59 protein-coding genes and 1 other RNA gene (1 of these 60 running past the window's edge) are annotated in these 53,790 nt (G+C 69.6%); 27 read left to right on the plus strand and 33 right to left on the minus strand.

What is annotated here, in order from left to right:
- Window position 1 precedes the first annotated feature (1 nt).
- Genes NDI79_RS03415 through NDI79_RS03425 form a run of 3 tightly spaced genes read right to left on the minus strand, consistent with a single transcriptional unit; the run spans window position 2 to window position 3,299 of the window.
- Entirely contained in the window at window positions 2-1,147 is a 1,146-nt protein-coding gene (locus NDI79_RS03415) for an ABC transporter permease (protein ID WP_310927039.1), read from the minus strand.
- Entirely contained in the window at window positions 1,144-1,854 is a 711-nt protein-coding gene (locus tag NDI79_RS03420) for an ABC transporter ATP-binding protein (RefSeq protein WP_310927040.1), read from the minus strand. Before NDI79_RS03420 ends, NDI79_RS03415 begins: the two co-directional genes overlap by 4 nt.
- 2 nt (window positions 1,855-1,856) lie before the next feature.
- Window positions 1,857-3,299 carry an NEW3 domain-containing protein gene (locus NDI79_RS03425; RefSeq protein WP_310927041.1) on the minus strand — a complete coding sequence of 481 codons (1,443 nt, stop codon included), beginning with the start codon at window positions 3,297-3,299 and terminating at the stop codon, window positions 1,857-1,859.
- A gap of 174 nt (window positions 3,300-3,473) precedes the next feature.
- On the opposite strand from NDI79_RS03425, the gene NDI79_RS03430 reads away from it, so the two are divergent.
- Complete coding sequence (locus tag NDI79_RS03430; RefSeq protein ID WP_310927042.1) at window positions 3,474-5,417, plus strand: DEAD/DEAH box helicase; 1,944 nt, start codon at window positions 3,474-3,476, stop codon at window positions 5,415-5,417.
- A gap of 35 nt (window positions 5,418-5,452) precedes the next feature.
- Here the strand turns inward: NDI79_RS03430 and NDI79_RS03435 are convergent, their stop codons facing one another.
- On the minus strand, window positions 5,453-6,094 hold the full coding sequence (locus tag NDI79_RS03435) for a DUF2238 domain-containing protein (protein ID WP_310927043.1): 642 nt from the start codon (window positions 6,092-6,094) through the stop codon (window positions 5,453-5,455).
- A gap of 309 nt (window positions 6,095-6,403) precedes the next feature.
- Between NDI79_RS03435 and NDI79_RS03440 the strand changes: the two genes are divergently transcribed.
- The 3 genes from NDI79_RS03440 to NDI79_RS03450 all read left to right on the plus strand — a co-directional run bounded on the left by NDI79_RS03440 (window position 6,404) and on the right by NDI79_RS03450 (window position 8,123).
- The gene (locus tag NDI79_RS03440) at window positions 6,404-6,817 is read left to right on the plus strand and encodes a transcriptional regulator (protein ID WP_310927044.1); all 414 of its coding nucleotides are present in this window, start codon (window positions 6,404-6,406) and stop codon (window positions 6,815-6,817) included.
- A gap of 179 nt (window positions 6,818-6,996) precedes the next feature.
- On the plus strand, window positions 6,997-7,464 hold the full coding sequence (locus NDI79_RS03445; protein WP_310927045.1) for a HalOD1 output domain-containing protein: 468 nt from the start codon (window positions 6,997-6,999) through the stop codon (window positions 7,462-7,464).
- Between the two features lie 92 nt (window positions 7,465-7,556).
- Window positions 7,557-8,123, plus strand: a complete 567-nt coding sequence (locus NDI79_RS03450) for a DoxX family protein (RefSeq protein ID WP_310927046.1) — start codon at window positions 7,557-7,559, stop codon at window positions 8,121-8,123.
- A gap of 73 nt (window positions 8,124-8,196) precedes the next feature.
- Here the strand turns inward: NDI79_RS03450 and NDI79_RS03455 are convergent, their stop codons facing one another.
- The 4 genes from NDI79_RS03455 to NDI79_RS03470 form a co-directional block, all read right to left on the minus strand.
- The gene (locus NDI79_RS03455) at window positions 8,197-8,490 is read right to left on the minus strand and encodes a DUF7521 family protein (RefSeq protein WP_310927047.1); all 294 of its coding nucleotides are present in this window, start codon (window positions 8,488-8,490) and stop codon (window positions 8,197-8,199) included.
- Window positions 8,487-8,864, minus strand: coding sequence for a helix-turn-helix domain-containing protein (locus NDI79_RS03460; RefSeq protein WP_310927048.1), 378 nt, complete (start codon window positions 8,862-8,864; stop codon window positions 8,487-8,489). Before NDI79_RS03460 ends, NDI79_RS03455 begins: the two co-directional genes overlap by 4 nt.
- 168 nt (window positions 8,865-9,032) lie before the next feature.
- Window positions 9,033-9,584 (minus strand): YbhB/YbcL family Raf kinase inhibitor-like protein, encoded by a 552-nt coding sequence (locus NDI79_RS03465; RefSeq protein WP_310927049.1) that lies wholly within the window; start codon window positions 9,582-9,584, stop codon window positions 9,033-9,035.
- A gap of 136 nt (window positions 9,585-9,720) precedes the next feature.
- Entirely contained in the window at window positions 9,721-11,040 is a 1,320-nt protein-coding gene (locus tag NDI79_RS03470; RefSeq protein ID WP_310927050.1) for an oxidoreductase, read from the minus strand.
- Between the two features lie 123 nt (window positions 11,041-11,163).
- Here NDI79_RS03470 and NDI79_RS03475 point away from each other — a divergent pair, with 123 nt between their 5' ends.
- The gene (locus tag NDI79_RS03475) at window positions 11,164-12,195 is read left to right on the plus strand and encodes a succinylglutamate desuccinylase/aspartoacylase family protein (RefSeq protein ID WP_310927051.1); all 1,032 of its coding nucleotides are present in this window, start codon (window positions 11,164-11,166) and stop codon (window positions 12,193-12,195) included.
- Between the two features lie 80 nt (window positions 12,196-12,275).
- On the opposite strand, the gene NDI79_RS03480 is transcribed toward NDI79_RS03475, so the two are convergent.
- From NDI79_RS03480 to NDI79_RS03490, 3 genes are read right to left on the minus strand one after another with little or no spacing between them, the layout of a single operon-like run.
- The gene (locus NDI79_RS03480; protein ID WP_310927052.1) at window positions 12,276-13,661 is read right to left on the minus strand and encodes an acyl-CoA thioester hydrolase/BAAT C-terminal domain-containing protein; all 1,386 of its coding nucleotides are present in this window, start codon (window positions 13,659-13,661) and stop codon (window positions 12,276-12,278) included.
- A 47-nt stretch (window positions 13,662-13,708) separates the two neighbouring features.
- Window positions 13,709-13,924 carry a DUF8145 family protein gene (locus NDI79_RS03485; RefSeq protein WP_310927053.1) on the minus strand — a complete coding sequence of 72 codons (216 nt, stop codon included), beginning with the start codon at window positions 13,922-13,924 and terminating at the stop codon, window positions 13,709-13,711.
- A 60-nt stretch (window positions 13,925-13,984) separates the two neighbouring features.
- Window positions 13,985-14,521 (minus strand): macro domain-containing protein, encoded by a 537-nt coding sequence (locus tag NDI79_RS03490; RefSeq protein WP_310927054.1) that lies wholly within the window; start codon window positions 14,519-14,521, stop codon window positions 13,985-13,987.
- A 133-nt stretch (window positions 14,522-14,654) separates the two neighbouring features.
- On the opposite strand from NDI79_RS03490, the gene NDI79_RS03495 reads away from it, so the two are divergent.
- Window positions 14,655-15,392, plus strand: coding sequence for a YqjF family protein (locus tag NDI79_RS03495; protein WP_310927055.1), 738 nt, complete (start codon window positions 14,655-14,657; stop codon window positions 15,390-15,392).
- A gap of 111 nt (window positions 15,393-15,503) precedes the next feature.
- On the opposite strand, the gene NDI79_RS03500 is transcribed toward NDI79_RS03495, so the two are convergent.
- The gene (locus tag NDI79_RS03500; protein WP_310927056.1) at window positions 15,504-16,094 is read right to left on the minus strand and encodes a hypothetical protein; all 591 of its coding nucleotides are present in this window, start codon (window positions 16,092-16,094) and stop codon (window positions 15,504-15,506) included.
- A gap of 162 nt (window positions 16,095-16,256) precedes the next feature.
- On the opposite strand from NDI79_RS03500, the gene NDI79_RS03505 reads away from it, so the two are divergent.
- The 5 genes from NDI79_RS03505 (at window position 16,257) to NDI79_RS03525 (ending at window position 20,017) form a co-directional block, all read left to right on the plus strand.
- Entirely contained in the window at window positions 16,257-16,715 is a 459-nt protein-coding gene (locus tag NDI79_RS03505) for a CopD family protein (RefSeq protein WP_310927057.1), read from the plus strand.
- Window positions 16,716-16,812: 97 nt separating this feature from the next.
- A complete protein-coding gene (locus NDI79_RS03510) occupies window positions 16,813-16,935 on the plus strand; it encodes a hypothetical protein (RefSeq protein WP_310927058.1) in 123 nt (40 codons plus the stop codon).
- Window positions 16,932-17,723 carry a DUF7260 family protein gene (locus NDI79_RS03515; RefSeq protein WP_310927059.1) on the plus strand — a complete coding sequence of 264 codons (792 nt, stop codon included), beginning with the start codon at window positions 16,932-16,934 and terminating at the stop codon, window positions 17,721-17,723. The genes NDI79_RS03510 and NDI79_RS03515 overlap by 4 nt, the downstream gene beginning before the upstream one ends.
- A gap of 159 nt (window positions 17,724-17,882) precedes the next feature.
- Window positions 17,883-18,350 carry a PH domain-containing protein gene (locus NDI79_RS03520; RefSeq protein ID WP_310927060.1) on the plus strand — a complete coding sequence of 156 codons (468 nt, stop codon included), beginning with the start codon at window positions 17,883-17,885 and terminating at the stop codon, window positions 18,348-18,350.
- Window positions 18,350-20,017 (plus strand): PH domain-containing protein, encoded by a 1,668-nt coding sequence (locus tag NDI79_RS03525; RefSeq protein ID WP_310927061.1) that lies wholly within the window; start codon window positions 18,350-18,352, stop codon window positions 20,015-20,017. The genes NDI79_RS03520 and NDI79_RS03525 overlap by 1 nt, the downstream gene beginning before the upstream one ends.
- Before the next feature lie 7 nt (window positions 20,018-20,024).
- On the opposite strand, the gene NDI79_RS03530 is transcribed toward NDI79_RS03525, so the two are convergent.
- Window positions 20,025-20,384 carry a VOC family protein gene (locus NDI79_RS03530; RefSeq protein WP_310927062.1) on the minus strand — a complete coding sequence of 120 codons (360 nt, stop codon included), beginning with the start codon at window positions 20,382-20,384 and terminating at the stop codon, window positions 20,025-20,027.
- A gap of 78 nt (window positions 20,385-20,462) precedes the next feature.
- Here NDI79_RS03530 and NDI79_RS03535 point away from each other — a divergent pair, with 78 nt between their 5' ends.
- Window positions 20,463-21,155: a carbonic anhydrase gene (locus tag NDI79_RS03535; RefSeq protein ID WP_310927063.1), complete on the plus strand. Its 693-nt coding sequence runs from the start codon at window positions 20,463-20,465 to the stop codon at window positions 21,153-21,155.
- Between the two features lie 15 nt (window positions 21,156-21,170).
- Here NDI79_RS03535 and NDI79_RS03540 read toward each other — a convergent pair whose 3' ends face one another.
- Window positions 21,171-21,842: a bifunctional 4-hydroxy-2-oxoglutarate aldolase/2-dehydro-3-deoxy-phosphogluconate aldolase gene (locus NDI79_RS03540; protein WP_310927064.1), complete on the minus strand. Its 672-nt coding sequence runs from the start codon at window positions 21,840-21,842 to the stop codon at window positions 21,171-21,173.
- 162 nt (window positions 21,843-22,004) lie between these two features.
- Here NDI79_RS03540 and NDI79_RS03545 point away from each other — a divergent pair, with 162 nt between their 5' ends.
- Complete coding sequence (locus tag NDI79_RS03545) at window positions 22,005-23,090, plus strand: S1C family serine protease (protein ID WP_310927065.1); 1,086 nt, start codon at window positions 22,005-22,007, stop codon at window positions 23,088-23,090.
- Window positions 23,091-23,272: 182 nt separating this feature from the next.
- Window positions 23,273-25,234, plus strand: a complete 1,962-nt coding sequence (locus NDI79_RS03550; protein ID WP_310927066.1) for a 3-hydroxyacyl-CoA dehydrogenase/enoyl-CoA hydratase family protein — start codon at window positions 23,273-23,275, stop codon at window positions 25,232-25,234.
- Window positions 25,235-25,261: 27 nt separating this feature from the next.
- On the opposite strand, the gene NDI79_RS03555 is transcribed toward NDI79_RS03550, so the two are convergent.
- On the minus strand, window positions 25,262-26,017 hold the full coding sequence (locus NDI79_RS03555; RefSeq protein WP_310927067.1) for an ABC transporter permease: 756 nt from the start codon (window positions 26,015-26,017) through the stop codon (window positions 25,262-25,264).
- A complete protein-coding gene (locus NDI79_RS03560; protein WP_310927068.1) occupies window positions 26,014-26,991 on the minus strand; it encodes an ABC transporter ATP-binding protein in 978 nt (325 codons plus the stop codon). The genes NDI79_RS03555 and NDI79_RS03560 overlap by 4 nt, the downstream gene beginning before the upstream one ends.
- Before the next feature lie 128 nt (window positions 26,992-27,119).
- On the opposite strand from NDI79_RS03560, the gene NDI79_RS03565 reads away from it, so the two are divergent.
- Window positions 27,120-28,535: a PQQ-dependent sugar dehydrogenase gene (locus NDI79_RS03565; protein WP_310927069.1), complete on the plus strand. Its 1,416-nt coding sequence runs from the start codon at window positions 27,120-27,122 to the stop codon at window positions 28,533-28,535.
- A 36-nt stretch (window positions 28,536-28,571) separates the two neighbouring features.
- Here the strand turns inward: NDI79_RS03565 and NDI79_RS03570 are convergent, their stop codons facing one another.
- Window positions 28,572-29,576 carry a Gfo/Idh/MocA family protein gene (locus tag NDI79_RS03570; RefSeq protein ID WP_310927070.1) on the minus strand — a complete coding sequence of 335 codons (1,005 nt, stop codon included), beginning with the start codon at window positions 29,574-29,576 and terminating at the stop codon, window positions 28,572-28,574.
- Window positions 29,577-29,734: 158 nt separating this feature from the next.
- Here NDI79_RS03570 and NDI79_RS03575 point away from each other — a divergent pair, with 158 nt between their 5' ends.
- Window positions 29,735-30,754: an aldo/keto reductase gene (locus NDI79_RS03575; protein ID WP_310927071.1), complete on the plus strand. Its 1,020-nt coding sequence runs from the start codon at window positions 29,735-29,737 to the stop codon at window positions 30,752-30,754.
- Window positions 30,755-30,779: 25 nt separating this feature from the next.
- Here the strand turns inward: NDI79_RS03575 and NDI79_RS03580 are convergent, their stop codons facing one another.
- The 4 genes from NDI79_RS03580 to NDI79_RS03595 are packed head-to-tail and all read right to left on the minus strand — an operon-like array spanning window position 30,780 to window position 33,514.
- Window positions 30,780-31,196: a metal-dependent hydrolase gene (locus NDI79_RS03580; protein WP_310927072.1), complete on the minus strand. Its 417-nt coding sequence runs from the start codon at window positions 31,194-31,196 to the stop codon at window positions 30,780-30,782.
- Between the two features lie 3 nt (window positions 31,197-31,199).
- Window positions 31,200-31,430: an Rdx family protein gene (locus tag NDI79_RS03585; RefSeq protein ID WP_310927073.1), complete on the minus strand. Its 231-nt coding sequence runs from the start codon at window positions 31,428-31,430 to the stop codon at window positions 31,200-31,202.
- Window positions 31,431-31,484: 54 nt separating this feature from the next.
- Window positions 31,485-32,159 (minus strand): DUF7546 family protein, encoded by a 675-nt coding sequence (locus tag NDI79_RS03590; protein ID WP_310927074.1) that lies wholly within the window; start codon window positions 32,157-32,159, stop codon window positions 31,485-31,487.
- Window positions 32,160-32,161: 2 nt separating this feature from the next.
- Window positions 32,162-33,514 carry a heme o synthase gene (locus NDI79_RS03595; RefSeq protein ID WP_310927075.1) on the minus strand — a complete coding sequence of 451 codons (1,353 nt, stop codon included), beginning with the start codon at window positions 33,512-33,514 and terminating at the stop codon, window positions 32,162-32,164.
- Window positions 33,515-33,691: 177 nt separating this feature from the next.
- On the opposite strand from NDI79_RS03595, the gene coxB reads away from it, so the two are divergent.
- A complete protein-coding gene (gene coxB / locus NDI79_RS03600; RefSeq protein ID WP_310927076.1) occupies window positions 33,692-34,462 on the plus strand; it encodes a cytochrome c oxidase subunit II in 771 nt (256 codons plus the stop codon).
- 72 nt (window positions 34,463-34,534) lie between these two features.
- On the opposite strand, the gene NDI79_RS03605 is transcribed toward coxB, so the two are convergent.
- Genes NDI79_RS03605 through NDI79_RS03615 form a run of 3 tightly spaced genes read right to left on the minus strand, consistent with a single transcriptional unit; the run spans window position 34,535 to window position 36,349 of the window.
- Window positions 34,535-35,347: a biotin--[acetyl-CoA-carboxylase] ligase gene (locus NDI79_RS03605; protein WP_310927077.1), complete on the minus strand. Its 813-nt coding sequence runs from the start codon at window positions 35,345-35,347 to the stop codon at window positions 34,535-34,537.
- A 46-nt stretch (window positions 35,348-35,393) separates the two neighbouring features.
- Complete coding sequence (locus NDI79_RS03610; protein WP_310927078.1) at window positions 35,394-35,858, minus strand: FAD synthase family protein; 465 nt, start codon at window positions 35,856-35,858, stop codon at window positions 35,394-35,396.
- Window positions 35,855-36,349 (minus strand): Mov34/MPN/PAD-1 family protein, encoded by a 495-nt coding sequence (locus NDI79_RS03615; RefSeq protein ID WP_310927079.1) that lies wholly within the window; start codon window positions 36,347-36,349, stop codon window positions 35,855-35,857. The genes NDI79_RS03610 and NDI79_RS03615 overlap by 4 nt, the downstream gene beginning before the upstream one ends.
- Window positions 36,350-36,468: 119 nt before the next feature.
- Between NDI79_RS03615 and NDI79_RS03620 the strand changes: the two genes are divergently transcribed.
- Together NDI79_RS03620 and han are read left to right on the plus strand one after the other, a co-directional pair.
- Complete coding sequence (locus tag NDI79_RS03620) at window positions 36,469-37,356, plus strand: fructosamine kinase family protein (protein ID WP_310927080.1); 888 nt, start codon at window positions 36,469-36,471, stop codon at window positions 37,354-37,356.
- Between the two features lie 93 nt (window positions 37,357-37,449).
- Window positions 37,450-39,372, plus strand: a complete 1,923-nt coding sequence (gene han, locus NDI79_RS03625) for a Hef-associated nuclease (protein WP_310927081.1) — start codon at window positions 37,450-37,452, stop codon at window positions 39,370-39,372.
- Window positions 39,373-39,387: 15 nt separating this feature from the next.
- Here han and NDI79_RS03630 read toward each other — a convergent pair whose 3' ends face one another.
- Together NDI79_RS03630 and NDI79_RS03635 are read right to left on the minus strand one after the other, a co-directional pair.
- Window positions 39,388-41,070, minus strand: a complete 1,683-nt coding sequence (locus NDI79_RS03630) for a phospholipase D-like domain-containing protein (protein WP_310927082.1) — start codon at window positions 41,068-41,070, stop codon at window positions 39,388-39,390.
- Between the two features lie 112 nt (window positions 41,071-41,182).
- The gene (locus NDI79_RS03635; protein ID WP_310927083.1) at window positions 41,183-42,736 is read right to left on the minus strand and encodes a HEAT repeat domain-containing protein; all 1,554 of its coding nucleotides are present in this window, start codon (window positions 42,734-42,736) and stop codon (window positions 41,183-41,185) included.
- Window positions 42,737-42,838: 102 nt separating this feature from the next.
- Here NDI79_RS03635 and NDI79_RS03640 point away from each other — a divergent pair, with 102 nt between their 5' ends.
- Complete coding sequence (locus tag NDI79_RS03640) at window positions 42,839-43,600, plus strand: carbon-nitrogen hydrolase family protein (protein WP_310927084.1); 762 nt, start codon at window positions 42,839-42,841, stop codon at window positions 43,598-43,600.
- A gap of 10 nt (window positions 43,601-43,610) precedes the next feature.
- Here the strand turns inward: NDI79_RS03640 and NDI79_RS03645 are convergent, their stop codons facing one another.
- A complete protein-coding gene (locus NDI79_RS03645; protein WP_310927085.1) occupies window positions 43,611-44,522 on the minus strand; it encodes an ABC transporter substrate-binding protein in 912 nt (303 codons plus the stop codon).
- Window positions 44,523-44,692: 170 nt separating this feature from the next.
- Here NDI79_RS03645 and dpsA point away from each other — a divergent pair, with 170 nt between their 5' ends.
- On the plus strand, window positions 44,693-45,247 hold the full coding sequence (dpsA, locus tag NDI79_RS03650; protein WP_310923176.1) for a DNA starvation/stationary phase protection protein DpsA: 555 nt from the start codon (window positions 44,693-44,695) through the stop codon (window positions 45,245-45,247).
- Window positions 45,248-45,382: 135 nt separating this feature from the next.
- On the opposite strand, the gene NDI79_RS03655 is transcribed toward dpsA, so the two are convergent.
- Window positions 45,383-45,544 (minus strand): hypothetical protein, encoded by a 162-nt coding sequence (locus tag NDI79_RS03655; protein WP_310927086.1) that lies wholly within the window; start codon window positions 45,542-45,544, stop codon window positions 45,383-45,385.
- Window positions 45,545-45,661: 117 nt separating this feature from the next.
- Here NDI79_RS03655 and NDI79_RS03660 point away from each other — a divergent pair, with 117 nt between their 5' ends.
- Together NDI79_RS03660 and NDI79_RS03665 are read left to right on the plus strand one after the other, a co-directional pair.
- The gene (locus NDI79_RS03660) at window positions 45,662-46,750 is read left to right on the plus strand and encodes an NADH:flavin oxidoreductase/NADH oxidase (protein WP_310927087.1); all 1,089 of its coding nucleotides are present in this window, start codon (window positions 45,662-45,664) and stop codon (window positions 46,748-46,750) included.
- Between the two features lie 97 nt (window positions 46,751-46,847).
- On the plus strand, window positions 46,848-47,789 hold the full coding sequence (locus NDI79_RS03665) for a DUF7547 family protein (RefSeq protein WP_310927088.1): 942 nt from the start codon (window positions 46,848-46,850) through the stop codon (window positions 47,787-47,789).
- A gap of 252 nt (window positions 47,790-48,041) precedes the next feature.
- Here the strand turns inward: NDI79_RS03665 and NDI79_RS03670 are convergent, their stop codons facing one another.
- Window positions 48,042-48,437, minus strand: a complete 396-nt coding sequence (locus NDI79_RS03670; protein WP_310927089.1) for a Zn-ribbon domain-containing OB-fold protein — start codon at window positions 48,435-48,437, stop codon at window positions 48,042-48,044.
- On the minus strand, window positions 48,434-49,588 hold the full coding sequence (locus tag NDI79_RS03675; protein WP_310927090.1) for a thiolase family protein: 1,155 nt from the start codon (window positions 49,586-49,588) through the stop codon (window positions 48,434-48,436). Before NDI79_RS03675 ends, NDI79_RS03670 begins: the two co-directional genes overlap by 4 nt.
- A gap of 146 nt (window positions 49,589-49,734) precedes the next feature.
- Between NDI79_RS03675 and NDI79_RS03680 the strand changes: the two genes are divergently transcribed.
- The 3 genes from NDI79_RS03680 to NDI79_RS03690 all read left to right on the plus strand — a co-directional run bounded on the left by NDI79_RS03680 (window position 49,735) and on the right by NDI79_RS03690 (window position 52,072).
- Window positions 49,735-50,151 carry a DUF7548 family protein gene (locus NDI79_RS03680; RefSeq protein WP_310927091.1) on the plus strand — a complete coding sequence of 139 codons (417 nt, stop codon included), beginning with the start codon at window positions 49,735-49,737 and terminating at the stop codon, window positions 50,149-50,151.
- 160 nt (window positions 50,152-50,311) lie between these two features.
- An RNA gene (ffs, locus tag NDI79_RS03685) (signal recognition particle sRNA) lies at window positions 50,312-50,622 on the plus strand.
- 154 nt (window positions 50,623-50,776) lie between these two features.
- Window positions 50,777-52,072 carry an MFS transporter gene (locus NDI79_RS03690; RefSeq protein WP_310927092.1) on the plus strand — a complete coding sequence of 432 codons (1,296 nt, stop codon included), beginning with the start codon at window positions 50,777-50,779 and terminating at the stop codon, window positions 52,070-52,072.
- A 151-nt stretch (window positions 52,073-52,223) separates the two neighbouring features.
- Here NDI79_RS03690 and NDI79_RS03695 read toward each other — a convergent pair whose 3' ends face one another.
- From NDI79_RS03695 to gvpA, 3 genes are all read right to left on the minus strand, one after another.
- Complete coding sequence (locus NDI79_RS03695) at window positions 52,224-52,493, minus strand: twin-arginine translocase TatA/TatE family subunit (RefSeq protein ID WP_310927093.1); 270 nt, start codon at window positions 52,491-52,493, stop codon at window positions 52,224-52,226.
- Window positions 52,494-52,580: 87 nt separating this feature from the next.
- Complete coding sequence (gene gvpO / locus NDI79_RS03700; protein ID WP_310927094.1) at window positions 52,581-53,216, minus strand: gas vesicle protein GvpO, halophile-type; 636 nt, start codon at window positions 53,214-53,216, stop codon at window positions 52,581-52,583.
- A 13-nt stretch (window positions 53,217-53,229) separates the two neighbouring features.
- Complete coding sequence (gene gvpA / locus NDI79_RS03705) at window positions 53,230-53,505, minus strand: gas vesicle protein GvpA (RefSeq protein WP_310927095.1); 276 nt, start codon at window positions 53,503-53,505, stop codon at window positions 53,230-53,232.
- Between the two features lie 155 nt (window positions 53,506-53,660).
- Here gvpA and NDI79_RS03710 point away from each other — a divergent pair, with 155 nt between their 5' ends.
- Window positions 53,661-53,790 carry the 5' portion of a GvpL/GvpF family gas vesicle protein gene (locus tag NDI79_RS03710; RefSeq protein WP_310927096.1) on the plus strand. Its footprint extends 494 nt past the window's final position, so 130 of the gene's 624 nt are visible here — the first part of the coding sequence; it begins with the start codon at window positions 53,661-53,663; its stop codon lies beyond the right edge, outside the window.

Genomic DNA, 53,790 nt, shown 5'->3' on the forward strand with positions numbered 1-53,790 from the left:
CCTACTTCCTGAGCGACTCCACGGGCCGCTCGGAGGCCGCCTTCCACGCCGGGTAGAGTCCGCTCAGGACGCTCGTGACGATACCGAACACGACGGCCAGTCCGATGTACATCAGGTTCACCGGCGCGAACGTCAGGAGGGGGTCCGACAGCACCACCTGATTGAGGACGAGGCCGGCGATGACGGAGAGGACGGCGCCGAGGAACCCGCCGACGAAGCCGAGCAGTCCCGCCTCCGCGAGTATCATCTTCACCACGTCGAGCTTCTGGACGCCGACGGCGCGGAGCACGCCGATCTCCTGTCTGCGCTCGATGGTGCTCATCAGCATCACGTTCAGGATGGCCACGCCCGCGACGACGAGGGAGATGGAGCCGATACCGATGAGGAAGGCGTTGAGGATGCCGAAGAACTGGTTGATGCCCTCGGTGATGCTGCCCAACTCGAAGATGGTCACCTTCTCCTCGCGGTCGTTCAGTTCCTCGCGGACGGCGACGGCCGTCTCGTTGGCCGCCGTTCCGGACGGCGAGCGGACGACCACCTGCGAGTACCCCGACTCGTCGAACGATTCGAGGGGGACGATGACGGCGCCGTTGGGGTTCAGAAGCGAGATGCCGTCCTGCTCCTCGAGGATGCCGACGACGCGGTAGGACTCGTTGTCGAGGGTGATGCGGTTGCCCACCTGAAGCTCCAGACGCTCGGCCAGCGACGACCCGACGAGCGCTCCCTGCCGGAGACGTTCGGGCGCCTGCCCCTCCGACGCCTCGTACAGCACGCCGGGGTTCTCGATGCCGTACACCGTCGCTATCGTCCGGTCGTCCCCCCTCGTCAGCGTCGCGGTCTCCTGACGAATCGGCACCACCTCCCCCTCGTCGGTGACGCGCCTGATGTCGGCCACGTCGCGGTCTGTGAGCCGCTCGAACCCCTCCTCGGCGTTCGGCGATATCTGTATCTCGTTGCCGATGCCGCCGAGTTCCGCGGTCGCCCCCGTCCGCAGCGTCGTCCCGAACATGCCGAGCGAGGCGATGGCGAGGACGCCGATGATGATGCCGAGCGCCGCCAATCCCGAGCGGAGGCGGTTCCGCGAGAGGTTCCGCCGCGCCATGAGGAGCGCGGGCACCTGCCGGTACAGCCTGTCGAGGGCGCTCACGTACCGAACTCCTCCTCCAGTTCGTCCGGTCGGCTCTCCTCGGTCAGCACGCCGTCGACGAGGTTGACCACCCGGTCGGCGTACTGCCGGAGTTGGTCGTCGTGCGTGACGGCGATGACGGCGACGTCCTCCTCGGTCTTCAGTTCGGTGAACAGTTCGAGCACGTCCCGCCCCGTCTTCCGGTCCAAGTTACCGGTCGGTTCGTCCGCGAGCAGGATGCGCGGTTCGTTGATGAGCGCACGGGCGATGGCGACGCGCTGTTTCTGCCCGCCCGAGAGCTGGTCGGGTCGGTGTTCGACCCGCTGACCGAGGCCGACCCGTCCGAGCAATCGCTCGCCCCTGTCGCGGGCGGTCGGGTCGCGACCGAACAGCGTCGGCACCTCCACGTTCTCGATGGCCGACAGCGTCGGGATGAGAAAGAAGTCCTGGAAGATGAACCCGATGGCGTCCTTGCGCTGAGTCGTCATCTCCTCGTCCGTGAGGTCGGTCACGTCGCGGCCGTCGAGGCGGACGACGCCCTCCGTGGGCACGTCGAGGAGGCCGAGCACGTTCAGCATCGTGGACTTCCCGCTTCCGGAGGGGCCCATGATGGCGACGAACTCGCCCGGTTCGGCCGCGAAGTTCACGTCCTTCAGCGCCTCGACCGTCTCGGAACCGCTCTCGTAGCGCTTCCAGACGCCGTCGAGTTCGATGATTGGCGTCGACATCGTCACCGCCGGAGGTACGCGTACCCGCCGACGCCGACGATGACGAGGAGCGCCACCACGGCGAGGGCGACGAGCGGAATCATCGGGAGGCCGCCGCCGTCGTCCTCTTCGGGGGATTGGGCGTTCAGGTCGCTCACGTCGAGTTCGGTCCGGGTCGTCCGCTCCGCGCCGTTCGCCAGGTACGTCACCTCGATGGGCACCGTCTCCGTCCCCGGGTCGACTTCGGCGTAGAGGTCGAACGAGGAGAAGTCGCTCGCCGGGATGCTCCCGACGAAGTACTCGGGGTTGGGGCGGGCGGGCGTCACGTTCTCCGTGCGGACGACGCGGACGACGACGCTGTCCACGTCGCCGAGTCCGACGTTGCTGGCCGTCCCGGAGACGTGGAGTCTCCCCTCCTCCGTCTCGTAGTCGAGGCCGGTGAGTTCGATGCGGCCGGGGTTGGCCGAGTAGTTCAGGCGCGTCGTCGCCTCGCCGGTTCGTCCGCCGGTCTCGTAGCGGACGCGGACGTCCATCGGTCCCGACTCGACGTTCGAGACGTTGACGCGGGCCGTCCGCGTCTCGTCGGGGGCGACGTCGGCCACGGGGCGGCGGAACAGCACGCTCCCGTCGCGGGCGAGTTCGACGACGGCGTCTTCGAGGGGGGCGTTCCCGAGGTTGGAGACGTCGACGGCCACGTCGGGGTCGGCCCCGTCGCCGACGACGCTCGCGTCGAGTTGGACGCTCTCGCGGAGCGGGTCGGCCTCCAGCGTCACCGACTCGGTGACGGTCCGCGCGCTTCCGGAGGTCGTGGTGTACTGCACCCGCGCCTCCAGTCGAGTCGTCCGCGACCGCGGCGTCACGGAGAAGTTGAACGTCTGCGACCGGTTGGCGGGCAGCGTCGCCAGGACGCGCGTGTCGTCTCTGATACCGGCGTCGCCGGAGAGGGAGACGCGAACGTTCCGGACGGCGGCGTCCTCCCCGTTGGCGGCCGTCACCTGCACCGTCCCCTCCGTACCGACGACGGCGTCCTCGGCGGAGATACCGACCTGCGGGCCGCCCTCGCGGACGGTGACGACGACGGGGTACTGCAGGCGGACCACCTCGTCGCTCGGGTTCCGCCCGACGACGTAGACGCGGAGTTCGCGCGTGCCGGGCGAGTCGAACGACGCCGTCAGGGGGACGGTGACGTCGGACCCCGGCGGGAGCGTCCCGATGTCCTCGACGCGGGCGACGTCGTCCGTCGACCCGCGCTGTCGGACGTAGACGTCCGTTATCTCGAACCCGCCGCCGCTCTGCTGGCTGTTTTGAATCGTCGTCCGGACGGTGAACTGTTCGCCGGGCGCCGGTTGCTCGGGCGACACCGTGGCGTTCGCGATGAACGCCGTCGTCGTCTGGGCGTCGGCGAGACCGACCCCGGCGAGCGACGACAGCACCACGAGGAGGGCGAAGACGGCTGCTCGGCTCATGTAATCTGGATAAAGAGAACGACGGGGGAGGTAAAAAACTGCCGCGAGGAGCGTCCCGCCGTCCGGTGATATCGGGCGTGACAGCGAACCGGGCGGTCGCCCGGTTCGAGAGCGCGGGCGAATCCGCCGAACGGGCGCGAGTTTTTATACGAACACGGACCCAGAAGCGTACGAATGCACGTCCGGGACCTGCCGCTCCCCGGCCCGGTACAGGAGCACTACGAGTCCGAGGGTATCGAGGAGTTGTACCCCCCGCAGGCCGCCGCCGTCGAGGCCGGCGTGACCGAGGGCGAACGCCTCGTCGCCGCCATCCCCACCGCCTCGGGGAAGACCTTCATCGCGGAACTCGCCATGCTCACGGCCGGCGGACCCGCCCTGTACATCGTTCCGCTCCGCGCCCTCGCGCGCGAGAAGTACGAGACGTTCTCCGACCTGCCCGGCGTGAGCGTGGGCATCTCGACGGGAGACTTCGACGCGACCGACGAGGACCTCGTGAATAACGACGTCGTCGTCGCCACCGCCGAGAAGGTGGACTCGGCCATCCGCACGGGCGCCTCGTGGGTCGAGTCGCTCGCCTGCGTCGTCGTCGACGAGGTGCACCTCCTCGGCTCGGACGGCCGCGGCCCGACGCTCGAAGTGACGCTGGCGACGCTTCAGCGGCGCGCACCGGGCGTCCAAATCGTCGCGCTCTCGGCGACGGTCGACAACCCGGAGGACATCGCCGACTGGCTAGATGCCGACCTCGTGGAGACGACGTGGCGGCCCGTCTCGCTCCGCACCGGCGTCTACGCCGACGGCGACGTGGCGTTCGACGACGACTCGACGCTCGCCGTCGACGTCGAACCGCCGGGACCGGACGGGGACGGCGCGACGGAGGCGACGGCGGCCCTCGTCGCCGACGCCGTCGAGAACGGCGGGCAGTGTCTCGCGTTCGTCCGCTCCCGCCGCGAGGCCGAGTCGCTGGCGCGCCGACTGGCGATGGAACCGCTGGCTGACTGCCCGGACCTCGCCGACGCCGTCTCGGAACTCGGGCGGACCGAGACGGGGACGCGCCTCGCGGACGCCGTCGAGTCGGGCGTCGCGTTCCACCACGCGGGCGTCCGGAGCGGCCACCGCGCCCTCGTCGAGAACGCGTTCCGCGAGAAGGAACTGAAGGTCATCTGCGCGACGCCGACGCTCGCGGCGGGCGTGAACGTCCCCGCGCGCCGCGTCGTCGTCCGCGACCTGAAGCGCTACACCGGCGAGGAGATGGCGTGGCTCCCCGTCCTCGAAGTCCACCAGATGTGCGGCCGGGCGGGCCGCCCGCACCTCGACCCGTACGGCGAGGCCGTCCTCCTCGCGGAGGGCGACGACGACGCCGCGGTCGAGGAACTGTGGGACCGCTACGTCACCGCCGGCCCCGAGGCCGTCGAGTCGAAACTCGCCGCGCGCGACGCCCTGCGGACGCACGTGCTGAGCGTCGTCGCCTCGGGGTTCGCCGACTCGCAGGCGAGCGTCCTCGACCTCCTCGACGCGACGTTCTTCGCCCACCAGTCGCCGGATGTGGACCTCTCGCGCCTCGTCGCGAGCGTCGTCGACGACTTGGTCGAGATGGGGATGCTGACCGCGGGCGGGGGCGGGAAAGGTGATTCGGCTGGCGCGCTGGCGGCGACGGAACTCGGCGGCGTCGTCTCCCGGCAGTACGTCACCCCGGAGACGGGCGCGCGACTGGTCGAGGGGGTGCGGGCGGCGGCGGGGATGGACCCCGAGAACGTCACCGCGCTGACGGCCCTCGAAATCGTCTGCGACACGCCCGACATGCACGGGACGTACCTCGGCAACCGGGAGCGCGCGGCGATGTACCGCTTCGCCAGCGGCCACGCCGCGGAGTTCACGACGGCGATGAACGACACCGACGACTTCGAGGAGTGGCTCTGCGCGGTGAAACTCGCGCGCATCGTCCGCGAGTGGACCGAGGGGGAGTCCGTCGAGACCATCGTGGAGAACTACCGCATCGGGCCGGGCGACTTGGAGGCGCGCCTCGAACGCGTCGAGTGGTTGCTCGGCGCCGCGGACGCCGTCGCCGCCGTCGTGGACGCGGACCTGCCGGTGTTCCGCGAGGTGCGCGAGCGACTCTGAGGCGACTGGACGCGAGAACGCCGCAGTGCGAGCCGCTACTTCGACGGTTCGGCGCCCGACGCGGCGTCGTCGGCGTCCGCGTTCGTGGCGGCGTTGGCGCTCTTCGCGTTCGTCCCCCTCGACCCGACGAGGCTCCGATAGCCGGCGACGGCGGCGGCGACGACGACGGCGCCGGAGGTGTTCACCGCGAGGTCTATCAGCGTGTCCTCGACGTAGAAGCCGGCCGACCAGCCGTACCAGAAGTCCTTGAACACGAACTCGTACACCTCGAATCCGGCGCCGATGGCGAAGACGGACGGAATCAGCCACAGCGGAGACCGGACCGCCGCCGCGGTCCGGCGGTGGGTCAGCGCCAGGAGGACGGCGACGCCGAACCCGCCCATCGCGTGCGTGAGGAGGTCCCACCACGGCACCGCCGTGTAGACGCCGTACCGGAGGCCGCCGAAGTGGAGCGCCGAGACGAGGACGGCCCACAGCGCCATCCCCACCCACGCGACGGTCACCCGGTCGCCGCGCGGAAGGTCGACCCGGAGTCGGTGGAGGAGCGTTCGGGGCCACGAGCGAACGTCGCCGGGGAATCCCGGCGTCGCGGCGGCGACGACGACGGCGAGGGCCGCGAGGAGCAGCGACCCGACGCCGACGACGAGTCGCGGGGAGGAGTGAGGCAGCGGGGACATCTCACTGAGACTGAATCTCACATCGGATAAATTTCTTGTGTGTCTCGGTCGCCGACATCCCGGCTTCGGAGAAATTCGCGATCCGCCTCCCGTCGCGCGAATCCCAGAGAATTTGTGCGTAATCGCCGATACGGGGGTATGGCTCACGAACTGGACGACGTCGACCGAGGGATTCTCTACCTCCTCCAAGTGGACGCCAGACACACGACGTCGTAGGACATCGCCGCCAAGGTCGGCGTCTCCGCGAGCACCGTTCGCAACCGCATCGAACGCCTCGAAGACGACGGCGTGCTACGGGGGTATCAGCCCGTGATCGACTACGAGGAGGCGAACTTACCGTTCCACGTCATGTTCGTCATCACCGCGCCCCCGTCCGAACGGGAACGGATCGTCGACCGCCTCATGGACGTCCGAGGCATCATCGACGTCCGCGAGATGCTCACCGGTCGGCGGAACATCCACGCCGAGGTGGTCGGAGAGTCCACGACAGACATCGTCCGCATCACCGACGCCATCCACGAGATGGGCGTCGAGGTCGAAAGCTCGGAGATCATAAAGCGGCGACGGAGCCAACCGTTCAACCACTTCTACTTCTCGGACCCGTTCGACGGCGAGGAGAGCGAGGACGAGAACGAGGGCGGGGAACACGAGGAGCACGGAAGCGAGCGAGAGAGCCGAGAGGACGCCGGCGCGCGCGAGAGCGACGAGGAGGAACAGTCGTGACAGAAATAATTTCTAATCCGACTGCTCTGCTAATTTCGCAGTAATCCCCGTCATCACTGCTAGTATCGTTTGTCAAGTCTGTTTTTACGTGACTGAAGAACCGAATTATTGCGAATCTGTTTAAATGTTTCTGGTATGTCAAGAAACGTATTTGCGTGGCCCCACGTTTTTTTTTAAAGATGCGAGACACTGAGCCGACAGACGCGGCTGTCGACTACAACTCCGAGACGGGGACGTATCGGGGGTACTTCGACCCGGACTCCGAACCGGTGAGCGACGCCGTCGTCAGGGTGTTGTCGAGGATTTCCGAGCGCGAACCGGAGGACCTGCGACCGGTAGACGACATCGTCGACCCGATAGTGTTGGACGCGTTGGTCCGCGAGCGACGGGGGGAGTTCCAGTTTCGGTTCGAACACGAGGGGTACGCCGTCCTCGTGACGAGCGGGGGCGAACTCCTCGTCTGGTCGGGCACCGTCCCGCTCGGAGGGGAGATACTGACCGACGCCCAGTTCCGAAGCGCCCTCGATCAGATCGTCCGCGAGGCCGAGGAGAACGGTATCGGCGTCGAGGGAGGGTGGGAGACGTCGGCGGCGGACGAGGGCTCGGTGTGGGACGTCGAGATTCTGGAAGTCAGGCGGTCGGACTGACCGTCGCGCCGGGTCTGGTTCTTCGGGGGTGGGAATCGGCGTCTGCTTATATACTGTCGCCTGTCGCTTGTCCAACCGTAAGGTGAACTAAGATGGCAGCGACGACACAGACGGGGACGACCAACACGTTCGAGAGCACGGTGGCGGGTGTGACCGTCAGGGGGCGGGCCCATCCGCTCAGCGCGTGGTTCGTCCTCGCGCTTCGCCTCATGATGGGTATCGCCTTCGCCTACTCGGGTATCGCGAAGATTATCGACGGCTTCGACGCGACGGGTTACCTCGCGAACGCGACGGTGGCCAACGGGTCGCCCGCGGCGGGTCTGTTCGTCGCCATGGCCGGCAACGAGGCGTTCATGGCGTTCGTGAACGTCGCCGTCCCGTGGGGCGAACTCGCCATCGGACTGGCACTCATCGTCGGCCTCCTGACCCGCTTCGCGGCGTTCTGGGGCGCGGTGATGATGTTCCTGTTCTACCTCGGCAACTGGGAGGTCGGACACGGCCTCATCAACGGCGACTTCGCCTACATGCTGGTGTTCCTCGCCGTCGCCGCCTTCGGCGCGGGTCGCATCCTCGGCCTCGACGCCCTCGTCGAGCGCTACGATGTGGACGGACGGCCCCTCACCGAGAAGTACCCCGTCCTCGACTACGTTCTGGGGTGAACTCCTAAAACGCGAGCGTTCTCTTCTCTCCGGTCGCGCGTCCCGAGGGTCGCGGAACCGGAGTCCGTCTCCGTCACTCGACGTACAGCGAGTAGGTGATGATGGCGAACCCGACGAGGGTGATGACCGAGTCGACGAGCAGGCCGACGACGAGGTCCGTCTGGAGGAGCACGTCGAGGACGCCCGCGACGATGGCGCCGAACGTGACGACGCCGAAGCCGATGGCGAGCGCCCGCAGCGACGGCTCGCCGGTCCGGCGGTACGCCTTGAAACTGAAGTAGGTGATGAGCCCGCCGAGAACGAGGATACCCGTCTGGACGACGATGACCGCCGTGGCCAGCAGGGGCGCGTCGGAGAAGTGGGTCACTTCGTCTCCCTCCTGACGGCCGACCAGATGTCGGCGAGCTGCTGGTCGGGGGACTGGTCGGGTTGGACCACCTCGACGTCGAGCTTCCGGTCCTCGGTGAGTTCGATGCGCACCTCGTCGAACGTCACCTCGTACGTCGTCGTGTGGTGGCCGTCGGCGCGCACCTCCGTCCCTTCGGTCAGCAAGTCGGCCTCGGTGAGGAGGTCCAACTTGCGGTACGTCGTCGAGAGCGGTATCTCGCACTCGTCGGATAGTTCGCTTGCCGTCATAGGTTCTGCTAGTGCTCTGATGATGGCTCGGGCGTCCGCGTCGTCTAAGGCGTCGAGGACGGAGAGGAGTTCCCCCGACTCCTCGGCGGACCGGTCGCGTGCCATTGGCCGCACTCGTCCGCGCGAGACAATAATCCTCGCGGATACCGCCCCCGGTTCGCGCGCCGAACCCCGGCGCGGCGCGTCGACTCGACGACCGGGTCGCGGGCATCCGACAGACGCCGAGTCGGCCCGCGGCGAAGCCGAGGCCGGGGGTGGGGTCGTTCCCCCGCCTCACTCCGCGCGGCGGTACGTGGCCGTCAGCGTCGTCCGCTCGAGGAGTGCGTCGTCTATCGCGCGCGAGACCTTCTCGTGTCTGGCGCCGGGGTGCAGGTCGAGCGTGCGGTCCAGCGCGTACGCGGTGATTCGGTACTCGTGCGGGTCGTCGCCCCGCGACGGACACGCGGCGAAGTATCCGAGCGTGCCGCCGTCGTTTCGTCCCTGCCGCGCCCCGCCGAGGGCGATTTCCTCTTTGGGCACTCCGGCCGGAATCTCTGTCGTGTCGGCGGGGACGTTCCACAGGAGCCAGTGGACGAACGGCTTCTGTCCGGGCGCGTCGGGGTCGTCGACGACGAGGGCGAGCGATTTCGTCCCCTCGGGGACGCCCGCGACGGAGAGCGGCGGCGACTCGCCGGCCCCGTCGCAGGTGTGTCGGGCCGGCAGCGTCTCGCCGCGCTCGAACGCCGGGGAGGCGACCGTCAGCCCCGCGACGTTCGACAGTTGGCGCTCGCTTCCCCCATCGGTGACGACTTCGCGTCCCCCCTCAGGGACGGTCCTACGGTCCATACCGGCGACACGTCTCCCAACACGAAAGTGTTTGCCACCGGATAGTTGTCAACCGTCCGTTCTCTCCGCCCGTTCGATACGTCCGCCGTCCGGGACGGAATCGGTGTCCGGAGGTCGACACGCGGGTCGACGGAAGCTATCGCTCCTCGGACGGTTCGTACGCGCCGGCCCGTCGCAACGCCCCCGCCTCGCGGAGGACGCGGGGCGTCCGACAGACGCCGGGGGCGCCCGTCGCCTGCGGGACGGCGCAGTTGTTGCAGTTCTCGCAGACCGCCTCCGCGTCCCCCTCGCCGTCCGCACCGTCCGCGCCGAGCAGTCGGGCCGGCAGTCGCGGTTCGGCGTAGAAGGGGCGGCCCATCCCGACGGCGTCGCAGGCGCCGCCGAGCAGTCGGTCCGTCTCCGCCCGGCCGCGGATTCCCCCCTCGCAGAGCACCGGCACGTCGACGGCGCGGCGGACGCGGCGGCACAGGTCGGCGTTCCACGCCGGTTCGAAGTCGTACGCCTTCGATTCGAGCCAGTTGCCGAACGCGACGAGGCGGGCGCGGAGTCGCCCGCCGAACGCCGCCTCGTAGCCCGCGCGGTACCGGTCGTCGGACCACGCGCGCGCCGGATACTCCCCCCTGACGACGCTGGCGTCCCAGAACACCGAGGCGGTCACCGGGACGACGGCGTCGTAGCCGTAGTCGGCGAGGCGGGCGCAGATTCCGACGGCGTCGTCGGCCGAGAGGCGCCTGCGGACGACGGGCGGGGCGGCCGTCTCGGCGGGTACCTTCGTCATCAGGGGCACGTCGCCCGCGCGCGAGCGAACCTCGTCGTGGACGAGTTCGAGGAACCGGACGCCGTCGGCGAACTCGTCTCTCCTGCGATTGTAGAACGGCGAGAGGAACTGCTGGAGGATGCCCATGTTCGCCCCCGCGAGGTGAATCACGTCGTACCCGGCGTCGACGCACCGCCGCGCCGCGCGCCCGAAATCCGCGGCCAGTTCGTACGCGTCGTCGGTGGAGAGGACGCGCGCGTCGTACTCCAGAAACCCCGTCGCGGCCATCGCGCGGAGGAGGCGCGGCGGTTCGGAGACGGCGAGTTGTCCGAGGTCCGGGTTGCGCTCTCGAAACCCGGCGTGCCACGTCTCCATGCTCCGCAGGCCGCCGTGTTCGAGTTGGACCGCTATCCTCGCGCCGTGGTCGTGTATCGCGTCGGTGAGCCTCGACAACCCCGCGACGAACCCGTCGTCGTGGACGCGGGTCATCCCCGGCGCGGCGCACCCGCCCTCTCCGCGGACGATAGTCGCCCCCTGACAGATCAGCCCCGCCCCCGCCGCGGCCGCGGGTTCCAACTCGGCGACGAGTCGACTCACGGCGTCGGGACCGTTCCCCGCGCACTCCAACAGCGGTGCGCGGTAGAGACGGTTCGGAACCGTCACGTCGCCGATTCTGAGGGGGTCGTCGAGCCGAGTCATACTTGCGTCTCGGCGGCGGCGACCAAAGAGACGGCGGACGGGGCGGTCGGACGAGACGACGCGCCGCGTCGAACCGGTCGGATAGCGTGAAGATTCAAGCCCCGGCGCGACGACGACGCTCCAATGAGCGACCCGAAGCCGTTCCGGTACGACACCGAGGTGCCGCCGGGCGAGAAGCGCCACCTCCGGTACGAGATAAGCGAGACGTACCTCGGCGACCCCGTCGAGGTGCCGGTGACGGTCGTCAACGGCGAACGCGGCGGGCCGACGGTGTTCATGACCGCCGCCCTCCACGGCGACGAACTGAACGGCGTGAAAGTGCTGCAGGAGGTGGCCGCGCGCTACGACCCCGCGACGCTCCACGGCACTCTCGTCTGCATCCACGTCGCCAACGTGCCCGGCTACCTCGCCCAGCAGCGCTACCTCCCCATCTACGACCTCGACCTCAACCGCTCGTTCCCGGGGCGGAACTCCGCGAACACGGCCGAGCGGATGGCCAACCAGATATACGAGCGGTTCATCAAGCCGTGCGACGTCGGCGTCGACTTCCACACGTCGACGCGCAACCGGACGACGATGTACCACGTCCGCGCGGACGTGGCGAAACCCGAGGTGAACCGCCTCGCGCGGTCGTTCGGGTCGAACCTCATCCTCTCGGGGGAGGCGGACCCGGGGTCGCTGCGGACCGTGGCGACGCGCGACGGCATCCCGACTATCACCGTCGAGATGGGTCGGGCGCACCGCTTCCAACTTCCGCTCGTCGAACGGGCCTTGGAGGGCGTCGAGAGCGTCCTCGCCGAGTACGGACTGCTCCCCGGCCGACCGGTCGCGTGGCCGGGGTGGACTCGAATCGTCGAGAACGCCTCGGACAAGGCGTGGCTTCGGGCCGACACGGGCGGACTCGTGGAGATGCAGTACGGCGAGGTGCCCCTCGTCTACGAGGGCGACACCATCTGCACCGTCTCGGACCACTTCAAGAAGCGCGAGAGTCGCGTCGCGGCCCCCTTCACGGGCCTCGTCATCGGCGTCCTCCAGAATCCGGTGGCCGCGCCGGGCCACCCGCTGTGTCACCTCGTGAGCGTCGACGAGGGGACGCTCGCGGAGATAGAGCGGGAGATAGCGGCCGGGGAGTTCTCCGAACGACCGTGGTCCTGAGACTCGTTTCGTCGAGTGGAATCGAGCGCGGCGTTCGGAGCGAACGACCGTGGTCCTGAGGCTCGCTCCGTCGAGTCGACTTACGCCGAGAGCGACCGGCGGAGGAACGCCAGCGTCTCCGACCACGCCGACGCCGAGGCGCGCGCGTTCGCCGCCGGCGTCCCGCCGTAGGCGTTGTAGCGGTCCCGCGAGATACCGGGCGTCGGCAGGTACGGGAGACGGAGGTAGTGGCCGGCGCCCTCGTGTCGGTCGTGTCGATACTCGTGCGCGTAGTCCGCGGCGTCGAGGCGCTCTCTCGCCCGTTCGCAGAACGCCGTCGACGGCCACCGACGGTCGTCCGTCGCCGAGACCAGATACACCGGCGCGTCCGCCTCCTCGACGGCGATAGCGGCCGCGTCCAGTTCGGCATCGGTCGCCCCCGCCAGCGCGGGTTCGTAGTACGGGAGGGCGGGCGTCGGCGGGGGTCCGGGGTCCGCCTCGGCGAGTTCGAGGTACGGGACCGGGTCGCCGCCGACGGACCACGCCGAGGTGCCCGCGGGCGCGCGGCCGTGACCTAGCCCCTCCCAAACCAGTCCGCTCGGCACCCACCCGACGACGGCGCCGACGGCGTCGCTCCGACTCGCCGCGAGGAGCGCCAGCGACCCGCCGCGGGAGAACCCGAACAGGCCGACCGTCGGTCCGGCCACCCGGTCGCGTTCGAGGAGCCACGATATCGCCCGTTCGACGTACTCCACCGGCACCTCCGCCAGCGTGTCCGGTATCGGGTCGGGGGCGCCGAAATACTGCAGCGTCAGCGTCGCGATGCCGCGCGAGGCCAGCAGTCGGCCCGTCGCGAGGTGCGGCCGGCCGCCGGCGCCGTGGAGGTGGACGACGGCCGGGACGGAGTCGTCGCCCGGCGGCACGAAGAACCGCCCGACGAGGCCGACGCCGAGGGAGTGGGACTCGATTTCGGGCTCGAACAGCAGGCGCGTCGTCGTCGCCTCCGCGAGCGTCTCCCCGCCGCGTTCGACGGCGAGCGTCACGTCGTACGCCCCTTCCGGCGGTGTGAACCGCGCGCCGGGCGGGAGCGGACCGTCGGGCGCGTCCGCCGGCCGCATCGACCAGAAGGGACCCATCGCGTCCGCGCGGTCGTAAGTGCCACCGAGGGGCGTCCGCTCCGGAACCGCGAGGACCCCGTCCTCGTCGGCCTCGAACGCCGCGCGCGAGACCCACTCCGCGCCGTCGCGGGACCGGGCGGTCGCGCGGAGCGTCACCGGCGCACCGGGTTCGAGGTTCTCGGCGACGACGCGGACCGGTTCGTCCGTCAGCGCCGCGGAAGGGACGGAGAGGGCGGGGACGGAGAGGGCGGGGTCGGAGTCGGGGCCGGGGTCGGGTCCACCCGCGGCGCATCCCGAGAGCGAGGCGAGGCCGAGGCTCCCGACCGCTCGGAGGCAGGCGCGCCTGTCGAAGGCGGGACCGACGACCATCCCCTCTCAGTTGACGACCGCCTCACAAAAGCGTGGCTCGGGATGCGTCACTCCCCGTTCCCGCCGTCCGCCACTTGTCCGTGCGTGTGGTGGTAGAACCGGACGTGCGGTCGCCCGTCGACGGCGACGGGGTCGAAACATATCCGTCGGTAGGCGTCGTTGTCGAGGAGGTTCACCATCAGTCCGGCGTCGTGCTCTGAGACGGAGTCGTAGGCGACGCCGCAGACGGGGCACGTCGGCGGCGCGTCGTCCGGAACGCGCATCGGCGGATGGAGGGGCCGGAGGCGCAAAAACGGTTCAGTCGCGGTCGTCGATTCGCGCCGTCAGTCCCCCGCCGCGGCGCCGCCCGCCCCCGCCCCGCTGACCTCGCGGGCGACGCGTTCGACCGTCTCGTACTCCGACTCGTCGTAGGCGACGAACCGCACGTCGTCGAGCGACGACGGCTCGTAGGCGTGGATGACCTCGCAGATGATGCGCGCCCCCTCTTCGAGGTCGAACCCGGCGACGCCGCACCCGAGCGCCGGGATGACGAGCGACTCGCAGCCGAGTTCGTCGGCGCGCTTCAAGGCGTTCCGCGTCGCGTCGCGGATGCTGTCGACCGTCGCCCGCCCGTCGCCGTAGTGCGGCATCGCGGCGGCGTGGACGACCCACCGAGCGTCGAGTTCGAAGGCCTCCGTGACGGCCACCGCGCCGAGGTCGATGGGTCCCTGGGACGTCGCCGCGGCGTCGAGACCCCGCCCGGCCCGCCGCTTCAACGCGCCCGCGACTCCCGAACCCATCTGTAGGCTCGTGCCGGCGGCGTTGACGAGGGCGTCGGCGGACCGCTGTGCGATGTCTCCTTGGACGACGCGAAACTCCATACCGACGGTTTGCGAGCGACACTCAAGTCCGCTGTGGCCGACGGGCGGGTCGGCGCTCGGAGGGAACAGTCGAGAGACGGTCGACGGGGAGGGGCGGAACGCGCAAGTGCGCGCGGTCCTCAGCCCCGGACAGATGGTCGCAGGAGACTCCGCGTTCCCGCCCTCGCTCCCGCTCCCGAACCTGGACGGACTGCTGCGGATGCGCTGGCGCGACGCCCTGTTCGCCCACTGGCCCGTCGCCCCCGAGACGGTCGCGGCCCGCCTCCCGAACGGACTGGATGTCGCCACCTTCGACGGACGGGCGTGGCTGGGCGTCGTCGCCTTCGCCATGGAGGACATCCGACCCAAAGGGGCGCCGTTCGGCCTCTCCTTTCCCGAACTGAACCTCCGGACGTACGTCCGGCGGCCGGGGGAGGACGGCCACGCGGTGTACTTCTTCAACCTCGACGCGGACGATTGGCTCGGCGTCCCCGTCGCCCGCCGCCTCTACGCGCTCCCGTACTACCGCGCCGACATGCGCGTCCGGCGCCGAGGGGAAGAAATCGAGTTCGCCAGCCACCGCACGCATCGGGGGGCGCCGGCCGCGCACTTCGACGCGACGTACCGACCGACCGGCGAGGCGTTCGCGGCCGAACCGGGGACGCTCGAACACTTCCTGACCGAGAACTACCGCTTCTACGCGTCCGGCCGGACGCTCGTCTACGGCGACATCGCGCACGACCCGTGGCCGCTCCGCGAGGCCGACGCCGAGTTCCGGACGAACACGCTGTTCGCCGCCAACGGCTTCGAGCGACCCGACGCGGACCCCCTCCTGCACCACTCGTCGGGCGCGGACGTCACCGCCGGGAGAGTCCACCTCGCGCGCGACTGAGGCCGGGCGCTCCTCGCGCGACCGGTCGAAAGAAGGAAGAACGCGGTCGGTCCGCGTTTCGCGTTCGTCTTCGCCTCCGCGTCGCCGTGCCCGAACTGCGCCGGCGCGGCGTCAGTCCTGTCCCGTCTCGACGTCTATCTCCTCGAACGTCACCTCGACCGTCTCGCCGTAGCGGTCGCCGTTCTGCTCGTCGTGGCGGTGGAACTCCGGCGGTTCGACGGTCACGTGCATGTCGTACGTTCCGCCCTCGGGCACCTCGACGTTGGAACCGTAGTGGTAGACGCCGGGGTGCCAGAGGAAGTCGAGTTCGAAGGGGCCGTACTCCTCGCCGTCACCAGACTGCGTCTGGTTGCCCGCCGAACTCTGTTCGGCGACGTCGCGTTCGAGCGTCGCGGACACGTCGCAGTAGGGGACGAACCGCTTGTCGCCGCGGTCGGCGACGACGACTTCGAGGTGGCAGTTCTCGTCGTCGGGTTCGTCGAGTTCGAACTCCCCTTCGCCCGCGAGCGTGTACATCGGTTCGGCTTCTTCCTGCGCGTAGCCGAGAATGTAGTCGCCCGCCTCGGTCGTGCCGCCGTCGTTGGCGACGGTGTTGGCCATGTAGGAGACCGACGTCTGGTAGGCTTCGCCCTCCGTGCGAGACTGCTGAATCTGGTTCAGGTCGACTTCGTCGCTCGGCTGCTTTTCGGGGTTGTCAGGCACGCTTCACGTTTGTGCGCGACTCACGTAGTACCTAACGGCCGTCTGCGCATCACAGAGCCGCTGAGCGTGCCGTTCGTGCGGCACTCCGTGTCGTTCTACCACACACCAAACGGGCCGACTCGAATCACCGGCGTTCAAGCGGCGAGAGGCGAACGCGACGACATGGTACTCGACACCGCGATGGTCACGCTGCACGTCCTCACCGGCGCGCTCTGGGTGGGAAGCGTCGTCTTCGTCGCCGGGGCGGTGCTCCCCGCCGCTCTCGACGGGTCGCTGGACGCCGGACCGCTGGAGACGCTGGCCGACAGACTCGTCTACGGGTCCCGCGCCGCGTCGGTGGTGATGTTCCTCACCGGCGGCCACCTCGCCGGGACGCGCTACACCTTCGAACTGCTCGCTGGGTCCGGCCGCGGCCACCTCGTCCTCGCCATGCTCGTCCTCTGGGTGGCGCTCGCCGCCCTCGTGGAGATAGGTCGGAGCCGACTCGTCGCCGGACTCCGGGAGAAGCGCGTCCGGACGCCCGTCCGGGAGAGCATCACCGTCTTCCGCGCGGCGGCCGTCGTCGGGGTGCTCCTCCTCGTCGACGGCGGCCTCCTCGCCGCCGGATTCGTCCCCTACTAATTTCGCCTCGCAACTACGTAGACTCCATAGACGTATGTGACGAATATATATTACGTCCGGTAGTTTCATCTGCCGAGCGGTCGGACCGACAGACGAGATGCGAGGAGACGACTCCAGCGACGCTGACGCCCCGTTGACCATCGAACTCGGCGCGGACGGCGGAATCGTCATCCGTCGAACCACCGCGCTGGGAACGTTCTCGCGGGCCGTCGAGCGATGAGTCGGTCGGACGGCGATGGGACGCCGTTCGTCGACGCGCACCTCGGCGACGCCGCCTCGATAGTCCGACGCGAGCGGCGGCGCTGCACGGACGAACGGACGGCGTTCCGGGCGTTCCGCTCGGCCGTCGCGGACGTTCGACCGACCGCGCCGACGGGGCGCGCGGGCGGTCCGCCGACGGCCGAGGCGCTCTCGCGAACCGGGCAGTCGGCCTCGCTGACCGCCGTCCGGCGGGAGTACCGGCGGACCGTGATGGCGGTTCCGCACTACGAGGCGGAGTACGGCGACGAGTACGCCGACAGCGTCGCCGCCGAGTTCGGGGAGGCCGTCGCCGCCGGTCTGACCGGCGACGGGACGCTGACCCCGCCGCTCCGGGCGGCGGTCGTCGAGGGGGCGACGGCCTCGATGCGCGAACGCGGGGAGTTCGTCTCCCTGCTGGACGCCGAGTCGTCGTCGCTGGCGGCGGCCGGCGCGGCCGTCGACGACGCCGTGGACCGCCTCCGGGCGCTGGACGACCGGCCGCTCTCGGAGCGGTCGTTCGCGGACCTCGCCCGACTCCGCGCGGCCGTCGTCGACGTGCGGGACGGCCTGGACGAGGCGGCCGCGCGCCGGCAGGAGACGATACGGTCGCACGGACGGGGCCTCTCGGACCGGGCGCCGAGCGTCGAGACGTACCTCTACGCCGACCTGCCGGTCGACCACCCCGCGCTGGACGCCCTCGCGAGCGCCCGGTCGCTCGTCGAGACGGCGCTGGTTCGCGTCGACCGGCGGTCGGTGGCGACGCTCTGAGACGACCGGGGGGGCCCGCGGTTCGGCGCCGACGGCCCGCCGGCGTCTCGCCACAGATATTTAGCACGAGCACGGAACGCCACCTAGCATGAGTCCGACAGCCTCCGCCGCGGCGTCGCCTCCGTCCACCGCTCTCCGCTTCGCTCGCCGCCCCCGACGATGAACCGGCTCGACCCGCGCGTACAACTGCTCTGGGTCGCCAGCGCGGCCGTCTCGGCGCTCGTCGTCGGCGGGGTGCTGTTCGCCGTCGTCGCGTTCCTCTCGCCGCCGTTCCTCCCCTCGTGGACGCCGTACGCGGCGGCCGCCCTCGTGTTCCTCCTCGGCGCCGCCACCGCCGTCGCGCGCTACCGCTCGTGGGGGTACGAGGTGCGGGAGGACTCGCTGTACCTCGAACGCGGCGTGTTCACCCGCGTGCGAACCGTCGTCCCGTTCGTCCGCATCCAGCACGTCGACTCCTCGCGCGGGCCGATAGAGCGCGTCGTCGGACTGGCGAGCACCGTCGTCTACACCGCCGGGTCGCGCGGCGCCGACGTGTCGGTGCCGGGCCTCACCGCCGACGGCGCCGACGAACTGCGCGAGCGACTGAAGCGCCTCGCAATCCGCTCGGAGGGCGACGACGCGGTCTGATGGCCGCTCGACGCCTCTCACCGCTGTCGGTTCCCTACCGCGTGCTCCAGCGCGGCGGGAGCATCGTCGCCGCCCTCGCATTTATGCTCGCCACGGGCGGGTTCAGCCTCCCGTTCGCCGGCCTCGCCGGTCCCCTCGTCCTCGTCGGACTGGCCAGCCTCGCGGCCGCCGTCTTCGTCGGCTACGAGTACGCCTACTTCCGGCGGTTCGCCTACGAACTCACCGCCGACACCTTCGACATCGAGTCGGGCGTGTTCGCCCGCCGGAACCGCGAGATTCCGCTCAGGAGGATACAGAACGTCGACATCTCCCGAAACGTGGTCCAGCGCGCCGTGGGCATCGCCGCCGTCTCCTTCGAGACGGCCGGCGGCGGCGACACGGAGGCCAGCCTGCGGTTCGTCTCCTTCGAGGAGGCCAAGCGGCTCCAGCGCGAACTGGGGCGGCTGAAACGCGGGGCGTCGGCCGACGCCGACGGCGAGTCGAGCGAACCGGACGCGCGGGTGCTCTTCGAACTCGACCGGCGGGAACTCGCCATCCTCGGGGCGCTCTCGTTCGACTTCCGCGTGCCCGGCGTCCTGTTCGTGTTCTTCTCGGGGGCGCTCACGTTCGTCACCTCCTTCCTCCCCGAGGGGCTGGGTCCGCTCCTCGTCGTCGTCGGCGTGTTCGTCCTCCTCCTCCTCGGGGTGCTGGCGTCGTGGGTGGCCGGCGCCGCCGTCGCGGTGGTGAACTACTACGACTTCCGCCTCGTGCGCTCGGCCGACGAACTCCAGTACCAGCGCGGCCTGCTCCAGCGCTACGACGGGTCCATCCCGTTCGACAAGGTGCAGACGCTGACGATAGCCGACAACCCGCTGAAGCGCTGGGCGGGCTACGCGACGCTGCTGGTCGAGACGGCGGGCTACGCGCCCGGGCAGGGCGACTCCTCGCGCGGGTCCGAGGCGGCCGTCCCCGTCGCCCGGCGCGAGCGCATCGAACGGCTCGTCGAGGACATCGAACCCGTCGGGACGCCCGAGTTCGAGCGGCCGCCGAAGCGGACGCGCCGGCGCTACTTCGGCCGCTACTGCATCGTCATCGGCGCGGCGGCGGCCGCGCTGTACGGCGCGAACGCCGTCTTCGGGCAGTTTCTCGCGTGGTACGCGCCGCTCGCGCTCCTCCCCGTCGCCGCCGTCGCGGCGCACTACAAGTGGAAGCATCGGGGGTACTGGCTCGGCGAGAACCACGTCGTCACCCGGAACGGCGTGCTGAAGCGCGAGACGAAGGTGGTGCCGTACTACCGCATCCAGACGGTCATCGACACCCGAACGATATTCCAGCGCCGACTCGGACTGGCCTCCGTCACCGTCGACACGGCGGGGTCGCTCTCCATCGGCGGGCAGGACGCCGCGGCCGTCGACATCGACGCCGAGGACGCCGACGCCCTCCGCGGCGAACTGGAGTCGCGGCTCCGAATCGCCGTCGCCGCCCACCGGCGGGGCCGCGTCGGCATGGGCGTCGAGGACGAGGTGGACGTGGCGGAGTCGGTCGAATCCGCCGAGGGCGGTTCGGGGGAGGGGTCGATGGAAGACGGAGACGACGCGGACCCGTTCGTCTGGGGGGAGACGCGGGACGACGCGACGGAGGACGCGCGGCGCGGAGACGACGGGCCGCCGGACGACGCCGGACGCTGACCCGACTTCAGAGCGGGTCGGACACCCCGTGTCGGAATGTCTGGAACTCGACGGTCCGACCGTCGGGGTCCTCGGCGAAGAACTGGTAGATGTCGTACGTCTCGTTCTCGTGCGGGTCCTCCCGCGCCGCGTCGCCGACGCGTTCGCGCATCTCGTCCACCTCGTCCTCGGTGTCGTAGACGAACGTGACGATGCCCTCCGTCTCCGTCTCTTCGGCGTCGCAGAACCCGAAGAGCAGGTTCCCGTGGCGGAGAATCGAACACCCGGGCTGTTCGAGCCACACCGTCGCGTCGACGCGGTCGGTGTAGAACTCGGTCGTCGCCGCTCGGTTCGCCGTCCGGAAGAAGACGATGCCTCCCGCGGTCATGCGCTCTCCTCGCGGCCGTCTGAGAAAGAACTGTCGCGGTCCGGCCGATTGATACCCCGGAGGGACGTGTCGACTGGCATGGACGCACTGGAGAAGATACTCGACGGCAACGACGAACACGTGGCAGACCTCGCAGCGGACCACTTCGAGGGCGTGCGCGACGGACAGGACCCGTCCGTCGTCTCGGTTTCGTGCTCCGACTCCCGCGTCCCCGCGGACGCCGTCTGGAGCGCGAACGTCGACGGCGACCTGTTCACGAGCGTCAACGTCGGCAACCAGGCGTGGGCCGAGGTGGACGGCGAACTCGTCGTCAACGACGCCGTCGGCTACGCCGTCTCGGCGCTGGACGTCGAACTGATAGCCGTGCTCGGCCACACCGGGTGCGGAGCCGTCACGGCCGCCTACGAGGCCGTGACGGGCGACGGAGCGGGGAAGTCGCTCCCGCCCGCGGCCGAGGCGGCCGTCGGTCGACTGAGACCTATCGTCGAGTCCGCGCGCGAGGACGGCGTCTTCGACGGCGAGACGCCGGACGGCGAGGCGGTGAATCGACTCGTCGAGTGCGCGGTACAGACGCAGGTGGAGTTCCTCGTCCAGAACGACGCGGTGCCGGAGGACGTGGCCGTCGCCGGCCTCGTCTACGACTTCCAGCGGGCGTACGGCGACGACGACGGCGCGGCGTACCTCGTCTCACTGGACGGCGAGACTGATTCGGAGGCGCTCCGCGACTCGGTGTCGGAGACGCACCGCGAGAAGGTGGGTTCGATTCGCTGAGGGCGGGAGACGGGGTTACTGGGACCCGGCGGACTCGCGCGCGTCCTCGATGACGTTCGTGAACTCCCGGGCCGTCTCGGTGATGGACTCGAAGTCGCCCGCCTCGATGGCGTCGGCGTCCATGATGGCGCTGCCCGCGCCGACGACGACGGCGCCCGCCTCGATGTAGTCGGCCACGTTGTCGATGTCGATGCCGCCCGTCGGCATCAGCGGAATCTGCGGCAGCGGACCCTTGAGACTGGAGAGGTGGTCCGGACCCATCACCGACGCCGGGAACACCTTCACCATGTCGGCGCCGGCCTCGTAGGCGTTCACCGCCTCCGTCGGCGTGAGGATGCCGGGCGCGACGAGGGTGCCGTACCGATTACAGGTCTCGACGACCTCTCGGCTGTAGTTCGGCCCGACGACGAACTCCGCGCCGTTCATGACGGCGCTGCGGGCCGTCGCGCCGTCGAGCACCGTCCCCGCGCCGACGATGGCCTCCTCCTCGGTGAACGAGGCCGACACCTCGCGGATGAGGTCCATCGCGTCGGGGTTGTCCGCGGTTATCTCGTAGGCCGTGACGCCGCCGTCGTTGAGCGCCTGCGCCACGTCGATGACGGTGTCCGCGTCGGCGCCGCGCATCACCGCGACGACGCCGCTCTCGGTCAGTCGGTTCATGTCCTCGGTGGAGTCGGAGGCGACCATGTCGTCTCGGAGTCCGCCGCGGCGCCTAATAAACACCCGAGACGGGGCGCGGCGGCGCCGCCCTGTCGCTCGCGTCGGAGTATCTGCCCGGTGACACCACGCGGCACGGTCAAATAGGCACGGCGCTTACCTCGGGTTAGCGACCCGCCCGGGCCGCGCACCATGCACGCAGACGCAGACTTCGAGCAGTTGTACCGCGACGTGATTCCGTCCGTCGTCTCCCTGTACGTCGGGCGCCGCGCCCCCGGCGTCGGCGCCGGGTCGGGGTTCGTCTACGACGAGCACCACGTCGTGACGAACGAACACGTCGTCGGAGCGGTCGAGGAGGTGGAACTCCGCTTCGCCGACGGGTCGTGGGCCGTCGGCGAGGTGGTCGGCACGGACGCCTACACCGACCTGGCCGTCGTCGCCGTCGACGGACTCCCCGAGTCCGCAACACCGCTCCCCATCGCCCCAGAGAACCCCCTGCCGGGCCGGCCCGTCGCCGCCCTCGGCAACCCCCTCGGACTCGACGGGTCCATCACCGCCGGCATCGTCTCCGGCGCGAACCGGTCGATGCCCACCTCCGGCGGGTTCTCCATCCCCGACGTGGTGCAGACGGACGCGCCCATCAACCCGGGGAACTCCGGCGGCCCCCTCGTGGCGGTGTACGTCGACGAAGGGGCGGAGGGAGCGGACCCGACGCAGCGTTACGAGGTGGTGGGCGTCAACCGCGCGAAGCAGGGCGACAACATCGGCTTCGCCGTCTCGCCGACCATCCTCAACCAAATCGTCCCGACGCTCATCGCCGTCGGGCGCTACCCGCACTCGTACCTCCGGGCGCGGATGCTCGACGTGACGCCCGCCGTCGCGGAGGCGAACGGTCTGGACGACCCGCGCGGCGTCCTCGTCGTGGAGGTGGCCGAGGGACCGCGCGACGGCGACGCCCTCCGCGGGTGCCGCGACAGGCGGACCGTCCGCGGGCAACGCATCCCCGTCGGCGGCGACGTCGTCGTCGGCGTCGGCGACGAGGAGGTCCGCTCGCACGAGGAACTGATGCGCTATCTCATCACGGAGACGCACCCCGGCGAACCCGTCGACATCGAGGTGATACGCGACGGCAACCCCGAGACGCTCACCGTCGTCCTCGACGAACGCCCGCCCGTCGAGGGGTCCGACGGCTACCGCGTCCGCCGCCGCGGACGCCGTCGCCGCGGCGAACCCGACGGGGGCGACGGGCGCGGCGGCGTCGACATCCCGGTTCGATAAGCGGGCGTCGTCGTCGTTCGAGAGTCGACTGCGCTCTCTCCCTCGCGCCGGCCCCGACGGAGCGTTACCACCTGACGCCGGCGAGACGTAGCTCCGAACGGCGTTTCACTCCTCGTCTATCGACCTTACATTGTTAATTATTCTCGGTGGAGTTAAGCACGCGCGGGCGGAACCGGCCGACCATGACAGATGTCGACGTGCGACGCGTGACCGTTCTCGGCGCGGGCAACATGGGCCACGGCATCGCGGAGGTAGCCGCCGTCGCCGGTTACGACGTGGTGATGCGCGACGTCGAGGAGGAACTGGTCTCGGAGGGGTACGAGAGCATCGAGTGGAGTCTGGAGAAACTGGCCGAGAAGGGGCGACTCGACGAGTCCGTCGCGGACGTTCTCGCGCGCGTCGACACCGCCGTCGAACTCGAATCCGCCGTCGCCGACGCTGACCTCGTCATCGAGGCGGCGCCCGAGCGGATGGATTTGAAAAAGGAGATATTCGCCGAGCTGGACGAGCACGCACCTGAGAACGCCGTTCTCGCGTCGAACACGTCCAGTCTCTCCATCATGGAAATCGCCTCGGCCACCTCGCGGCCCGAGTCGGTGGTCGGGATGCACTTCTTCAACCCGCCGGTGAAGATGGCGCTGGTGGAGGTCATCTACGGCGCGGAGACGACGGAGGAGACGGCCGAGGCCGCCTACGGGTTCGTCGAGTCCCTCGACAAGACGCCAATCTACGTCCGCAAGGACGTCTCCGGGTTCGTCGTCAACACCGTGCTCGGCCCGTACATCGCCGAACCGGCGTGGATGGTTTCGGAAGGAGAAGCGACGGTCCGGGAGGCCGACGCCGCGATGGTCCACCGGCGCGGCTATCCGATGGGACCGTTCGAACTGTCGGACCTCACCGGCATCGACGTGACCCACCACGTCCGCGAGGAGGCGGGGCGGCCGATTCCGCCGGTGATGGCCGAGAAGGTGGAGAACGGCGACCTCGGCCGGAAGACGGGGCGGGGGCACTACGACTACGAGTCGGGCGCGGGGGCGGACTACACCCCCGACGACGTCGGCGAGTTCGACACACTGCGCGTCGAGGCGCGGATGGCCAACGAGGCGGCGCGACTCATCGGCGACGGCGTGGCGACGCCCGAGGAGGTGGACACCGGCGTCCGCCTCGGCCTCGGCTTCCCGGAGGGAATCTGCCGCCGCGCGGACGATATCGGTCTGGACGCGATTCTGAAGAAACTCGAAACCCTGTCCGAGGAGACGGGCGAGGAGCGGTTCGCCCCCGACGATCACCTCGTCGAACTCGTCGAGTCCGGGAAGACAGGACGCGCGGCGGGCGCGGGGTTCTACGACTACGATTCCGGCGGCGAGGGGCCCGGCGACTACCGGTTTCTGAACTACGACCTCTCGGAGGAAGGCCTGCTCGAAATCGAGTTGGACCGCCCCGAACGCATGAACGCGCTGTCGACGGACCTCTTGGAGGAAATCGACGACCTGCTGTCGTCGGTGGACGTCGATTCGGTCCGGTGCGTCACGTTCGAGGGCGCGGGCGACCGGGCGTTCTCCGCCGGCGCCGACATCGAGGGCTTCGCCGACCGGTCGCCGACCGACGCGATGGACGTGACGCCCGCGTTCGAGACGGTCGAGGAGTTCCCGCGGCCGACGCTCGCGAAGATAGAGGGCTACTGCCTCGGCGGCGGCCTCGAACTCGCACTCGCCTGCGACCTCAGAGTCGCCACCGAGGGCTCGGAGTTCGGCGCTCCCGAGATAAACCTTGGACTCATCCCCGGCGGCGGCGGCACGCAGAAACTGCTCCGGATGCTCGGGGAGACGCGCGCGAAGGAACTCGTCTTCCGGGGGAACCGCATCGGCGCCGACCGCGCCGAGGAGTGGGGCCTCGTCAACCGCGCCGTCCCGTCCGCGGAGTCCGACGACGTGGTCGGCGAGTTCGTCGACGACCTGTTGAACGGTCCGCCTCTCGCGCTCGAAGTCGCGAAGAAGGTGATGAACGAGGGCGCCGACGCGAGCCTCGACGCCGCCCTCGCGATGGAGAGTCAGGGGTTCGGCCTCCTGTTCAGCACCGACGACCTGCGCGAGGGGACCGCCGCGTTCCGCGAGAAGCGCGACCCGGAGTTCACCGGCGAGTGACGGAGTCGAGCGGACGGGGGGCGGCTCTCAGTCCGTCCGCGGGATGGCGTACGCGCCGGCCGCGAAGAACAGCGCCGAGAGGGCGGCGAGGACGGCGAGGTTCGTCCACGGGTCGCCCGTCTCCGTCGTCACCGCGCGGACGCCGCGGGCGAAGTAGGTCAGCGGCGAGAGGTTCAGCGCGGGGCGGAACCACGCGGGCAGTAGGTCGGGCGTCACGAACGTCTCCGAGAGAAAGAGGAGGGGCAGGGCGATGGCGTTCGACGCGGCGATGACGCCGTCCTGCGAGTCGGCGACGCGGCCGATGATAGCTCCGAGGCCGCAGAACAGCGTGACGCCGAGGGCGACGAACAGCACGATGGAGAGCGTCGCGGGTCGGAGGGGGAGCGACACGCCCGTCACGACGACGGTGAGGACGAGCAGCGCCAGCGCCGCCAGTCCGATGACGACGACGTTGACGAGCGTCTGACCGAGCAGCCACTCCGACCGAGAGAGCGGCGTCGTCGCCAGTTTCTCGAAGCGGTTCCCCTCGCGGTGCCGGGCGATGGTCGACCCGACGCGCGACAGCGGCGTGAACAGGACGACGACGGCGAGGTAGCCCGGCACGTAGTAGGCGGGGTCCTCCGCGAACAGGCCGCCGCCGGTCGGTTGCGTCTGCACCAAGGCGCCGAAGATGAGCACGATGATGACCGGGAAGAAGAACGTGAAGAACACCGCCGTGCGCCGCCGCAGGAACGAGTGCCACGAGGCGGTGAACTCCGCGCGGATGCGACCGAGCGAACTCACCGGCCGTCACCTCCGTCCTCGTCTCCGCCCGCGGTTCCGCCGTCGGCCGCCACCGCGTCGGCGACGGTCGATTGCCCCTCGAAGGACTCGCCCGTGAGCGTCAGGTAGACGTCTTCGAGGTCCGGTTGCGTCCACGTCAGCGTGCCGTAGGCGACGCCCGCGTCGTCGAGTTCGCGGACGGCGTCGCCGATGTCGCGCGGGGTCAACCCCTCGAAGACGAGGCGGCCGCCCCGGGCATCGACGCGGAAACCGCTGTCGAAGGACCCCGCCACCGTCTCCGGCGGCGCCTCCGTCTCGACTTCGAGTCGGCTGTCGCCGCCGTGCGCGGCGACGAGTTCGCCGGGCGAGCCGACGGCGACGAGTTCGCCCGCGTTCAGCAGGCCGACCCGGTCGGCGAGGCGTTCGACCTCCGGCATCGAGTGGCTGGTCAGGAACACCGTCGTCCCCCCCGCGGCGAGGCCGTCGAGGAGGTCCCACAGGTCGCGCCGGCCCGCCGGGTCGATGCCCGTCGTCGGTTCGTCGAGGAAGAGCACGTCGGGGTCGTTCACCAAGGCGGCGGCGACGCAGGCGCGTCGCTGCTGTCCGCCCGAGAGGTCCTCGTACCACGTCGTCGCGTCGTCGCCCGTCAGGCCTACGTCCGCGAGCACCGATTCGGGGTCGCGCGACTCGTCGTACAGGCCGGCGTAGTAGGTGACGAGTTCGCGCGCGGTGAGCCGCGAGGCGGGCGAGAACGACTGCGGCAGCAGTCCGACGCGGGAGCGGTCGACGTCCGTCGGCGGCGCGCCGAGGACGGACACGGAGCCGTCGACGGGGGTGGTTCCGGTGAGGGCGCGAACGAGCGTCGTCTTGCCCGCGCCGTTGGGGCCGATGAGTCCGAACACCTCGCCCGCCGCGACCGACAGCGAGACGTCCGAGAGGGCCTCCTTGTCGCCGTAGGATTTCCGAAGGTTCTCGGCGACGAGTACCTCGTCCATGCGACGAGTTCGGCGCGGTCCGCGGGTAAGGATTCGGATTCGGGGACGGGTTTCGAGCCGGCTTCCACTCCTCTCACCGGGGCGACACGACGACAACGCTTATTCTCGGCGCTCCCTGAACTTCGACGATGCCACCCCTGTCCCGCCGCCGCGCGCTCGCGTCCGGCCTGTCGGCCCTCCTCGCCGGCGTCGCCGGCTGTAACTCGGTCCCGACGAACGGGGACGGAAGCGACGACCCGCCGGCGGAACGGACCGGGTCGGACTCGGGCGACGGCGGGGAAGAGAACGGGACGGGAACGAGAGCGGGAACCGACGGCGGACCGAACCTGAACGACGCCCGCGTCGCCGCCGAACCCGTCGCCTCGGGGTTCGTCTCGCCCGTCGACTTCTTCGCGCCGGACGGCACCGACCGCCGGTTCGTCGTCGACCAACCCGGCGTCGTCTACGAGGTGACCGCCGACGGCCGCCGCGACGCGCCGTACCTCGATATCAGGGACAGGGTCGTCGACATCGACGGCTACGACGAACGGGGACTGCTCGGCGTCGCCCCGCACCCCGAGTTCGCGGACGACGGCCGCCTGTACGTCCGGTACAGCGCGCCCCGGCGGGAAGGAACGCCGCAGAGCTACAGCCACACGTTCGTCCTCAGCGAGTTCACCGTCGACCCCGACGCGCGGACCGTCGGCGGGGGACGGGAGCGGACGCTCTTGGAACTGCCCGAACCGCAGTCGAACCACAACGCCGGGTCCGTCGGGTTCGGTCCGGACGGCCTCCTCTACGTCGGCACCGGCGACGGCGGGGGCGGCGGCGACAGGGGAACCGGCCACGTCTCCGACTGGTACGACGCCGTCGAGGGCGGCAACGGGCAGGACGTGACCGAGAATCTCTTGGGGAGCATCCTCCGAATCGACGTGGATTCGGAGGGGGAGAGCCGGCCGTACGGGATTCCCGACGACAACCCCCTCGTCGGACGCGAGGGGAGAGACGAGCAGTACGCGTGGGGTTTTCGCAACCCGTGGCGGTTCTCCTTCGATATTCGGAGTTCGGACGACTGGGACCTCTACGTCGCCGACGTGGGACAGAGCGCGTACGAGGAGGTGAGCGTCGTCGAACGGGGCGGCAACTACGGGTGGAACGTCCGCGAGGGGACGCACTGCTACGGCACGGACGAGTGTCCGACGACGACGCCCGACGGCGACCCTCTCGTCGACCCGGTGATAGAGTACCCGCACTCGGGCGACGGCCCGACCGGAATCTCGGTCATCGGCGGCTACGTCGTCCGCGACGAGGCCCTCGCCGGGACGGACCTCGCGGGCGCGTACCTGTTCGCGGACTGGCAGTCGAACGGCCGCCTGTTCGCGGCGGACCCCGACTCGGAGTCGACGCCGTGGCCGATAGCCGAAGTGCCGATAACCGGCGACGACGCGCCGGGGTCGTTCGTCACCGCCTTCGGCCGGGAGGGCGAGGACCTGTTCGTGCTGTCGACGGGCGCGCGCGGACTGAACGACCGGATGGGCCGGTTGCATCGGCTGGTCGCCCCCTGATTTCGCTCTCCGCGCCTCGGGCCGCCTCCGACCGCCTCAGATATCGGCGTCGACGGCGACCCGGCGGCCGGAGTCGGCGGACTCGTACGCCGCTTCAGTCAGTGCAGTGACCTTCACGGCGTCGGACGGCGGAATCGCCAACTCGGCCTCGCCCCGTATCGCGCCGACGAAGTTCTCCAACTTCCGCGCGGTGAGTTCCTCGAACGTCGGTTCGTACGGCGTCGCCTCGTACTCTGTTCCGCCCTCGACGACGCGGAGTGTCTCGCCGTCGAACGAGAGGGAGCCCTCGGTACCCCAGATACGGAGCGCTTCGGCCGGGGCGGGTCCGCTCGGTCCCTCGCCGGAGACGCCGACGCTCGCGGTGAGTCGGTCGCCGTCGCGGTCCAGCGTGACCGCCAGCGCCGAGTTCACGTCCACGTCGGCCCCCCGGTCGTCCAGCGTCGCCGACACCTCGACGGGGGTGCTCCGCGTCGTCCAGAGGAGGGCGTCCAAGAGGTGCGACCCGGAGTCGTACAGTTGGCCGCCGCCGGAGAGGTCCGGGTTCCCGCGCCAGCGGTCGCGGTTCCACTGCACCCAGTCCTGTTCGAGGTAACACGTCGCCATGTGCGGGGCGCCGATGCGCCCGTCGTCGACGAGTCGCCGAATCTCCCGGAAGCGGTCGTCGAAGTGGCGCTGATAGCCGACGGCGAGGACGCGGTCGGACTCGCGCGCCCGGTCGACGAGCGCGCGGGCGTCGCCGAGGTCCGTCACCATCGGCTTCTCCACGTGGACGTGGACGCCGCGGTCCAGACAGGCGCTCGCGTGGTCGTAGTGGAGGGTGTGCGGCGTCGAGATGATAGCCGCGTCGGCGTCCACGTCGTCCAGCATCGCCTCGTGGGAGTCGTACGTGTGGCGGCCGAGTTCGTACTGGAAGGCGTCGCGGGCGTCCGGAGAGGGGTCCGCGCCGGCGGCGATGTAGACACCGTCCATCGAGTCGATACTGCGGCACTCGAGGCGACCGAGGTCGCCGAGGCCGATGGCGACGACCGTGAGTTCGGACATGTAGCGACCGATACGTGTCTGAGAGCAAAAATACTCCGCCGACGAGTAAGGTTCGTCGCCGCAAGCGGAGCGGGCGGGACGCCGGCGAGTGTCCGACCGGAGGAGGGGGATTCTCCGGTAGTGTCACACTTTTGCACCGGCCTCCCGTCTCCCCGGGCATGAGCCTCGACTACCGGCGACTCGGCAGCACTGGTACGAAGGTGTCCGAACTCTGCTTCGGGACGTGGCGCTTCGGCCGCGAGACGAACGGCGTGTTGGAGACGTCGAAGAGCGACGCCCACGACCTCCTGGACGCGTTCGCCGACCGCGGGGGCAACTTCATCGACACCGCGAACGTGTACGGGAACCCGAACGGCCGCTCGGAGTCGTGGATCGGCGACTGGCTCTCACAGCGCGACCGGGAGGAGTACGTCCTCGCCTCGAAGGTGTACTTCCCGTTCGACGAGGACAACCCCAACGGCTCGGGGCTCTCGCGGACGCACATCCGCAACCAGATAGAGGGGACCTTGGACCGCCTCGGCACCGACTACCTCGACCTCTACTACATCCACCGCTGGGACGAGGAGACCGACATCGAAGAGACGCTGTCGGCGCTGAACGCCCTCGTCGAGAAGGGGAAGGTGAACTACCTCGGTGCCTCGACCATGGCGTCGTGGCAACTCACGAAGGCGCTGTGGAAATCGGATGTGGAGGACTACGAGCGCTTCGAGGTGACCCAGCCGCTGTTCCACGCGGGCTACTACGAGGACGTGAAGGAGTACCTCGACGTCTGCGGGGACCAAGAACTCGCCGTCTGCCCGTACTCGCCGCTGGCGGGCGGCTTCCTCACCGGCAAGTACGAGCGCGCCGACCCCGATGACCCGAAGCAGGTGGTCGCGCCCGACGGCTCCCGCGCGTCGTTCGACGACCGGTTCGACCAGTTCTACCTCTCGGAACGCGGATGGAAGGTGCTCGACGCCGTGCGCGAGGTGGCCGACGAGGTGGACGCCTCGCCCGCGCAGGTGGCGCTCCGCTGGCTGATGGACTACCCCGACGCGACGGTGGTGCCCATCGTCGGCGCGCGCACCGAGGAGCAACTGGACGAGAACGTCGGCGCGGCGGACGTCGACCTCTCCGAGGAACAGTGGGAGCGAATCATGGACGCGCGCTACGACGAGGACGGGCGGCTCTGGCACTGAGCGCGGGTCCGAGACGGCCGGCGACTCACGCGTAGCCGATGTCCCTGAGGTAATCGCAGAGGACGTGCGCGTAGAGGACGACGGCGACGAAGACGGCGAGGCGCCCGAGGCCGAGGAGCGCGAGCGCGAGCGTCAGGGCGCCGCCGATGAGGTGGTGGCTGAGCAGTCGGCGCTGGACGAGGCCCTCCTCGTCCAGTTCGGCGAACACCTTCTCCTGCTCGACGAGTCCGACGCGCGGGTTCGTCACCGCGCGTTCGAGGTTGCGCCAGTCGCCCGCCATCGCCCGGGCGATGAGGAAGTGGTCCAGGTCGACGAAGACGCTCAGGAGGACGCCGAAGAGGACGAGACCGCCGAAGGCGACGCCGCTCGGGGTGGGAAAGAGGAGCGTCGCCGCGGCCGCCGAGACGACGGCGCCGACGACGGCGTGTTCGACTGACTTCACCGCTCAGAGCGCCGCCCGGACGCGGCGGGTGACCTCGTCCACGTCGTACTCGTCCTCGCTTTTGTCCCAGACGAGTTCGCCGTCGACGGCGACGGTGAGGACGCCGTGGTCGCCCGTCACGAGGGAGACGCGGTCGATTCGCTCGCCGAACTGTTCGAGGACGGCGTGCTGCATCTCCTCGGCCCGCCCTAAGAACCCGCACGGCACGCAGTACTCTATTTCGACCTCGCTCATACCGGAGTGTCCGCCCGCGGGGAAGTTAAACCTGAACGTGAACGCGGGCGCTCCTCAGTTCCCGCGCCCGAAGCCGAACGGCCGCCAGTACAGCAGAGCGACGGTGACGAGGAAGACGACCGTCGAGATGTCGTAGGAGAGGTCGAACGTCGCGGCGACGACGGCCGACCCGCCGCCGAACACGCCCGTGAACAGGGAGGCGAGGATGGGCCACGAGCAGGAGACGCAGGAGAGCAGTCCCAGCGCACCGGAGACGGCCGACCCGGCGGCGTCGATGACCGTGGCGTACACGAGGTACGACAGCGCGAGGTAGCCGACGACGCGGGCCGGCATGAGGACGACGGTGGCGAACGGCGTGGATATCGTCGGCGCGGGTCCCCATCCGGGCGCGAGCGTGGCGACGCGGAACGCCCAGTCGGGACCGACCGACATCGTCGAGGTGACGACGACGCCGCCCGCGAACGCGAGCACGACGGCGTAACCGACGGCGACGGCGGCGGCCCGCCGGCGGGTCCGGGCGTCGGTCGGCGCGGGCGTCGTCTTCCAGACGGCGAGCACGCCGACGACTATCCAGAGCAGTCCGTAGAAGGTGTAGCGCGGTTGCGAGACGTCGATGCCCGTGACGAGAACGTACGCCAGCGCGAGGATGCCGAGCGTGTTCGCCAACAGGCCGGCGTACAGCACGTCGCGGTCGGAGACGGCCCGGCCGAGCGAGTCCGTGACGGACACGGTCAGAGGGCGAGGGTGTCGACGACCACGGCCAACAGCAGCGTGCCGAGGTAGGCGTTCGAGGCGTGGAACGACCGGAGCGCCGCCGACTGGGTCTGTTCGTAATGTAGGCGGACGACGTAGTAGAGGAAGACGCCGCCGAAGACGATGCTCGTCAGCGCGTAGAGGAGTCCGAGCCCCTCCATCGCCGCCAGCGCGCCGGCGGCGACGAGCGTCGCGCCGAGGTACCACAGCGTGTGCTTTCTCGTCTCGGTCTCGCCGCGGACGACGGGCATCATCGGGAAGCCGCCGCGGGCGTAGTCGTCCTTGTAGGCCAGGGCGAGGTTGTAGAAGTGCGCGGGCGTCCACAGGAAGATGACCGCCGCGAGCGCGAGGCCGCCGAAGCCGACGGAGCCGGTGACGGCCACCCAGCCGATGAGGGCGGGAAGCGCCCCGGCCGCGCCGCCGATGACGGTGTTCTGCACCGTGTTCGGTTTGAGAATCAGGGTGTAGACGACGCTGTAGAAGAGGATGGCGCCGACGCCGAGGACGGCCGCGAGGGCGTTCACCCACGCGAACAGCGCCACCGAGGCGGCGGCCAGGAGAAGGCCGAACGCGACGGCGTGGCGCACCGGGACGAGGTCCACGGCGAGCGGTCGGTCGCTGGTGCGCTCCATGCGGCGGTCGATGTCGCGTTCGAGGACGTGGTTGAACGTGCCCGAGGCGCCGATGGAGAGGACGCCGCCGCCGAGGGTGGCGAGGACGACTTCGGGCGTGAGGCCGCCGCTCGTCGTCGCCGCCAGCGCCATGCCGGCCGAGGCGACGAGACAGAGCAGCCACATCAGCCGCGGCTTCATCAGGCGGAAGTACGCGTAGGCGGTCGCCTTCGCGCGGGCGACGGGGTCGGTCGGAACGACCGGGTCGTGTGCGCCCTCGGGCGCGAGGTCCGGTTCGGGCGCGCTCTCGGGGCGGTCGGTCGGGTCGCCGGTGTCCGCTTCCAGCGTCCACGCGAGGGCGACGACGAGGCCGCCGAAGATGGCCATCCCCACCGCGAGGTGGGCGGTGGACAGCGTCGCCGACGGGCCGTCTACGGCGACGAACGCGCCGAGAGCGGACTGGACGGGGTAGAGCAGGCCGGCGACGACCATCGCGCCGAGGACGCGTCGGCTCACGTCGGCGCGGACGCCGGCGACCAGCGTGACGACGCCGAGGAGGCCGACGAGGACGGCCGCGGCGCGGTGGCCGACCGCCAGCCACCCGTCGGCGGTGGTCGGCGCGGTGAAGCCGTCACCGCAGACGGGCCAGGCGGTGCAGGCCGCCGCGGCGTCGGTGAGCGCCGTCGTCGCCCCGACGAGCAGCAGGAGATAGACCCCCATGGCGGTGGCCGCGAGGAGGCCGTGAAAACGGTCGTGCGTGCGGTTCGGTTCCACGAGTAGTCACCTACGGACCGTTCGAGTGCGGCGTATTTAGGACCCGCGCTTTCCCGGCTCCGGGGGACCGCGCGACGAAAAGACAGCAACTATTTAGGCGTTTGTTCCTAAGCCTGCAATAAGATGCGAAAGACGCGTTTAGCGCTCGTTTCCGCGTTCTCGGTGTTCGTTTTGGCGGCGTTCGCGGGCCCCGCCGCGGCGCAGGCGTCGGCGAGCGCCGAACTCATCAACGAGCTGAACAGCAAGCTTCTGTACATCGCCATTCCCATCACCGTCCTCGTCGAGGTCATCCTCCTCTACGCGGTGGTGAAGTTCCGGAACAACGACAACCCGCTGCCGACGAAGGAGAACCGGCGGCTCGAAATCACGTGGACCATCGCCACGGCCATCATCCTGCTGTTCGTCGGCGTCGCCTCCTACGGCGTGCTGGCGAACGAGAACGTCACCTACCCCGGCTCCGACCTGGCCGACCAACAGGAGGAACCGGTCGTCGTCCACGCCGAGGCGTACCAGTGGGGCTGGGAGATGTCCTACCCCGAGAACGGTAACTTCACCACGGGCACGCAGATAGTGGTGCCGGAGGACAGGCCGGTGGTGATTCAAGTCACTTCGAGGGACGTGATACACGGGTTCCACGTCCCCGAGTTGGCGCTGAAGACCGACGCCTTCCCGGGTCAGGTTAACACCATCAAGACCGTCCCCTACGAGACGGGCGAGTACCAAGGCTACTGCTCGGAGTACTGCGGCGTCTCCCACTCGCAGATGTACTTCACCGTCGAAGTCGTCTCCCAAGAGGAGTACCAGAACTGGCTCGACGAGCAGCAGAACAGCAGCAGTAGCGGCGGGAGCGGAAGCATCGAGGCGCCCGCGGCCGCACCTGCACCGGCGCAGTAACGCGACGCTTCGACCGCCGACCCTCTCCTCGACCTCGATTTTTCCGACTTCCTTCGACCGGACGACGGTCGCCTACGACTCCGACGCTCGCAGTCGCGTCGCCTCCCCTTCGGTCACCTCGACGGGTTCTCCCTCGGTCTCGACCAGCAGTCCGCCGCGCGCGGAGACGTCGCGCGCGAGGCCGGCGACGTCCGGACCGCCGCGTCGACTGACCGTCACGCGCGACCCGAGCGTCTCCGCGCGGTCGCGCCACTCGTCTAAGAGGGCGGCGAACCCCTCGTCGGACTCGGCGGCCGCACACCGCGCGCACAGGGCGTCGCGGAGTCGCTCCGCGAGTGCCTCCCGGTCGACCGACCCGACTTCGGCGCGGAGCGTCGTCGCCGGCCTGTCGAGTTCGAGGTCGGCGGGGTCCAGGTTCGCGTTGATACCGACGCCGAGGACGACGTACTCGACGTCGACGCCGTCGTCGCCGAACACCTCGTCGACGGGTTTGCCGGGCACCGGGACGCCGTCGACGACGGGTTCGGTGAGCACGCCGGCGAGTTTCTTCGGCCGGCCGTCCGCGCCGTCCGCGACGACGACGTCGTTCGGCCACTTCAGGCGCGCGTCGACGGCGAGGGGAGCGACGGCGTCGACGACGGCCAAGGCGCCGGCGAACGTGAGGCGGCCGACCCGTTCGGTCGGCAGGTCGGGTCGGAGGAGCGTGCTCGTCCAGACGCCGCCCGGCGGGGCGGCCCACGCGTTCCCCGTCCGGCCGCGCGCGGCGGTGAGTTCGTTCGCGACGACCATCGTCCCGTGCGGGGCGCCGTCGTCGGCCAACCTCCGGACGCGGAGGCTCGTGTTCCCCATCGACTCGTGGAACTCCACCGGCGGGTCGTCGGTCATGGCGTCCGCTTGGGGCGGGGGAAACTCAACGGTGCGGATTCGCGGATTACGCGTCTGAACCCGGATTCCGGTCGCCACCGCCCCCCCGTTCGGCGAGGATGCGGTCGATGATGCGGCCGGTCGAGAGCAGTTCGTCCTCGTGGGCGGGTTCGCGCGCGGAGGCGCGCGTCACCTCGCAGTCGATGTCGCGGGCGGCGAGGGCCTCGCGGATGCCGTCGGCGTCGTGATGCTGGTCGTGGCCGAGGACGATGACGTCCGGGCGGATGCGCTCGATGGGGACGAAGATGTCCTCGCGGTGGCCGAGGTGCGCCTCGGTCACCGACGCGAGGGCGTCGACCATGTCGCGGCGCTGGCGGTCCGGCAGGACGGGCTTTCGCTTGTGGGTGACGTTCTCCCGGCGGGCGACGATGACGTGCAGTTCGTCGCCGAGGGCGGCGGCGTCGCGCAGGTAGTGGACGTGGCCGGGGTGGAGGATGTCGAACGTCCCCTGCGCGATGACGCGCCGCGTCATTCGGTCTCGTCGTCGAGGTCCAGACCGAGGTCCGCCTCGTCGAAGTCGAAGAACGATTCGGGGTCCGGCAGGTCGACGTCGAGGACGTCGAGCGTCGTCGGCTTGCCCTCCTGGTCGAACGCGCGCCAGTCGCTCCGGCGGTAGGGGTGGCCGAGGATGAGGTGGACGCGACCCTGTCCGAACGTGTCGAGGTCGGCGTCGCTCGGGCGGAGGACGCCGTTGGGGTGCGAGTGAATCGACCCGACCGCGCGCATGTCGTTCGGTATCATGTCCGTTCGGACGGTGGCGCTGACGGGATTCGAGGTCGTTCCGGGGACGATGAGTACGTCGGTGATGACGGTGCCCGACTCGTCGAGGCCGACGCGGCGGGCGTCCTCGCCGCGGAGAAAGCCCATGTACTCGTTGGGGTGGGTCTCCTTCGACGCTTCCAACGCGAAGTCGAGTGCCTCCTCGGCGATTCCGAGAATCTCCTTCGACCGGAAGAGGCGCATACGCAACGTCCGGCGCGTCGGCATCTAAGAGTTCCGGTCCGGGGGGCGAGCAAACCGCACGACTGCGGTGCGGCGCCCGGAGCGTCACACTCAGGACCGCGGGGCGCGAACGCGGAGGCGTGACCGACGCGACAGGCGGGACGGACGAGACGCCCCCCGGACCGGACGCAGTCCGCGCCCGCGCCGAGTCGCGGTTCGAATCGCCCGTCTCGACGCTCGCCGAACTCGACGGCGGCGAGGTGGGGACGGTGTACCGAGTCGACTTCGCCGACCGCGACCCCGTCGCGGCGAAAGTCGGAAACACGTCCCTGACCGTCGAGGCCGAGATGCTCCGCTACTTGTCCGAAGAATCGCCGCTGCCGGTTCCAGAGGTGTACGAGGCGTCGGACGACCTGCTGTTCATGGCGTACGTCGAGGGCGACGGCCGCGTCACCCCCTCGGTGGAACGCGACGCCGCGGACCACCTCGCCGCGCTGCACGGCGTGACCGCCGACCGCTGCGGGTTCCCGTTCGACACGCTCAGCGGCGCGTTCGCCCTCCCGAACCCGTGGACCGACTCGTGGGTCGCGTTCTTCCGCGAGCACCGACTGCTCGACTGCGCCGACGCCTGCGTCGCGGAGGGGAAACTGCCGGCCGACGACCGAGAGCGGGTGGGGGACCTCGCCGCCGACCTCGACTCGCTTCTGACCGAACCCGACGCGCCCGCCCTCGTTCACGGCGACGTGTGGCGCGGGAACGTCGTCGTCCGCGACGGGGCAGTGCGGGCGTTCATCGACCCGGCGATATACTACGGCCACCCCGAGGTCGAACTCGCCTACGTCGCCCTGTTCGGGTCGTTCGGCGACGCGTTCTGGGACCGCTACGACGAGCGACGCGGCATCGGAGAGGGGTTCTTCGAGACGCGCGCGGCCGTCTACGGCGTCCACCCCCTCCTCGAACACGTCAGGCACTTCGGCGACGCCTACCTGCCGCGCCTCCGGGGGACGCTCGACGAGTTGGGATACTGAGGGCCGCGCCGTCCGCCATCGGTCCGGATTCGGGCGCGTCGGCCGCGGACGCGCATGTAAAGTCTTAACCGGCGGCCACGATTCCCTCCCACTATGACCGTCGAAAACGCCGGGGATTCCGGCGGCGAGTCCGGTTCGAATTCGGACGCGGACTCGCGACCTGTCGTCTACGACCTCGCACCGAACTGCACGCTCGACGATACCGACGTCGGCGCCAACTACCACGCCGTCGTCAACGGCGTCGTCGAGTACGGCGTCTTCGTCGACATCTCCGACGAGGTGTCGGGCCTCGTCCACGAGTCGAACCTCGACCGCACCTACGAGGTGGGCGACCGCCTCGTCGTCACCCTCGAAGAGGTCCGCGAGAACGGCGACGTGGCGTTCGCCGCCGTCGACTTCGACGACTACCGCACCGTCACCGTCGACTACGAACCCGACATCACGCCCATCGAGGACCTCGAACCCGGCGACGAGGCGTTCGTCGAGGGCGTCGTCGCGCAGATCAAACAGACGGGCGGCCCCACCGTCTTCCGCATCGCCGACGACACCGGTATCGTCTCGGCCGCCGCCTTCGAGGACGCCGGCGTCCGCGCGCACCCCGAAGTCGAACTGGACGACGCGGTCCGCGTCAGCGGCACCGCCGAGAGCCACGAGGACGCCCTCCAACTCGAAGTCGAGTCGATGACGAGACTCGACGACGAGGCGGCCGCCGAGACCCGCGAACGCCTCGACGCCGCCCTCGACGAACGCGCCGAACCGAACGAGGTCGAACCCCTCGTCGAGTGGCCCGAGTTCGAGAAACTCCGTGAGGACCTACGCGACGTTGCCCGCCTCCTGCGCCGGACCGTCCTCGAAGGCCGCCCCATCCGCGTCCGCCACCACGCCGACGGCGACGGGATGTGCGCGTCCGTCCCGGTCCAACTCGCCCTGGAGAACTTCATCGCCGAGGTACACGACGACGAGGACGCCCCGCGGCACCTCATCAAGCGCCTCCCCTCGAAGGCGCCGTTCTACGAGATGGAGGACGTGACCCGCGACCTGAACTTCGCGTTGGAGGGCCGCGCGCGACACGGCCAGCGTCTGCCCCTCCTACTCATGCTCGACAACGGGTCGACGGAGGAGGACGTGCCCGCCTACGAGAACCTCGCGCACTACGACGTCCCCCTCGCCGTCGTCGACCACCACCACCCCGACCCCGAGGCGGTCGAACCCCTGCTGGACGCCCACGTCAACCCCTACCTGTACGACGAGGACTACCGCATCACGACGGGCATGATGTGCGTCGAACTCGCGCGGATGATAGACCCCTCGCTGACGGACGAGTTGAAGCACGTCCCCGCCGTCGCCGGTCTCTCGGACCGCTCGAAGGCCGAGGCGATGGACGACTTCGTCGAACTCGCCGCCGCGCAGGGGTACGACCGCGAGGAACTGCTCGACATCGGCGAGGCCCTCGACTACGCGGCCCACTGGCTTCGCTACAGCGACGGGCAGTCCATCGTCAACGACGTGCTCAACGTCGGTTGCGACGACGAGGCCCGCCACGAGGAACTCATCGAATTCCTCGCCGAACGCGCCGAACGCGACGTGGACCGCCAACTCGACGCCGCCGAATCCCACGTCGACCACGAGACGCTCAGTTCGGGCGCGCACCTCTACACCATCGACCTGGACGAGTGGGCGCACCGCTTCACCTACCCCGCGCCGGGCAAGACCACCGGCAAGATTCACGACCGGAAGGTCCAGGAGATGCAGGAACCCGTCATCACCATCGGCTACGGCCCGGACTTCGCCGTCCTCCGCTCCGACGGCGTCCGCCTCGACATCCCGCAGATGGTCGCCGAACTCAACGAGGAAGTCGTCGGCGGCGGCGTCTCCGGCGGCGGCCACCTCGTCGTCGGGTCCATCAAGTTCGTCAAGGGAATGCGCTCGGAGGTCATCGACAGCCTCGTCGAGAAGATGGCCGACGCGGAACTCGACGCGGAACTGTCCACGCAGGCGCCCGTCGACGCCGAGTAACGCGCTCGCGTCGTTTTATCTCCGCTCGAACCGAACCGTCTTCTTCAGTATCAGTCCGGCCAGCACCGCCGACGCGAGTGCGCCGGCGACGAGGAGCCACGTCGTTCGGTCGGCGCCGCCGAGGCCAGAGCCAACTCCGCCGCCCGCGGCCCCCCAGTCGGCGTCGAACGCCCGGCGGTAGTAATCCGCCGGTTCGTCTCCACGCAGTTCGAGCACCACCTCGCGGTTCTCCGTCGCGGCGTGGTCGTTCCAGTTCAAACTACCGACGAGAGCCACCTCGCCGTCGACGACGGCGCCCTTCGCGTGCACCTTGCCGAACCGACCCCGCGGGTCGGCGATTCGCGCCTCGATGGGGAGCCCCGACTCCCGGAGTTCGTCGGCGCGGGCGACCGCCGCCTCGTTCTCCTCGGCGTCGTACCACGCGTTCGAGAGGAGGAGTCGCACCGAGACGCCCCGGCGGGCCGCGCGGACGAGAGCGGCGAAGAACCGACCCTCCGGGTCGATGCGGGGGTTGACGACCGAGATTCGCTCCTCGGCGCCGTCGATCCGTTCGATAACCGTTTGGCCCGCGTTGCCGGGCGTGGTGAGCACTCGCACCTCCGTCGCGCGGACCGACTCGGGCGGGAGGCGCGCGGGATACGCCGCCGTTGCGGGCGCGTCGTCGACGAACTCGCGACCCTGCCGGAACTCGTCCCACGGAACGACCCCCCGGCCCGTCGCGTCCGCCGCGAACACCGCGGCGAGTTCGTCCGCCGTTCGCTCGGAGGCGACGCGGACGCCCCACCCGCGACTGTCGCGGCCGCCGGTCCCCGACGGCTTCCAGTTCTCCGTGAGCACCAGTGACCGGTCGTCGACGACGGCGTACTTCGCGTGGTGGTAGGAGAACTTCGCCCGCGGGCCGGAGACGACGGCGACCGGAACGCCGGCCGCGACGAGTCGGTCCAGCGTCGCCGCCTGCGCGCGGGAGGCGCCGCCGACGGGCGACCCCTCCACGAGGACGCGCACGCGGACGCCGCGCCGGTGGGCGGCGAGAAGGGCCTCGGCGACGCGGTCCGAGGAGAGCGTGTAGCCAGCGAGGAAGAGTCGCTCGTCGGCCGAGCGGAGCGTCTCGACGGCGACGCCGGGTGCGTCCGGGAGGACGAACGCCGTCGCGTCCGCGGACCCGGTGGCAACGGGGTCACGCAGGTCCAAGCCGACGGGCATCCACCGGTCGGCGGAGGCGTTCCAGCGTTCGCCCTCGGGGGCGTTCCCGTACTCGACTCGGTGGAGGACTACCTCCCCCTGACGGAGCACGAGGCGTTCGCCCGCGTTCGACAGCGAGAGGTCCGCGCGGACGACGGGGCGGTCGGTCACCGCGCGCGTCGCGTTCGGGTCCGACGAGAGGGCGACGACGCCCCCGCGGCGCGGAACTCGTACGGTGTCCTCGCCGTCCGAGAGCGTGAGGTTCGCGGCGCCGGCGACGCGGACGGCGACGTACTCGCCCGCGTCGTCCGCCGCGACGGGGTTCGGATGGGCGCCGACGACGGCCGGGCCGCCGTCGTCGCCCGCGGCGGCCGCGAGTCCGACGCCGGCACCTGCATCGGCATCGGGACCGGGACCGCCGCCCACGGCGATGCCGACACCGACACCGGCGCCGACGGACTGCCAGAGGAGTGCGCAGACGAGGACGACGCGGAGGAGGCGGCTGACGTTCGACACGGCGGGAGTGGCCGCGGCCTCCTATTTGAACCCGCGGTCGGGAGAGATTCGAGACGGGACCCGTCGCTCAGAAGACGAAAAAGCGAGAAGTCGGGACGGCGGAGACGAGAGATTACGCTCGCGGCGCGTCGGTGTCGCCGAGGCTGTCGTTCGCGCGGTCGGCCTCGTGCTGGACGAGGAACGAGCGCTCGTCGGAGTACTCGGCGGTGGCTTCGAGCGCCTCCTTCGTGCCGATCTGACGGAGCGCCCACGCCGCGGCGGCGCGGACGGTGTCGTTGTCGTCGTTCGCCAGCGTGTCCTTCAGCGGCTTCACCGCTCGGGTGTCGCCGATGAGGCCGAGCGACCGGGCGGCGTACGGTCGCACGTTGTCGTTGTCCATCACGAGTTTGTCCGCGACGGCCTGCGTCGCGGCGGGCGAGCCGATTTCGCCGAGCGCCTTGAACGTCACCTTCTGGAGCGCCGGGTCGGAGTCGGCGTCGACGTACTCCGTCAGCGTCTCGACGGCGTCGTCGGCCCCCGACCCCATCGTTCCGAGCGCCCGGATGGCCTTCTTGTTCCGGCGTTCGGCGAGTTGGTGCATCTCGTCGAACACCGACGGGTCGCCCATGCGGACGAACGCGTCCATGCAGTGCGCCTGCATGAACTCCGACTGGAGGTTGTCCTTCGCGAGCATGATCATGTCGGCGCGGCCGCGCTGCTCCCACTCCAGAACCGCGGAGAGTTCGGGCGGGAAGTCCTTGTAGTGGCCGAGCACGTCGAAGAACCCCTCGGCCCGGAGCTTCTCGTTCGTCTGCAGGTCGTCCCACTCCTGGGCGTCTTCGAGGCCGGCCTCCAACTCGTCGGTCGCCTCGAGGAGTTCGGCGATGGTCTCCTCGTCCTCGTCGGCGTCGAGTCCGGCCGACTCGACGGCGTCGCCGGCCTCGTCGAGGGCGACGGTCAGGTTCTCCTCGGCCTCGCCGTCGACGGAGACGGAGGTGCCGAGAATCTCGTTGACGTCGGCCGTGAACGACTCGACCACCTCGACGATTTCGCCCTGCCCGCGTTCGGTCCAGCGGGTGTCGGTTATCTTCGTCTTCGCCGACTCGATGTCCTCGACCACGTCCTCGGCGTACGGGCCGCGCTGGGATTCGAGGTCCTCCCGGAGGTCCGAGAGGCGGGCTTCGAGTTCCGCGCGGGGGTCCTCGACCTCCTCCTCGTCGTCCTCCTCCGCGTCTTCGTCCGGTTCGGGGAGGTCGGCGGCCTCGATGTCCGACTCGATGTCGTCCAGTTTCGCCTCGACGTCGTCGAGGTCGTCCTCCGTCTCGGCCGCTTCGAGGTCCTCCTCGGCGTCGTCGAGGCGCTCGTTCAGTTTCTCGGCCGTGGGGCTCTCCAGGTCGGTCTCCTCGGCTTCTTCTTCGGTCTCCTCGGCCTCGGTCTCTCCTTCGGAGTCCGACTCGGTCTCCTCCTCGGATTCGGACTCGGAGTCCGTCTCTTCGGTTTCTTCGGCCTCTTCGGCCTCCTCGGCCTCGCCGTCGGCTTCCGCCTCTTCGGTCTCTTCGACCTCTTCGTCGGGTTCCGACTCGGTCTCGTCGGATTCGGCTTCGGAGGTCTCTTCGTGCGCGTCCTCCGGCGTCTCTTCCGTCTCGTCCGGCGTCTCAGCCGGCGTCTCGTCGTCCCCGTCGCTCATATACCAACAGTCCGCGCGTCCACGAAAAGAGCGTTTCCCTTCGGCCGGCGGAGGGCTTCGACGAGCCGAGGACTTTTGCCCGGCGGCGCCGCGCCGACGGACGTGACCTCTCCAACCGTCGCCGTCCCGCAACTGTCCGTCGCGGACCTGCGGCCGGAGCGAAACCTCGAAGCGATTCGCGACCGCACGGCAGTCGTCGCCGATGCCGACGTCGTCCTCTTCCCCGAGTACGCGCTGACCGGGTTCGTCGCCGACGACAGACTCCGCGACGCCGCCCTCGAACGGGCCGAGGCGACGGAGCGACTCGCCGCCGTCGCCGCCGAGAGCGATGTCGACGTGCTGGCGGGGTACGCCGAACGCGACGGCGGGACGCTGTACAACGCCGCCGCGTACGTCCGTCCGGGCGGAACGAGTCGAATCTATCGGAAGCGGCATCTGTGGGGCGGAGAGCGGGAGATGCTCGAACCGGGAGAGGAACGCGTCGTGGTCGACACCCCCGTCGGGAAAACGGGCCTTCTGACCTGCTACGACCTGAACTTCGTCGGCGAGAGCGCCGCGATGACCGACGCGCGGGTCGACGCCCTGTTCGTCGTCGGCGCTTGGCCCGCGGCGTACTCGGAGAACTGGCGACTGCTCTGCCGCGCCCGCGCCCTCGACGGCGTCCGCTGGGTGGTCGGCGCGGGCCGGACCGGCCGGCGCGACGCGCCGGGAGCGCACCCGACGGAGTACGCCGGGCGGTCGCTGGTCGTCCGGCCGGACGGCAGCGTCGCCGCGGCGCTCAACCGGGGGGAGCGCGATCTGCTGTGGTCGCTGGACCCCGAGGAGGTGGCGGAGCAGCGGTCGTTCGTCGGGTCGGTCGACTGACGGGCGCCGGCTACGCGCGCGACGCCGCGCGGACCCGACGGACGGCGTCGGGCGCGGGCGCGTCGAACCGCTCGGGGTGGAGGCAGGCGGCGAACAGTTCCAGCGTGTCGACGAGTCGCGGTCCCGGTCGGTTCACGTGGCCGTTGCCGTCGACGGCGTACACCTCACCCGCCGACACCGCCGAGAGGTCCGCCCAGCCCTCGCGCGTGCGCAGGTCGTCCACCGCCGACTCCGCGCGGTCGGCGTCGAACCCGCACGGCGCGACGAACAGGACCTCGGGGTCGAACGCGCGGACGTCGGCCCACCGCTGCGGCGTCGACGGTCCCTCGGTCACCAACCCCGGACGCCCGACGGCGCGGTCGACCAACTCGGGCACCCAGTGGCCCCCGGCGATGACGGGGTCGGTCCAGTCGAGGACGACGGTTCGGGGGCGGGTCTCCGCCGCGGACGCTCGCTCGGTGACGCGTTCGACGCGGGCCGCGAGGTCGGCCCTGAGCGACGCGGCGCGGTCGGGGACGCCGACGGCCCGGCCGACGCGAGTCACGTCGTCGAGGACGTCCGCGAGCGAGTGGGGGTCGAGCGTCACCACCGTCGCGTCGAGTCCGAGGCGGTCGACGGCGGCGCGGACGTCGGAGGCGTCGACGGCGCACACCTCGCAGGTCGCCTGCGTCACGACCACGTCCGGGTCGAGGTCGGCGAGTCGTTCGGCGTCGATGTCGTAGACGCTTCCCTCGATAATCCGCGTCTGCCGGTCGATGTCCGCGGCCGAACGGTCCGCGCCGTGGGCGACGGCGGTGCTCGTCAGCGTCGGCAGGTCGCGCGCCGCCGGCGGGTAGTCGCAACTGTGCGAGACGCCGACTGGGTCGACGCCGAGGCGGAACAGGAGTTCGGTCGCCGACGGGAGGAGCGAAACGGCGCGCACGTTGCTTTCGACGGGTCGAGCGCGTAAAAACGCGCTGGAGGCGGTCAGTCGTCGTAATCGGATATGCGAGTTTGGCTTGCCTAAACAGGATAGAGTAGTTTTTGATTAGCCAAAAAATATTCTCAGGTTAGAAAGGACTAAGTCGACGGCGCGTCAACAAACGAGTGCACATGAGTACTCAGAAGAACGTTCGCCAGCCCGCGGACGTCGTGGAAGGAAGCGAAGCGCTCCGGATGGACGCCGACCGCGCCGAGCAGCTCGTCGACGCGCTGAACACGGACCTCGCGGCGACGTACGTCCTGTACCACCAGTTGAAGAAGCACCACTGGGTCGTCGAGGGCGCGGAGTTCCTCGACCTCCACGTGTTCTTAGAGGAGGCGTACGAGCACGCCGAGGTGTTCGCCGACGAACTCGCGGAGCGCGCGCAGGCCCTCGGCGGCGTCCCCGTCTCGGGCGGCAAGGCGCTCGAAGAGCACGCGCCCGTCTCCCACGAGGGGCAGGACGTCTACGACATCCGCACGTCGCTGCGCAACGACATGGAGATGTACGGCGACATCATCGAGACGCTCCGCGAGCACGTCGAACTCGCCGAGAACCTCGGCGACCCCACCACCGCGCACATCCTGCGCGAGAACATGGAGCACGTCGAGGACGACGCCCACCACATCGAGCACTACCTCGAGGACGACACGCTCGTCACCGAGGACGCCATCCACCACGAGTAAGCAGCGCACCGCTCGAATCGCCGCGTCGCCTCGCGGAGAACGAACCCGCTTTTTCGAGACGAGAACGAGAGCCCGAGAGCCGTCGCTGCGGCGGACGAGAGACCAGACAGGACGAGACGCGAAAAGCGGCGCCGACTACCGTTCGAGAGCGAGCGTCGAGTCGGTGTCGACCGCGATCCACGCGTCGCGGTTACCGGACTCCGTGAAGACCGTCCGGTCGGGCGAGGACCGGTGGGCGTCGACCGTCGATTCCGGGGCGTCGGGACCGTTGCGTTCGTCGGCGTCGAGACCGTCCATACCTCTCCGTGACGGGCGGGAGCATAAGTCTGTTTTGGTCCGCCTAAATTTCGAGGTACCCCCACTCGCGTTCCGGGGTCGGTAGGGGTTTTCCCGTCCCGGCGTTACTGGGGAGCGATGACAGAGTCGCTGTTCAGTCCCCTCACCCTCCGAGGGACGGAACTCCCGAACCGCGTGATGGTCTCGCCGATGTGTCAGTACTCCTCCGAGGACGGGATGCCGAACGACTGGCACCTCGTCCACCTCGGCAGTCGCGCCGTCGGCGGCGCGGGCGTCGTGATGACCGAGGCGACGGCCGTCTCGCCCGAGGGTCGAATCACGCCGGGGGACCTCGGCATCTGGTCGGACGAACACGCCGACGCCCTCTCCGACATCGCCGCGTTCGTCCGCGGGCAGGGGAGCGTCCCGGCCATCCAACTGGCGCACGCCGGTCGGAAGGCCAGCAAGACCGTCCCGTGGGAGGGCTCCCAGCCCATCGCCGAGGACGACGGCGGGTGGGAGACCGTCGCGCCGGGGTCCGAGGCGTACCCCTACGAGAGCAAGGAGACGGCCGCGACGCGTGAGATGACGGTCGAGGACATCGAGAACGTCATCGACGACTTCCGCGCGGCCGCCGAGCGAGCGCTGGACGCCGGCTTCGAGATAGCCGAGGTGCACGCCGCGCACGGCTACCTCCTCCACGAGTTCCTCTCCCCGGTGACGAACGCCCGCGACGACGACTACGGCGGGTCCTTCGAGAACCGGACGCGCCTCGTCCGCGAGGTGACCGCCGCGGTGCGCGAGGTGTGGCCCGACGACAAGCCCGTGTTCGTCCGCATCTCCGCGACCGACTGGCTCCCGGACCGCGAGTCCTGGGACGTCGAACAGTCGACCCGCCTCGCTCCCCTCCTCGCCGACGCCGGCGCGGACCTCGTCGACGTCAGCGCGGGCGGCATCCACCCCGACCAAGAGGTGCCCGAACCCGGTCCGGGCTACCAAGTCCCCTACGCCGAGCGAGTGAAGGAGAACACCGACATCGCCGTCGGCGCCGTCGGGAAGATAACCGAACCCGAACAGGCCGACGAGATAATCCGGAATGGGAGAGCCGACCTCGCCATCCTCGCGCGCGAACATCTCCGCAATCCCTACTTCTCCCTGGAGGCCGCCCACGAACTCGACGAGGACGTCGAGTGGCCGGTGCAGTACCAGCGCGGGACGTTCGAGTAGGCGCGGCGGAACGAAACCGGACGAAGCGGAACGGGTTCCATCCCACCCGCCCCCGCGGCGGCGACAGTTTTTCTCTCCGGGTCGCAAAGGATGGTACATGAGCGACCCACGCGACCGCGACCGTGACCCCGACGACGACCTCGCGGACCTCCTCGCCGACCTCGACCGGACGCTCGGCGACCTCCGGGAAGAACTCGAAGCGCGAGAGCGAGACGGGACCGCCGGAGGCGACGACGGCCGGGACGACCGAGACCGACCCGCCGGGAGACGAGAGCGACGCGACCGCCGCGGCGGCCCGACCGCGCGGCAGGCGGAGCGCTACGGCTACCGGCGGCGTGAACGGGGGCGACGCGAGGACGGTTCCCGCGACGACGGCGACCGCCCGATACCGCGCCCGCCCTCGTTCGGCGAGATGCTCCGCTTCACCGAGGAGTACACCATCCCCACGATAATCTCGATGCTGGAGGCGACCGTCCGCTCCTTGGAACTCCTCCGGAGCGTCCTCCGCCTCGCCGACCCGCAGCGCTCGGCGTTCGACGCCGACGACCGGCGGCGCTCGACGACGGAGCGACTCGCCACGACAACGATGGGACGCGAGGCGCTCTCCGGCGTCGACCGCGCCATCGACGACCTGCGGGACGCCCTCTCGGGCCTCCCCGAGGAGGAGGAGTCCCGGAGCATCGTCACCGACGCCCGCGACCTGATGGGCGAGATAGAGGCCCGCATCGACGAGGCCGAACGCGACCGGAAGCGCTCGAAGTACGGCTACCGAGAGCGAGAGTCCGACCGCGGACGCGACGAGGGCGGACGGCGGGGCGGAGACGGCGACCGAGGGAACGGGCGCGACGGGCGGGGCGACTCGGCGGTCATCGACGTGACCGACGAGGACGAAGAGGACTCTCCGCAGGTCGACGTAGACGCGGAGTTGGAATCGATACGGCGGGAAGTCCGCGGCGACGACGGCGCGGACGCCGAGTCGAACGGCACGCGGTCGAGCGACGCGGGTGACGGCGGCGACGGCGGGGACGACGAACGGTAGCGGCCGGACGCTCACGGCGCACGCCGCGTCGCCCGGAGAGACGGCGACGGAGGCCCTCTCGACGGTCGACGTGCGAGCGAAGGCCACTCCTCCCAGTCGATGAGAGGGGCCCGCTCCGACTCGTGGAGGACGAAGGGACCGATAGCGCCGGAGAAGTGTGATGCGCCGGGTCTCCCGGTTGACCCGCTCTCACACCGGCTCAGACCGGGTCGAACCTCCGCTCCGAACCGGAAGACCCGCTCTCATACCGGCTCAGACCGGGTCGAAGCGGAACCCGTCCCACTCCTGACTTTCCGGCTCTCGAATCCCGGCCTCGGGGTCGCGGAGTTCCTCGCAGTAGACGGGTCGGACCTCGTCGCCGATTTCGACGTCCGAGTCCTTCGCGTCCGCCTCGGTGAGTTGGCCGATGGCGCGGACGGGTTCGCCGTCGACGTCGAACTCGACGATGGCCAGCGAGTTCGGTTCGCGGACGCCCGGCGGCGTCGCCGTCGACGTGGTCCACGTGACGATTTCGGCGGTGTACTCGCTCAGGTCGACGGTGTCCACCGCCTCCTCGCCGCCGGGACCGATGGGGTGGCCGGGGTAGGTGATGCTGCCGTCGGGGTAGCGGTACGCCTCCATCGCGTGGTCTCCGTCTTCGTGGCTCATTCTCGCGCCTCCATGATGGTGGTCGTAACGCAGTTGCCGAACCCGCCGACGTTGCAGGCCAGACCCGTCTCGGCCTCGACCTGCCGGTCGCCCGCCTGACCCGTCAACTGCGCGTAAATCTCGTACGCCTGCGCGACGCCCGACGCGCCGAGCGGATGGCCCTTCGACTTCAGACCGCCGGAGGTGTTGATGGGAAGGTCGCCGTCGCGGTCCGTGACGCCCTCCTCGACCGCTTTCCAGCCTTCGCCCTTCTCGAAGAAGCCGAGGTCCTCGGACTGGAGGAACTCCAAGATTGTGAACATGTCGTGCAGTTCGGCCACGTCGATATCGTCGGGGTCGATGTCGGCCATCTCGTAGGCCTGTTCGGAGGAGTTGACGACGCCGCCCATCGTCGTCGGGTCGGCGCGTTCGTGGACGACGTGGGTGTCCGTCGCGCCGCCGATGCCCGAGATGACGACGTACTCGTCGGCGTACTCGCGGGCGACGGACTCCGGGCAGAAGAGGAGGGCCGCGGAGCCGTCGGTGATGGGGCAGAAGTCGTACAGGCGGAGGGGGTCCGCGACGACGGGCGAGTCGAGAACGGTCTCCAAGTCCACCTCCTTGCGGAACTGCGCGTGCGGGTTGTCGACGCCGTTCTTGTGGTTCTTCACGGCCACCTTGCCGAGCGACTCCCGGGGCGCGTCGTACTCGTCGAGGTAGAGACGCGCCGTGAGACCGGCGAAACTCGGGAGCGTGACGCCGTGTTTGTACTCGACGGGGTGCGTCAGGGAGGCGATGACGTCCGTCGCCTCCGCGGTGGAGCGGTGGGTCATCTTCTCGCCGCCGACGAGGAGCGTCATCTCCGACGCCTCCGAGGCGACGGACTGCCACGCGGCGTAGATGCCCGCCCCGCCCGACGAGGACGTCTGGTCGATGCGAGCCGTGTAGGCCGGCACCGCCGAGAGGTCCTGCGCCAACGCGTTCGGGACGCCCGTCTGGCCCTCGAACTCCCCGCTGGCCATGTTCGAGACGTACAGGTGGTCGACGGCGTCGGGTTCGACGCCGGCGTCGTCGAGGCAGGCCTGCCCCGCCTCCGCGAGCAACTCGCGTATCCACGCGTCGCGCTGCCCGAACCGGGTCATCGACGCGCCGATGACTGCTACGCTGTCCATGCCTACGGACTCGGGGCCGTCCGTTTACCCGTTTCCCTTCCCCGTCGAACGCAAAGTCGCCCCGACCGACGGGACCGGACGCGGGCCGCGCGGCGTCCCGAATCCGAATGTGAACGTTTTACCCCGCGGGCGCGCCGACGCTCGATATGGCAAACGACACCGTCGCGCCGACCGCCGGCGCCGTCGCTTCGCTCCTCCTCGCAGTCGTCGTCTTCGCGCCCGCGCTTCTCGTCTCCGCCGGGAGCGGTCTCGTCGCCGACTACTACGCCTCCGGACCGGCAGGCGTCTCCGTCGTCGGCTTCCTCGGCCTCCTGAGCGTCGTCGTCTTCCTCGCCGGCGCGCAGGAGCGCACCGAACCCGCGACGGTGGCGGGACTGACGCTCGTCCTCGGCGTCGCGATGCTGGCGCTCGCCCTCCTGTGGGCGCTCTCCGTCGACCAGACGCTCCTGTTCAGTTTCCCCGCCGAGTACGCCTGGATCGAGAACCACCGCTGGGCCGTCGTCGCCGTCTGCGCCGTGATACCTGTCGCCGCCAGCGCCTACGCCCGCGGCGTCCTCGCGTAAGCGCGAAGCGTAGAACGAGGAGGAGGCCCGACCCGACCCGCCGGACCCGCCGACCCGTCGAGACGCCGAAACGCTAAAACGCCGAAACGCCCGCCCGTCGTCCGTCGGTTTCGCGGCGGCAGAAGTCGAAAGCCCCTTATGCGGCGGCGCTCTCACTAGGAGATGGACTAGGTCGGGCAGCTAGGCCCTGCCCTTCACCTGCAACTTCGGCCTTTAGCAGGGACCGAACTCGGGCGCGTCCGGTCAGACCGGTGCGGGCCCCGGGAGCCAACGTAGAAACCTCGTCCGTCGGGGACAGCGGACCGTGAACGCCGGCCGCAGGGTCGGTTGCACGCGGTTAATCGGTGGCAATCCGCCAGGCGCGGAAGCGAGCAGCGGACCGCCGAACGTGTGTCGCTCGACGGATCGCGGGGTGGAGGAGGCAACCGGGATTCCCCGCACCGGAACGCCGGGCAACCCCGCCGTCCACCATTCATACCGTATTCGACTTCTCAGCAGCGGCGCCGTCGTCCATCTCTCCTCGTCGTTCACGGTCGTTCGGTGTTCTCAGGGTCTGAGAGTACCCCGCACGGGTTTCCCGGATGATGTGATTTAACCTCCTCGGACCGTTTCGGTTCGAACACCGATGGGCGAAGAAGCGGGGGGCACGTTGGGCCTCCTCCGGGACCGAGAGTTCGCGGCGCTGGCGGGGACGGCGTTCGCCCGCAGTCAAGCGTACTCGACCATCCTCATCGCTCTCGCCCTCTACGCCGAGCAGTTCGGAACCACCGGATTCGTCGAAGGGTTGTTCGGCACCGCCTTCGCCGCGGTCCAACTGCTCATCGTCCTCCCGCTCGGTCGCAAGATAGACACCGGCAACGCCAAGCGCTACCTGCTCGTCGGCCTCGCGATCAACGTCGCCGTCTTCGTCGGCTTCTCCTTCGTCCAGAGCTCCGTCCACGTCATCCTGATGCGGATGCTCCAGGGACTCGGGGCGAGTCTCCTCTGGATCACCGGGTCGACCGTCGTCGGCGAGATAAGCCCCGACGACGCCAGCGGTCGGTGGCTCGGCACGTACAATCAGGTCGCCGCCTTCTCCAGTCTCGCGGGCGACGTCGTCGGCGGCTACCTCCTGTACGCCTACCAGACGCACGTCGTCTACACGGTGCTCAGCGCCGTCACCGTCGCCGCGTTCCTCCTCGTCTGGCGCTACCTGCGCGAGAACCCCGGCGGCCGGAAGGACCCCGAGGAGGCGACGGGGACGGAGACGCTCCGCGCCCTCCTCGACCGGCCGATGATACGTTCGCTCGTGGCGTTCCGCCTCGCGTTCAGCGTCGGCAAGATGGCAGTCATCATCTTCCTGCCCATCGTCGCCAAAGTCGAGTTCGGCATCCACGAGTTCGCCATCGGCTGGATTCTCGCCGGCGGAAAGCTGACCAAGACGCTCGCGCAGGGCTACATGGGCGACCTGACCGACAGACTCGGGTCGAGACACCTGTTCGTCGCCGCCGGCGCGGTGCTGTACGGTCTCGGGACGGCGCTCATCCCCCTCTCCTTTTACTTCGAGGGCACCGTCGACCCCGTCCAGTTCCACGCCTTCGGCCGGTCGCAGGCGCTCGGCGGCGCGTTCTTCGCGCTGTTCGCCGCCTACGGCATCCTCGGCGTCGCCGACAGCATCCGCCTCCCGGCGAGCATGGCGCTGTTCGTCGAGGAGGGCGAGCGCTTCGATTCGGTGGCCTCCAGCATGTCCCTGCGCTCCATCTCGTGGAAGATCGGACAGGTCGCCGGGCCGGTGCTCGTCGGCAGCATCAAGGACTTCGTGTCGACGACGGCCGCCTTCCTCACCGCGGCGGCGTTCATCGTCGTCGCCACGGGCGTCTTCCTCGCCACCTACTACCGTACCGCGAGCGCGACGGCCCCGAACGCCGCGACGGGCGACTGAGCGGCGGTTTCGTAGTCGGCGTCGGCGCTCGTCACGGCTTCGTGAAGGAATCGGTGTCGACGCCGCGGGCCGACGGTCGGAGACTAGCGCCTGGCGACCGGCGGCGCCGCTCGCGGCGAAAGGTCGGTGTCGAGAAGGAGTGGCGTCCGATTCAGGCGGTCGAAGTTCGGTCGGTCTCCTCTTCGGCGTCGCGGGCCGACTCGGCGTCGTCCGCCGCGTCCGCGTCACCTTCGCTCATCGAGCGCAGTTCCTGGTCGATCTCCTCTCGGCCGCGCTTGAACTCGCCCATCGCCTGCCCGGACGAGCGCGCGAGTTTCGGGAGTTTGTTCGCGCCGAACAGGAGGACGACGATGAGGAGGACGATGAGGAGTTCGGGACCGCCGGGGATACCCGGGAACAACGGAACGAGTGTGAGTGACATCACCGTCGGTACGCGCCCGAGCGTTATCAACTTGTCACCCGTCCGACCGACGGGTGTAGGATGAGAAAGGTAGCGAAAGCGCCCGTTTCAGGCCTCGTACTCGGAGCCTTCGACTCGCCGGTACGTCTCGAGGCGGCGGTACTCGTGGATGACCCCGTCGTCGGTCAGCGACACCTCATACTGTCCGATGAGGTCCTGGGTGTCCGGCACGGACCGACGCTCGATGAGTTCGACCGTCGCCACCCATCCGTCCTCGCCGCGCATCAGACTGGTGACGCCGTCCAACTCGCGGCCGATGAGTTCGGGCACTTTGTCGCGGACCCGGTTTCGGACGGTGACGATGTTCGCGGGTTCTTCGGAGTCGGAATCGGAATCGGAGTCGGAGTCGGAGTCCGTCTCGTCCTGCGACTCCTCGTCCTCGGCGTCCGATTCTGATTTCGATTCCGTCGACTCCTGCGATTGCTCTTCGGCGTCCGCTTCGGAGTCGGAGTCGCGGTCGCTCTCTGTCGAGTCGGCTGATTCGGTCTCCTCTTCGGAGTCGGTGTCTTCTGGCACGTTGGAGTCCTCGCGTTCGTCGTCGTCCTCGGCGTCGGTCGTCTCCGCCGCGTCGGCCTCGTCGACGGTCTCGTTCTCGGGACCGTGCTGGTGACAGAAGCCGTTCTCCTTCGCGGGGCGCGAACATCGCTCGCCACCCTCGGTGACGGCCCTACACTGGTCGGGCACGGGTCAGGCCTCCTCAGGAGGCGTCGGGCGACGCTTGCGGGTTCGCGCGCCGAATGTCTATCTCCTGAAGGTCCTCTAAGTCGCCCTGACTCGCTTTCTCTATTTTCGCCATCTCTGACGCGTATGTCAGGAAGGTGTCCACCGAGGCGGCGACGATACGGGCCTCGACGGTCAGGATTTCGATACCGACGACGGACACGCGCGCCCATATGTCGATAACGATTCCCTTGTCGAGGATTCGGTCCAGCACGTCGGCCAAACTGGAAGCATCCGGGCTATCTGCTGGCATCGTCTGACCTCATCGCGTCACGTTATTTAATCATTCGGCCGTCCGAGAAAAATAACGGCTAACTGTCCCGTTCAGGTATATTTCTGTTTCGTTTCGTCGGCGAGCGAGCCAAAAGCTATACGGGTTCATCCGGCGAATTTTCCACCAATACTGCCATGAGTTCTCATCTGTACGCGTACGGCGTTATCGAGGCCGAGGACCTCGAACTGGACGTCGAGGGCGTCGAGGGGGAGGGCCCGGTCCAGACCGTGACGTTTCGGACGCTGTCGGCGGTGGTGACGCCCA

Source organism: Halogeometricum sp. S3BR5-2 (genome assembly GCF_031624635.1).
In the GTDB taxonomy this organism is placed as follows: Archaea; Halobacteriota; Halobacteria; order Halobacteriales; family Haloferacaceae; genus Halogeometricum; species Halogeometricum luteum.

Bases quoted from the DNA above. Each gene is read 5' to 3' on its own strand.
- NDI79_RS03420 (WP_310927040.1), bottom strand. From the start codon at position 1,854: ATGTCGACGCCAATCATCGAACTCGACGGCGTCTGGAAGCGCTACGAG.
- NDI79_RS03425 (WP_310927041.1), bottom strand. From the start codon at position 3,299: ATGAGCCGAGCAGCCGTCTTCGCCCTCCTCGTGGTGCTGTCGTCGCTC.
- NDI79_RS03430 (WP_310927042.1), top strand. From the start codon at position 3,474: ATGCACGTCCGGGACCTGCCGCTCCCCGGCCCGGTACAGGAGCACTAC.
- NDI79_RS03435 (WP_310927043.1), bottom strand. From the start codon at position 6,094: ATGTCCCCGCTGCCTCACTCCTCCCCGCGACTCGTCGTCGGCGTCGGG.
- NDI79_RS03445 (WP_310927045.1), top strand. From the start codon at position 6,997: ATGCGAGACACTGAGCCGACAGACGCGGCTGTCGACTACAACTCCGAG.
- NDI79_RS03450 (WP_310927046.1), top strand. From the start codon at position 7,557: ATGGCAGCGACGACACAGACGGGGACGACCAACACGTTCGAGAGCACG.
- NDI79_RS03460 (WP_310927048.1), bottom strand. From the start codon at position 8,864: ATGGCACGCGACCGGTCCGCCGAGGAGTCGGGGGAACTCCTCTCCGTC.
- NDI79_RS03465 (WP_310927049.1), bottom strand. From the start codon at position 9,584: ATGGACCGTAGGACCGTCCCTGAGGGGGGACGCGAAGTCGTCACCGAT.
- NDI79_RS03470 (WP_310927050.1), bottom strand. From the start codon at position 11,040: ATGACTCGGCTCGACGACCCCCTCAGAATCGGCGACGTGACGGTTCCG.
- NDI79_RS03475 (WP_310927051.1), top strand. From the start codon at position 11,164: ATGAGCGACCCGAAGCCGTTCCGGTACGACACCGAGGTGCCGCCGGGC.
- NDI79_RS03480 (WP_310927052.1), bottom strand. From the start codon at position 13,661: ATGGTCGTCGGTCCCGCCTTCGACAGGCGCGCCTGCCTCCGAGCGGTC.
- NDI79_RS03485 (WP_310927053.1), bottom strand. From the start codon at position 13,924: ATGCGCGTTCCGGACGACGCGCCGCCGACGTGCCCCGTCTGCGGCGTC.
- NDI79_RS03490 (WP_310927054.1), bottom strand. From the start codon at position 14,521: ATGGAGTTTCGCGTCGTCCAAGGAGACATCGCACAGCGGTCCGCCGAC.
- NDI79_RS03495 (WP_310927055.1), top strand. From the start codon at position 14,655: ATGGTCGCAGGAGACTCCGCGTTCCCGCCCTCGCTCCCGCTCCCGAAC.
- NDI79_RS03505 (WP_310927057.1), top strand. From the start codon at position 16,257: ATGGTACTCGACACCGCGATGGTCACGCTGCACGTCCTCACCGGCGCG.
- NDI79_RS03510 (WP_310927058.1), top strand. From the start codon at position 16,813: ATGCGAGGAGACGACTCCAGCGACGCTGACGCCCCGTTGACCATCGAA.
- NDI79_RS03515 (WP_310927059.1), top strand. From the start codon at position 16,932: ATGAGTCGGTCGGACGGCGATGGGACGCCGTTCGTCGACGCGCACCTC.
- NDI79_RS03520 (WP_310927060.1), top strand. From the start codon at position 17,883: ATGAACCGGCTCGACCCGCGCGTACAACTGCTCTGGGTCGCCAGCGCG.
- NDI79_RS03525 (WP_310927061.1), top strand. From the start codon at position 18,350: ATGGCCGCTCGACGCCTCTCACCGCTGTCGGTTCCCTACCGCGTGCTC.
- NDI79_RS03530 (WP_310927062.1), bottom strand. From the start codon at position 20,384: ATGACCGCGGGAGGCATCGTCTTCTTCCGGACGGCGAACCGAGCGGCG.
- NDI79_RS03535 (WP_310927063.1), top strand. From the start codon at position 20,463: ATGGACGCACTGGAGAAGATACTCGACGGCAACGACGAACACGTGGCA.
- NDI79_RS03540 (WP_310927064.1), bottom strand. From the start codon at position 21,842: ATGGTCGCCTCCGACTCCACCGAGGACATGAACCGACTGACCGAGAGC.
- NDI79_RS03545 (WP_310927065.1), top strand. From the start codon at position 22,005: ATGCACGCAGACGCAGACTTCGAGCAGTTGTACCGCGACGTGATTCCG.
- NDI79_RS03550 (WP_310927066.1), top strand. From the start codon at position 23,273: ATGACAGATGTCGACGTGCGACGCGTGACCGTTCTCGGCGCGGGCAAC.
- NDI79_RS03560 (WP_310927068.1), bottom strand. From the start codon at position 26,991: ATGGACGAGGTACTCGTCGCCGAGAACCTTCGGAAATCCTACGGCGAC.
- NDI79_RS03565 (WP_310927069.1), top strand. From the start codon at position 27,120: ATGCCACCCCTGTCCCGCCGCCGCGCGCTCGCGTCCGGCCTGTCGGCC.
- NDI79_RS03570 (WP_310927070.1), bottom strand. From the start codon at position 29,576: ATGTCCGAACTCACGGTCGTCGCCATCGGCCTCGGCGACCTCGGTCGC.
- NDI79_RS03575 (WP_310927071.1), top strand. From the start codon at position 29,735: ATGAGCCTCGACTACCGGCGACTCGGCAGCACTGGTACGAAGGTGTCC.
- NDI79_RS03585 (WP_310927073.1), bottom strand. From the start codon at position 31,430: ATGAGCGAGGTCGAAATAGAGTACTGCGTGCCGTGCGGGTTCTTAGGG.
- NDI79_RS03595 (WP_310927075.1), bottom strand. From the start codon at position 33,514: ATGGGGGTCTATCTCCTGCTGCTCGTCGGGGCGACGACGGCGCTCACC.
- coxB (WP_310927076.1), top strand. From the start codon at position 33,692: ATGCGAAAGACGCGTTTAGCGCTCGTTTCCGCGTTCTCGGTGTTCGTT.
- NDI79_RS03605 (WP_310927077.1), bottom strand. From the start codon at position 35,347: ATGACCGACGACCCGCCGGTGGAGTTCCACGAGTCGATGGGGAACACG.
- NDI79_RS03610 (WP_310927078.1), bottom strand. From the start codon at position 35,858: ATGACGCGGCGCGTCATCGCGCAGGGGACGTTCGACATCCTCCACCCC.
- NDI79_RS03615 (WP_310927079.1), bottom strand. From the start codon at position 36,349: ATGCGCCTCTTCCGGTCGAAGGAGATTCTCGGAATCGCCGAGGAGGCA.
- han (WP_310927081.1), top strand. From the start codon at position 37,450: ATGACCGTCGAAAACGCCGGGGATTCCGGCGGCGAGTCCGGTTCGAAT.
- NDI79_RS03635 (WP_310927083.1), bottom strand. From the start codon at position 42,736: ATGAGCGACGGGGACGACGAGACGCCGGCTGAGACGCCGGACGAGACG.
- dpsA (WP_310923176.1), top strand. From the start codon at position 44,693: ATGAGTACTCAGAAGAACGTTCGCCAGCCCGCGGACGTCGTGGAAGGA.
- NDI79_RS03655 (WP_310927086.1), bottom strand. From the start codon at position 45,544: ATGGACGGTCTCGACGCCGACGAACGCAACGGTCCCGACGCCCCGGAA.
- NDI79_RS03660 (WP_310927087.1), top strand. From the start codon at position 45,662: ATGACAGAGTCGCTGTTCAGTCCCCTCACCCTCCGAGGGACGGAACTC.
- NDI79_RS03665 (WP_310927088.1), top strand. From the start codon at position 46,848: ATGAGCGACCCACGCGACCGCGACCGTGACCCCGACGACGACCTCGCG.
- NDI79_RS03670 (WP_310927089.1), bottom strand. From the start codon at position 48,437: ATGAGCCACGAAGACGGAGACCACGCGATGGAGGCGTACCGCTACCCC.
- NDI79_RS03675 (WP_310927090.1), bottom strand. From the start codon at position 49,588: ATGGACAGCGTAGCAGTCATCGGCGCGTCGATGACCCGGTTCGGGCAG.
- NDI79_RS03680 (WP_310927091.1), top strand. From the start codon at position 49,735: ATGGCAAACGACACCGTCGCGCCGACCGCCGGCGCCGTCGCTTCGCTC.
- NDI79_RS03690 (WP_310927092.1), top strand. From the start codon at position 50,777: ATGGGCGAAGAAGCGGGGGGCACGTTGGGCCTCCTCCGGGACCGAGAG.
- NDI79_RS03695 (WP_310927093.1), bottom strand. From the start codon at position 52,493: ATGTCACTCACACTCGTTCCGTTGTTCCCGGGTATCCCCGGCGGTCCC.
- gvpA (WP_310927095.1), bottom strand. From the start codon at position 53,505: ATGCCAGCAGATAGCCCGGATGCTTCCAGTTTGGCCGACGTGCTGGAC.